The organism is Mitsuaria sp. PDC51 (genome assembly GCF_900113225.1).
Lineage (GTDB): Bacteria > Pseudomonadota > Gammaproteobacteria > Burkholderiales > Burkholderiaceae_C > Roseateles.
In genome coordinates, this window is sequence record NZ_FOZE01000002.1 from 2,033,493 (window position 1) to 2,089,988 (window position 56,496).

General features: G+C 69.7%; 48 protein-coding genes and 1 pseudogene (1 of these 49 cut by a window edge). 28 read left to right on the forward strand and 21 right to left on the reverse strand.

Annotated features, from left to right (window positions below; all coding sequences use genetic code 11):
• From BM393_RS20245 to glk, 4 genes are all read left to right on the forward strand, one after another.
• Positions 1-583: the 3' portion of a carbohydrate ABC transporter permease gene (locus tag BM393_RS20245; RefSeq protein ID WP_091731161.1), read on the forward strand. It extends 407 nt beyond the left edge of the window; the window shows 583 of its 990 coding nt (coding positions 408-990); the start codon falls outside the window, past its left edge; it ends in the stop codon at positions 581-583.
• The gene (locus BM393_RS20250) at positions 570-1,460 is read left to right on the forward strand and encodes a carbohydrate ABC transporter permease (protein WP_254783507.1); all 891 of its coding nucleotides are present in this window, start codon (positions 570-572) and stop codon (positions 1,458-1,460) included. Before BM393_RS20245 ends, BM393_RS20250 begins: the two co-directional genes overlap by 14 nt.
• Positions 1,461-1,604: 144 nt before the next feature.
• Entirely contained in the window at positions 1,605-2,981 is a 1,377-nt protein-coding gene (locus BM393_RS20255; protein ID WP_091731166.1) for a GH1 family beta-glucosidase, read from the forward strand.
• A 146-nt stretch (positions 2,982-3,127) separates the two neighbouring features.
• Positions 3,128-4,123: a glucokinase gene (gene glk, locus BM393_RS20260; protein WP_091731171.1), complete on the forward strand. Its 996-nt coding sequence runs from the start codon at positions 3,128-3,130 to the stop codon at positions 4,121-4,123.
• A gap of 201 nt (positions 4,124-4,324) precedes the next feature.
• Here the strand turns inward: glk and BM393_RS20265 are convergent, their stop codons facing one another.
• Together BM393_RS20265 and BM393_RS20270 are read right to left on the reverse strand one after the other, a co-directional pair.
• Positions 4,325-6,346, reverse strand: a complete 2,022-nt coding sequence (locus tag BM393_RS20265) for a M13 family metallopeptidase (RefSeq protein WP_091731174.1) — start codon at positions 6,344-6,346, stop codon at positions 4,325-4,327.
• Between the two features lie 135 nt (positions 6,347-6,481).
• Positions 6,482-7,459: a DMT family transporter gene (locus BM393_RS20270; protein ID WP_091731178.1), complete on the reverse strand. Its 978-nt coding sequence runs from the start codon at positions 7,457-7,459 to the stop codon at positions 6,482-6,484.
• Between the two features lie 136 nt (positions 7,460-7,595).
• Here BM393_RS20270 and BM393_RS20275 point away from each other — a divergent pair, with 136 nt between their 5' ends.
• The 3 genes from BM393_RS20275 (at position 7,596) to BM393_RS20285 (ending at position 11,100) form a co-directional block, all read left to right on the forward strand.
• Positions 7,596-8,474: a LysR family transcriptional regulator gene (locus BM393_RS20275; protein WP_091731182.1), complete on the forward strand. Its 879-nt coding sequence runs from the start codon at positions 7,596-7,598 to the stop codon at positions 8,472-8,474.
• A gap of 175 nt (positions 8,475-8,649) precedes the next feature.
• Positions 8,650-9,444 (forward strand): enoyl-CoA hydratase-related protein, encoded by a 795-nt coding sequence (locus tag BM393_RS20280; RefSeq protein WP_091731937.1) that lies wholly within the window; start codon positions 8,650-8,652, stop codon positions 9,442-9,444.
• Positions 9,445-9,576: 132 nt separating this feature from the next.
• The gene (locus BM393_RS20285; RefSeq protein WP_091731186.1) at positions 9,577-11,100 is read left to right on the forward strand and encodes a 3-hydroxyacyl-CoA dehydrogenase; all 1,524 of its coding nucleotides are present in this window, start codon (positions 9,577-9,579) and stop codon (positions 11,098-11,100) included.
• Between the two features lie 69 nt (positions 11,101-11,169).
• Here BM393_RS20285 and BM393_RS20290 read toward each other — a convergent pair whose 3' ends face one another.
• Positions 11,170-12,006 (reverse strand): IclR family transcriptional regulator C-terminal domain-containing protein, encoded by an 837-nt coding sequence (locus BM393_RS20290; protein ID WP_091731190.1) that lies wholly within the window; start codon positions 12,004-12,006, stop codon positions 11,170-11,172.
• Positions 12,007-12,597: 591 nt separating this feature from the next.
• Complete coding sequence (gene pcaF / locus BM393_RS20295) at positions 12,598-13,797, reverse strand: 3-oxoadipyl-CoA thiolase (protein WP_091731194.1); 1,200 nt, start codon at positions 13,795-13,797, stop codon at positions 12,598-12,600.
• 198 nt (positions 13,798-13,995) lie between these two features.
• Between pcaF and BM393_RS20300 the strand changes: the two genes are divergently transcribed.
• From BM393_RS20300 to BM393_RS20325, 6 genes are all read left to right on the forward strand, one after another.
• Positions 13,996-15,288 carry an HD-GYP domain-containing protein gene (locus BM393_RS20300; protein ID WP_091731197.1) on the forward strand — a complete coding sequence of 431 codons (1,293 nt, stop codon included), beginning with the start codon at positions 13,996-13,998 and terminating at the stop codon, positions 15,286-15,288.
• A complete protein-coding gene (locus tag BM393_RS20305) occupies positions 15,285-17,447 on the forward strand; it encodes a bifunctional diguanylate cyclase/phosphodiesterase (RefSeq protein ID WP_254783508.1) in 2,163 nt (720 codons plus the stop codon). The genes BM393_RS20300 and BM393_RS20305 overlap by 4 nt, the downstream gene beginning before the upstream one ends.
• 105 nt (positions 17,448-17,552) lie before the next feature.
• Complete coding sequence (locus BM393_RS20310; RefSeq protein WP_091731200.1) at positions 17,553-17,876, forward strand: DUF1840 domain-containing protein; 324 nt, start codon at positions 17,553-17,555, stop codon at positions 17,874-17,876.
• Positions 17,877-18,554 carry a histidine phosphatase family protein gene (locus BM393_RS20315; RefSeq protein ID WP_091731203.1) on the forward strand — a complete coding sequence of 226 codons (678 nt, stop codon included), beginning with the start codon at positions 17,877-17,879 and terminating at the stop codon, positions 18,552-18,554.
• A gap of 93 nt (positions 18,555-18,647) precedes the next feature.
• A complete protein-coding gene (locus BM393_RS20320; RefSeq protein ID WP_091731206.1) occupies positions 18,648-19,724 on the forward strand; it encodes a sterol desaturase family protein in 1,077 nt (358 codons plus the stop codon).
• 125 nt (positions 19,725-19,849) lie between these two features.
• On the forward strand, positions 19,850-20,794 hold the full coding sequence (locus tag BM393_RS20325) for a porin (RefSeq protein WP_091731210.1): 945 nt from the start codon (positions 19,850-19,852) through the stop codon (positions 20,792-20,794).
• Positions 20,795-20,905: 111 nt separating this feature from the next.
• Here the strand turns inward: BM393_RS20325 and ruvB are convergent, their stop codons facing one another.
• From ruvB to BM393_RS26385, 4 genes are all read right to left on the reverse strand, one after another.
• On the reverse strand, positions 20,906-21,970 hold the full coding sequence (gene ruvB / locus BM393_RS20330; protein WP_091731215.1) for a Holliday junction branch migration DNA helicase RuvB: 1,065 nt from the start codon (positions 21,968-21,970) through the stop codon (positions 20,906-20,908).
• 28 nt (positions 21,971-21,998) lie between these two features.
• A complete protein-coding gene (ruvA, locus tag BM393_RS20335) occupies positions 21,999-22,568 on the reverse strand; it encodes a Holliday junction branch migration protein RuvA (protein ID WP_091731218.1) in 570 nt (189 codons plus the stop codon).
• 110 nt (positions 22,569-22,678) lie between these two features.
• Positions 22,679-23,332, reverse strand: a complete 654-nt coding sequence (locus BM393_RS20340) for a response regulator transcription factor (RefSeq protein ID WP_091731221.1) — start codon at positions 23,330-23,332, stop codon at positions 22,679-22,681.
• A 159-nt stretch (positions 23,333-23,491) separates the two neighbouring features.
• Positions 23,492-24,970: a sensor histidine kinase gene (locus tag BM393_RS26385; protein WP_310732158.1), complete on the reverse strand. Its 1,479-nt coding sequence runs from the start codon at positions 24,968-24,970 to the stop codon at positions 23,492-23,494.
• A gap of 92 nt (positions 24,971-25,062) precedes the next feature.
• Here BM393_RS26385 and BM393_RS20350 point away from each other — a divergent pair.
• Together BM393_RS20350 and ybeY are read left to right on the forward strand one after the other, a co-directional pair.
• Positions 25,063-26,037, forward strand: a pseudogene (locus BM393_RS20350) (PhoH family protein); the annotation flags it as partial.
• A gap of 323 nt (positions 26,038-26,360) precedes the next feature.
• On the forward strand, positions 26,361-26,807 hold the full coding sequence (gene ybeY, locus BM393_RS20355) for an rRNA maturation RNase YbeY (RefSeq protein WP_091731224.1): 447 nt from the start codon (positions 26,361-26,363) through the stop codon (positions 26,805-26,807).
• Positions 26,808-26,847: 40 nt separating this feature from the next.
• On the opposite strand, the gene BM393_RS20360 is transcribed toward ybeY, so the two are convergent.
• Together BM393_RS20360 and hemB are read right to left on the reverse strand one after the other, a co-directional pair.
• Complete coding sequence (locus BM393_RS20360) at positions 26,848-27,942, reverse strand: magnesium transporter CorA family protein (protein ID WP_091731227.1); 1,095 nt, start codon at positions 27,940-27,942, stop codon at positions 26,848-26,850.
• A gap of 31 nt (positions 27,943-27,973) precedes the next feature.
• The gene (gene hemB / locus BM393_RS20365) at positions 27,974-28,981 is read right to left on the reverse strand and encodes a porphobilinogen synthase (RefSeq protein WP_091731231.1); all 1,008 of its coding nucleotides are present in this window, start codon (positions 28,979-28,981) and stop codon (positions 27,974-27,976) included.
• 218 nt (positions 28,982-29,199) lie between these two features.
• Here hemB and BM393_RS20370 point away from each other — a divergent pair, with 218 nt between their 5' ends.
• The 7 genes from BM393_RS20370 (at position 29,200) to BM393_RS20400 (ending at position 34,316) form a co-directional block, all read left to right on the forward strand.
• Positions 29,200-29,628 carry a CopD family protein gene (locus BM393_RS20370; RefSeq protein ID WP_091731235.1) on the forward strand — a complete coding sequence of 143 codons (429 nt, stop codon included), beginning with the start codon at positions 29,200-29,202 and terminating at the stop codon, positions 29,626-29,628.
• A gap of 7 nt (positions 29,629-29,635) precedes the next feature.
• Complete coding sequence (locus BM393_RS20375; RefSeq protein WP_091731238.1) at positions 29,636-30,847, forward strand: VanZ family protein; 1,212 nt, start codon at positions 29,636-29,638, stop codon at positions 30,845-30,847.
• Positions 30,844-31,176: a ferredoxin gene (locus tag BM393_RS20380; protein WP_091731244.1), complete on the forward strand. Its 333-nt coding sequence runs from the start codon at positions 30,844-30,846 to the stop codon at positions 31,174-31,176. Before BM393_RS20375 ends, BM393_RS20380 begins: the two co-directional genes overlap by 4 nt.
• 16 nt (positions 31,177-31,192) lie before the next feature.
• The gene (locus BM393_RS20385) at positions 31,193-31,828 is read left to right on the forward strand and encodes an alpha/beta hydrolase (protein ID WP_091731247.1); all 636 of its coding nucleotides are present in this window, start codon (positions 31,193-31,195) and stop codon (positions 31,826-31,828) included.
• Positions 31,829-31,841: 13 nt separating this feature from the next.
• On the forward strand, positions 31,842-33,011 hold the full coding sequence (locus tag BM393_RS20390) for a D-alanyl-D-alanine carboxypeptidase family protein (RefSeq protein ID WP_091731251.1): 1,170 nt from the start codon (positions 31,842-31,844) through the stop codon (positions 33,009-33,011).
• Between the two features lie 108 nt (positions 33,012-33,119).
• Positions 33,120-34,001, forward strand: coding sequence for a D-amino acid aminotransferase (locus BM393_RS20395; protein WP_091731254.1), 882 nt, complete (start codon positions 33,120-33,122; stop codon positions 33,999-34,001).
• Between the two features lie 24 nt (positions 34,002-34,025).
• The gene (locus BM393_RS20400; RefSeq protein WP_091731258.1) at positions 34,026-34,316 is read left to right on the forward strand and encodes a DUF493 family protein; all 291 of its coding nucleotides are present in this window, start codon (positions 34,026-34,028) and stop codon (positions 34,314-34,316) included.
• 15 nt (positions 34,317-34,331) lie between these two features.
• Here the strand turns inward: BM393_RS20400 and BM393_RS20405 are convergent, their stop codons facing one another.
• Positions 34,332-35,009, reverse strand: coding sequence for a tetratricopeptide repeat protein (locus BM393_RS20405; RefSeq protein ID WP_091731263.1), 678 nt, complete (start codon positions 35,007-35,009; stop codon positions 34,332-34,334).
• A 61-nt stretch (positions 35,010-35,070) separates the two neighbouring features.
• On the opposite strand from BM393_RS20405, the gene lipB reads away from it, so the two are divergent.
• Both lipB and lipA read left to right on the forward strand, forming a co-directional pair.
• Positions 35,071-35,739, forward strand: a complete 669-nt coding sequence (gene lipB, locus BM393_RS20410) for a lipoyl(octanoyl) transferase LipB (RefSeq protein WP_091731266.1) — start codon at positions 35,071-35,073, stop codon at positions 35,737-35,739.
• 30 nt (positions 35,740-35,769) lie between these two features.
• On the forward strand, positions 35,770-36,795 hold the full coding sequence (gene lipA, locus BM393_RS20415; protein ID WP_091731270.1) for a lipoyl synthase: 1,026 nt from the start codon (positions 35,770-35,772) through the stop codon (positions 36,793-36,795).
• Between the two features lie 86 nt (positions 36,796-36,881).
• Here lipA and BM393_RS20420 read toward each other — a convergent pair whose 3' ends face one another.
• The 9 genes from BM393_RS20420 to BM393_RS20460 all read right to left on the reverse strand — a co-directional run bounded on the left by BM393_RS20420 (position 36,882) and on the right by BM393_RS20460 (position 51,848).
• Positions 36,882-37,925 (reverse strand): hypothetical protein, encoded by a 1,044-nt coding sequence (locus BM393_RS20420; protein WP_091731274.1) that lies wholly within the window; start codon positions 37,923-37,925, stop codon positions 36,882-36,884.
• A 209-nt stretch (positions 37,926-38,134) separates the two neighbouring features.
• Positions 38,135-39,577 (reverse strand): efflux transporter outer membrane subunit, encoded by a 1,443-nt coding sequence (locus BM393_RS20425; protein WP_254783509.1) that lies wholly within the window; start codon positions 39,575-39,577, stop codon positions 38,135-38,137.
• A 15-nt stretch (positions 39,578-39,592) separates the two neighbouring features.
• On the reverse strand, positions 39,593-42,769 hold the full coding sequence (locus BM393_RS20430; protein WP_091731278.1) for a multidrug efflux RND transporter permease subunit: 3,177 nt from the start codon (positions 42,767-42,769) through the stop codon (positions 39,593-39,595).
• Positions 42,766-46,014, reverse strand: coding sequence for an MdtB/MuxB family multidrug efflux RND transporter permease subunit (locus tag BM393_RS20435; RefSeq protein WP_091731948.1), 3,249 nt, complete (start codon positions 46,012-46,014; stop codon positions 42,766-42,768). The genes BM393_RS20430 and BM393_RS20435 overlap by 4 nt, the downstream gene beginning before the upstream one ends.
• Before the next feature lie 25 nt (positions 46,015-46,039).
• The gene (locus tag BM393_RS20440; protein WP_254783510.1) at positions 46,040-47,680 is read right to left on the reverse strand and encodes an MdtA/MuxA family multidrug efflux RND transporter periplasmic adaptor subunit; all 1,641 of its coding nucleotides are present in this window, start codon (positions 47,678-47,680) and stop codon (positions 46,040-46,042) included.
• Between the two features lie 232 nt (positions 47,681-47,912).
• Positions 47,913-48,422: a TlpA disulfide reductase family protein gene (locus BM393_RS20445; protein ID WP_091731282.1), complete on the reverse strand. Its 510-nt coding sequence runs from the start codon at positions 48,420-48,422 to the stop codon at positions 47,913-47,915.
• Between the two features lie 66 nt (positions 48,423-48,488).
• Positions 48,489-49,658: a hypothetical protein gene (locus tag BM393_RS20450; protein WP_091731286.1), complete on the reverse strand. Its 1,170-nt coding sequence runs from the start codon at positions 49,656-49,658 to the stop codon at positions 48,489-48,491.
• Between the two features lie 172 nt (positions 49,659-49,830).
• On the reverse strand, positions 49,831-50,586 hold the full coding sequence (locus BM393_RS20455; protein ID WP_091731289.1) for an alpha/beta fold hydrolase: 756 nt from the start codon (positions 50,584-50,586) through the stop codon (positions 49,831-49,833).
• A complete protein-coding gene (locus BM393_RS20460; protein WP_091731292.1) occupies positions 50,583-51,848 on the reverse strand; it encodes a CaiB/BaiF CoA-transferase family protein in 1,266 nt (421 codons plus the stop codon). Before BM393_RS20460 ends, BM393_RS20455 begins: the two co-directional genes overlap by 4 nt.
• 74 nt (positions 51,849-51,922) lie before the next feature.
• Here BM393_RS20460 and BM393_RS20465 point away from each other — a divergent pair, with 74 nt between their 5' ends.
• The 3 genes from BM393_RS20465 (at position 51,923) to BM393_RS20475 (ending at position 53,214) form a co-directional block, all read left to right on the forward strand.
• On the forward strand, positions 51,923-52,441 hold the full coding sequence (locus BM393_RS20465) for a hypothetical protein (protein ID WP_091731295.1): 519 nt from the start codon (positions 51,923-51,925) through the stop codon (positions 52,439-52,441).
• Between the two features lie 84 nt (positions 52,442-52,525).
• Positions 52,526-52,948, forward strand: coding sequence for a PTS sugar transporter subunit IIA (locus BM393_RS20470; RefSeq protein ID WP_254783511.1), 423 nt, complete (start codon positions 52,526-52,528; stop codon positions 52,946-52,948).
• Positions 52,945-53,214 (forward strand): HPr family phosphocarrier protein, encoded by a 270-nt coding sequence (locus BM393_RS20475; RefSeq protein WP_091731299.1) that lies wholly within the window; start codon positions 52,945-52,947, stop codon positions 53,212-53,214. Before BM393_RS20470 ends, BM393_RS20475 begins: the two co-directional genes overlap by 4 nt.
• Before the next feature lie 65 nt (positions 53,215-53,279).
• On the opposite strand, the gene BM393_RS20480 is transcribed toward BM393_RS20475, so the two are convergent.
• On the reverse strand, positions 53,280-54,128 hold the full coding sequence (locus BM393_RS20480; RefSeq protein ID WP_091731304.1) for a GNAT family N-acetyltransferase: 849 nt from the start codon (positions 54,126-54,128) through the stop codon (positions 53,280-53,282).
• 197 nt (positions 54,129-54,325) lie between these two features.
• Between BM393_RS20480 and ptsP the strand changes: the two genes are divergently transcribed.
• The gene (gene ptsP / locus BM393_RS20485) at positions 54,326-56,101 is read left to right on the forward strand and encodes a phosphoenolpyruvate--protein phosphotransferase (protein ID WP_091731309.1); all 1,776 of its coding nucleotides are present in this window, start codon (positions 54,326-54,328) and stop codon (positions 56,099-56,101) included.
• The last annotated feature ends 395 nt before the right edge of the window (positions 56,102-56,496 follow it).

The following is a 56,496-nucleotide window of genomic DNA, read 5'->3' on the forward strand; positions in this document are numbered from 1 at the left end:
GATCTTCACGACGCTCTACTCGAAGGACTACGGCCTGATCAACGCGGCGCTGGCGGAGCTGACGCGCATCCCGTTCATCGGCAGCCCGCTGGCCTCGTTGACCGCGCTGCGGGAGGGCGGCATCGACTGGCTCGGCGACGCCGACGTCACCCGGCCGGCCGTCGCCTTCGTCGTGTTCTGGCGCTACCTGGGCTGGAACCTGGTGCTCTACCTGTCGGCGCTGCAGGTCATCGACAAGGACCTCTACGAGGCCGCGACGCTGGATGGCGCGAGCGAGTGGCAGCAGTTCCGCCATGTCACGCTGCCGCTGCTCAAGCCGATGATGTTCTTCGCGGTGACGCTGACGATCATCGGCAACCTGCAGCTGTTCGAGGAGCCCTTCATCCTGGTGGACGGCGAGAAGGGCGTGGCCTCGTCGGTGATGACGACGGCGATCTTCATGTACCGCACGGCCTTCTCCGACGGCGACTTCGGCACCGCCTCGGCGATGTCCTGGCTGATGTTCGTGCTGATCGCCGCGCTGACCTGGCTCAACGCGAAGCTGTTCGGCCGCGACCCGGGAGGCCGCCATGGCGCGCGCTGACGGCCTGCCGATGCGGCCCGCGCCGACGCGCGACGGCCGCGCGACGCGCGCCCGCCGCCCCGCGGGCCGGCCCTGGCTCGCCTGGGGCCTGGTGATCGTGGGCGCGCTGGTGCTGGTCTCGCCGCTGTACTTCACCTTCGTCTTCGCGACGCAGGACCGCGCGGCCATCTTCGACACGCCGCCGCCGCTGTGGTTCGGCGACGCGGCAGGGTCCAACCTGCGGCTGCTGCAGGAGCGGCTGCCGTTCTGGCGCAACCTGGGCATGAGCCTGTACGTCGCGTCGATGACGACGGCGCTGAACCTGCTGCTGTGCTCGCTGGCCGGCTACGCCTTCGCGATCTACGAGTTCCGCTTCAAGCGCGCGCTCTTCGCGATCGTGCTGGGCTCGATGATGCTGCCGGCCTTCCTGCACATGATCCCGAGCTTCATGGTCATGGACGCGCTGGGCTGGATCGACGAGCCGCGCGCGCTCTACGTGCAGGCGGCCGCCAACGCGCTGGGCATCTTCCTGATGCGGCAGTACATCGGCTCGGCCATCCCGCCGGACCTGATCGACGCCGCGCGCATCGACGGCTGCGGCGAGTTCCGCATCTTCTGGTCCATCGTGCTGCCGCTGCTCAAGCCCGCGCTGGGCACGCTGGGCCTGATCACCTTCATCGCGAGCTGGAACAACTTCGTCGCGCCGCTGGTCGTGATGCGCTCGGCCGAGCACTACACGCTGCCGCTGGCGCTGCGCTCGATGCAGGCCCCCAACAACACCGAATGGGGCGCGCTGATGATGGGCAGCGCCATCGCGATGCTGCCGCTGTTGGTGGCCTACCTCTTCAGCGCCCGGCGGCTGGTCGCCGGGCTGACCTCCGGCGCCGTGCGCGGCTGACCGGCCTCGCCGCCCAGTGACCCCCTCGCCATGACCACCGCCCCGACACCCACCGGACCCGCGACGCCCCCGGCGCTCCCGCCGGCCGGGGACCCTCGCGGCGCCCCTCTTTCCACGATTCCCACGACCACGACGCTGAACACCATGAACGCGAACGACGCCACCCCCGCCGCCGACACCGCCACCTTCCGCGCGCTGATCCAGTCGCTGCCCGCGGACTTCCAGTGGGGCTCCGCGACCAGCGCCGCGCAGATCGAGGGCGCCGGCCGCGAGGACGGCAAGGGCGAGTCCATCTGGGACCGTTTCTGCGCCCAGCCGGGCCGCATCAAGGACGGCTCCAACATCGACGTCGCCTGCGACCATTACCGCCGCTATCCGGAGGACGTGAAGCTGATGCGATGGCTGGGCCTGGACGCCTACCGCTTCTCGTTCTCCTGGCCGCGGGTGCAGCCGCTGGGCCGCGGCGCCTGGAACGAGGCCGGCTTCGATTTCTACGACCGCCTGATCGACGAGCTGCTCCAGGCCGGCATCAAGCCCAACGCGACCCTGTACCACTGGGACCTGCCGCAGGCGCTGGACGACTCGATCGGCGGGCTGCTGTCGTGCGAGGTGGTGCCGCTGTTCGCCGACTATGCCGCCGAGATCGCGCGCCGCTTCGGCGACCGGCTGGCGACGATCGCCACGCTGAACGAGCCGTGGTGCTCGGCGACGCTGGGCTACGAGACCGCGCAGTTCGCGCCCGGCCACACGAACCGCGCCGAGGCCTACCAGGTCTCGCACCACCTGCTGATGATGCATGGCGCCGCGATGCAGGCCATGCGCGCGGTGGGCTCGAAGGCGCAGCTGGGCATCGTGCTCAACCACACGCCGTCCTTCCCGGCCGACCCGCTCAGCGAGGAGGACCGCCGCGCCGCGCGCATCGACGACGGCACCAACGTGCGCTGGTACATGGACCCGGTGTTCCGCGGCCAGTACCCGGCTGACATCGTGGAGTACCTCGGCGCCGACGCGCCGCGCGTGCAGGACGGCGACCTGGCGCTGATCCAGCAGCCGCTGGACTTCCTGGGCATCAACTTCTACACCCGCAGCGTGCTCAACGGCCGCCAGCAGTTCGTGACGCCGCCCGGGGAACTGGGCTTCACCGACATGGGCTGGGAGATCTATCCGCAGGCGCTGACCCAGCACCTGCTGCGCATCACCCGCGAGTACACGCCGCCGCCGCTGGTCATCACCGAGAACGGCATGGCCAATGCCGACAGCATCGTCGACGGCCGCGTGCCCGACGCGGCGCGCATCGCCTACCTGCGCGGCCACCTCGAGGCGCTGGCCCAGGCGGTGGCGCTGGGCGCCGACGTGCGAGGCTACTTCTACTGGAGTCTGCTCGACAACTTCGAATGGAACTCGGGCTACCAGAAGCGCTTCGGCCTGTTCCACGTCGACTACGCGTCGCAGCAGCGCCTGGCCAAGGACAGCGCCCACTGGTACCGCGACGCGATCGCGGCCTTCAAGGCCGGGCGTTGAGCGCCAGGGGCTAAACATCGGGCGCGGCGTCACCGTCCGGCCCGACGCCGGGGCGGACTGTGGCAGCATCCGGGGCTTTCGCGCGCGGGGCGGGCACGGCTCCTGCCGCGTCGCGGAACGGAGGCATCGGTGAAGGAGCAGAAGGCATGAGTCAGGGCGGAACGGCGCCAATGCGGTTGCTGGCGGACGTGGGCGCGACGCATGTGCGCTTCGCCAGCCAGGGCGGTGCGGCGGAGCCGCTGCAACACGTCGCGCGCTACGTGTGCCGCGACTTCGACACGCTCGCGGACGCGATCTTCTATCACCTGCATCGCGAGGGCCTGCCCCGTCCGCGCAGCTGCGCGATCGGCATCGCCACCGCGGTCACCGGCGACCATGTCCGCATGACCAACCACCACTGGAGCTTCTCCACGCGGGCGCTGCAATCGGCGCTGGGCGCGGAGCGGGTCCTGGTGATCAACGACTTCACCGCGCTGGCGCTGGCGCTGCCGGTGCTGGGACCGCAGTCGATGCGCAAGGTCGGCGGCGGCGAGCCGGTGGCCGGCGCGGCCAAGGGACTGGTCGGGCCCGGGACCGGGCTCGGGGTGTCGGGGCTGCTGCGGTCCGACGACGGCGCCACGCAGGTCGCGGTCGGCGGGGAGGGCGGGCACGCCACGCTGTCGTCCTACGAGCCCGAGGAGCGGGCCGTGCTCGACCTGCTGCACCGGCGCTTCGGGCATGTGTCGGCGGAGCGGGCGGTGTCGGGGCCTGGCCTGGAAAACCTCTACATGGCGCTGGCCGAGCTGCGCGGGCTCAAGCTCGCCCCCGGCGAAGGCCGCGTCGCGCCGGCGATCACGGCGGCGGCGCTGGCGGGCGAGCCCTTCAGCAGCGAGGTCGTCACCATGTTCTGCGCGCTGCTGGGCGACATCGCCGGGCATGTCGCGCTCACGCTGGGCGCGCGCGGTGGGCTCTACATCGGCGGCGGCATCGTGCCGCGACTGGGCGAGTGGTTCGACCGCAGCCCGTTCAGGGCGCGCTTCGAGTCCTGCGGCCGGCTGACGTCCTATTTGCGGGCGATCCCGACCTACGTCGTGCAGGAGGCGGATCAGGCGCCGTTGCTCGGGGCCAGTCGGGCGCTGGATCGGGATGTGCTGACGCACTGAGGTCAGCTGGCGCTGAGACCGCCTACCTGCGCCGACCAGCGCGTTGGCCGCCAGGGCGCAGGATTCCCGCGGCAAGCGCCGGAACCCCGCGCCCTGCCGTCCCCGATCACCGGCTCACTGCGCTGGGGCGGTGGCGGGCGGGGGGCTGGGCTCTGAAATGAAAAAAGCGGCCGGGATGGCCGCTTTGTCGGGAGGTCCGGGTTACCAGATCCGGATGCGGTCCTCGCTGGGCTTGAACATCTTGTCGCCCGGCTTGGTCTTGAAGGCCTCGTGGAAGCCGTCGTGGTTGACGGCGGCGCCGTTGGCGCGGAACTCCGGCGGGGAATGCGGGTCGATGGTCAGGAGCTGCAGCTTGCGCTCTTCGCGCGCCTTCTCTCGCCAGGCCTGCGACCAGCCCATGAAGAAGCGCTGCTCGCCGGTGTAGCCGTCGATGACCGGCGCCGGCTTGCCGCCCAGTGAGCGCAGGTAGGCCTTGTAGGCGATCTGCAGGCCCGACAGGTCGGCGATGTTCTCGCCCAGCGTCAGCTTGCCGTTGAGGTGCTTGCCCGGGATCGGCTCGTAGCCCTCGTACTGCGCGACCAGCTTCGCGCCGATGGCGTCGAAGGCCTTGCGGTCGTCGTCGGTCCACCAGTTGCGGAGCTTGCCGTCGCCATCGAACTGGCTGCCCTGGTCGTCGAAGCCGTGGCTGATCTCATGCCCGATGACCGCGCCGATCGCGCCGTAGTTCACCGCGTCGTCGGCCTTCGTGTTGTAGAAGGGCGGCTGCAGGATGGCGGCGGGGAAGACGATCTCGTTGAGGGTCGGGTTGTAGTAGGCGTTGACCGTCTGCGGCGTCATCAGCCACTCGCGGCGATCGACCGGCTTGCTGGCCTTGGCGGCCTGGCGCTTCCACTCGAAGGTGGCCGCGCGCAGGTTGTTGCCCACCGGGTCGCCAGCCTTGACCTCCAGCGCGCCGTAGTCGCGCCAGACATCGGGGTAGCCGATCTTGACCATGTACTTGGACAGCTTGTCCTGGGCCTGCGCCTTGGTGGCGGGCGTCATCCAGCTGAGCTTGTCGATGGACTCCTTGTAGGAGGCCAGCAGGTTGTTGACCAGCTGCAGCATCCGGGCCTTGTCGGCGGCCGGGAAGTAGCGCTTGACGTAGACCTCGCCGACCGCCTCGCCGAGCGCGCCGTTGACGTTGCCCACCGCCTGCTGCCAGCGCGGCAGCGGGCTCTTCGCGCCGGTCAGTGCCGCGCCGTGGAACTGGAAGTGGGCGTCGCGGTAGACCTTGGGCAGCGTCGACGCATTGGCGTCGATGGCGCGGAAGCTGAGGTAGAGCTTGAGGTCCTCCAGCGGTGCCTCGCCCAGGAGCTTGGCCGCGCCGGTGAGGTAGCTCGGCTGCGAGGCGGACAGCTTGTCCAGGCCCGGCAGGGAGGCCCCGGTGAAGAAGGCGTTCCAGTCGAAGCCCGGCGCCTTCTGCGCCAGCTCGGCCGGCGTCATCGGGTTGTAGGTCTTCTGCGGATCGCGCAGCGAGACCTTGTCCCACTGCACCTCGGCCAGACGCTCCTCGAGCGCCAGCACCCGCTGCGCGCTGCCGGCCGGATCGGCGATGCCGGCGGCCTTGGCCAGCGTCTGCAGGTAGTCGAGGTAGGCGGCGCGGGCCTTGGCCAGGCGCTCGTCGTCCTTCTTGAGGTAGTAGTCGCGGTCGGGCAGGCCCAGGCCGCCCTGCCAGGTCTGCAGGCGGTTGATGGTGGGGTCCTGGTAGTCGGCCTCGATGCCCAGCGGCACCGGGGTGTCGAGGACACCGGTCTGCGCGCCCAGCCAGGTCGCGAGCTGCGTGCGCGTCTGGATCGCGGCGATGCTGTCCAGCAGCGGCTTGATCGGGGCCAGGCCAGCCTTGTCGATCGCCGCGGTGTTCATGTAGGCGGCGTAGTAGTCGCCGATCTTCTGCTCGACGCTGCCGCCCTGGGCCTTCTTCTTCGACAGGTCCTCGATGATGGCGCGGGCACGCTTGTCGGAGAGGTCCGCCAGCAGGTGGAAGGCGCCGTAGGAGGCCTTGTCCGCGGGGATCTCGGTGGTCGACAGCCAATGGCCGTTGGCGGCGCGGAACAGGTCGTCCTGGGGACGCACGGTCTTGTCGTAGCCCTTCAGGTCGAGGCCCGATTGCGGCTGCGCCGCCATCGCGAGGCCGCTCAGCTGCATCAGCAGGGCGAGGGTGGTGAGGCGGAGGACGTTCTTCATCGCAAGCAGATCTGGAGTGCGGGCCGGGCCCGTCGGAGCCGGAAGCCTATGCCACAAGGCAGACCCGTGACAAAAGCCATGAGGCCGCTTGTGGCGGCCGTCGCACCGGGGCTTTCCAGCTTGCCGGCAGGCCCTTCAAGTGGCTGGACAACGCCTGTCGGCACCGGTCGCCGCCCGCGTCTTCACGCCCTCTTGAGGCGTGGGGCGCGCGGCCGGCGCGGGAGCGCGCGTGCTCAGGGTCAGCGCCGTGATCACCAGCGCCGCGCCGATCCACTCCTGCGCCGCCGGATGCTGGCCGAGCGCGACGCTCATCAGCAGCGCCGACACCGGCACGCCATTGAGGAACAGCGTGCCGCGCGACGCGCCGAGTTGCCGCACGCCGAAGTTGAAGGCCACGACCGCGGCGACAGTGGGCACCGCGGCGATGTAGAGCAGGTGCGGCGCGACCGGCGTCAGGTCCTGCCAGGTGGGCGCGTTGACCCAGCCACCGGCCGTCATGGCGACGGCGAAGAGCAGTTGCCACGGCAGCGCCGCGATCGCGGTCAGGCCGGTGTATTCCAGCGGGCTCAGCGTGGGGAGCCGGGCCGCGCCGCGGGTGTAGAGCACCCAGCCGATCGTGCCCAGCAGCGTCAGCGCGTCGCCCAGCAGCATGTGGGGCGGACCGTCGCCGCGGCCGAGCACGCCCGACACCATCACCACGCCGCCCAGCGCCAGCACCGCCGCGCCGGCCACGCCCAGGCCCGGCCGGTGGCCGTCCAGCAGCCAGCGCAGCAGGATCGTCGTCATCGGCATCGTGGCCATCAGCACCGCGCCGTGCGAGGGCAGGGACAGCTTCAGGCCCTCCAGCACCAGCACGCCGAAGAAGCCGTAGCCCAGCACGCCGTGGCCGGTGAGCGTGCCCCAGTGCGTCCTCAGCTTGTCCCAGGGGCGCTGGCCGAAGCGCATCACCAGCAGCGTCATGCCGACGCCGGCCAGCAGGTAGCGGACCGCGGTGAACCAGACCGGATCCAACCGTCCCAGCACCGGCTTGCCGACGAGGAACAGGCTGCCCCAGGAAATCGCCGCGAACAGCATCGCGACGGTGGCGGCAATGGGAGAGGAGGTGGGCGTCATGGCGACCGGCCTTCTTGGCAACTGCGATGGAGGGCAGTCTGGGCGCCGCCCCGCGCGCGGTCCATGCGCTTGTTTGGAACAGGCGTTTGAAGAATCCGAACGCCGCCGGCCCGGCGGCTGGTCACAATCCCGCCCCATGGAGCTGTACCAGCTGAAGAGCTTTCTGGCCGTCGTGGCCGAACGGAACCTGACCCGCGCCGCGGAGAAGGTGTTCACCAGCGTGCCCGCCGTCAGCGCGCAGATCAAGGCGCTGGAGGAGGAGCTGGGCGTGCAGCTGTTCGAGCGCAGCTCGCGCGGCATGACGCTGACGACCGCCGGCGAGAAGCTGGCCGAGGAGGCGCGCCGCACGCTCGACGCGGCGCAGCGCCTGCGCCAGGCCGCCGCGCAGATCCGTGGCGAGGTGCAGGGGCGGCTGCGCATGGGCACCGTCACCGACCCGCTGGCGCTGCGCCTGGGCGAGGTGCTGGTGAAGCTGGCGGAGCGCCATCCCGGCATCGGGCTGCAGCTGATGCAGCGCCTGTCGCTGCACAGCGTGCAGGCGCTGCGCCGCGGAGAGGTCGACTGCGCTTACGTGCTCTACGACGGCGAGGCGGCCGACGGGCTGGTGGTCGAGCGCCTGCGCCGGATGGAGCTGGCCGTGGCGGTGCCGCGCCGCTTCGCCGACCGGGAGTGGCCGGTGTCGCGGGAGGCGCTGCTGTCGCTGCCCTGGATCGGCACGCCGCCCGACTGCGGTTTGCGTCCGGCCGCCGAGCGGCTGTTCCAGAGCGCCGGCCGCGAGCCGCCGCACAGCCTGATGGCGGAGACCGAGGCCGCCGTGCGTGGCATGGTCGCCAGCGGCCTGGGCGCCGCAGTGCTACGCAAGGACCAGGCGCAGGCGGCGGTCGACGCCGGCGAGCTGCGCATCTGGCCGCATTGGCAGGACGAGACCTGGCTGTGCTGGCTCCAGCAGGAACAGGCCGAGGACCACGCGCTGCAGGCGCTGCGCGAACTGGTGCACGAGGTCTGGCAGGACTGATCCCGCCGTGGCGTCCGATGCGTCGCCATCCTTCTGAGGCCCACCGGGGCGCTCCCCGCCCATGCCAAGCCGCGGCACGGAGGGTCCGGGCGGTCGTCAGGGGCTTTTTCGACCGACCGGTCGGGCTGCGATACTCCGCCGATCACAAGGAGACTCGCACGTGGAAACCCTGCAGATGGCGACCGATGCGCGCGGCGTGACGCGCGTGACGATGAACCGGCCCGAGGTGTTCAACGCCTTCGACGAGGCCATGATCGCGGACCTCGACGCCGCCTTCGACCGCCTGGGCCGGGACCCCGCCGTGCGGATCGTCGTGCTCGAAGGTGCGGGCAAGGCCTTCAGCGCCGGCGCCGACCTCCAGTGGATGAAGCGCGCGTCGGAAGCGACGCAGGATTGGAACGTCGAGGACGCGCGCCGCTTCGCCGCCATGCTGGACCGCATCGCGCGCTGCCCCAAGCCGACGATCGCCAAGGTCCACGGCGTGGCGCTGGGCGGCGGCGTGGGCCTGACCCTCGCCTGCGACATCGCCGTCGCCGCGGCGGGCGCGCAGTTCGCGGTCAGCGAGGCGCGCTTCGGCATCCTGCCGTCGGTCATCGGTCCCTATGTGATCAATGCCGTCGGCCCGCGCGAGGCGCGCCGGCTCGCGCTCACCGCCAGCCGCATTCCCGCCGCCGAGGCGCTGCGCATCGGCCTGCTGCACGAGGTCGTGGAGAGCGACGCTGCCGGCGGGCTCGATGCGGCCGTCGAGCGCTGGGTCGCGGAGCTGTTGATGAACGGCCCGCAGGCGCAGGCCGAGATCAAGGCGCTGTTCGCGCAACTCGACGTGGGGCCGGTGGACGGCGAGGTGCGTGAACTCACCGCGCAGACCATCGCCCGCGTGCGCATGGGGGCCGAAGCCAAGGAAGGCTTCGCGGCCTTCCTGGGCAAGCGCCCCGCTGCCTGGGTGCCGAAGACCGACGCGGCGTCCTGACCTCAGGATCGATCGCCGGATGCGCGCGGCCAGCATTCGGGGTCCGGCCTCGGGTGCCCCGGCGCTGACGCCCGCGGGACTGACGCGCAGCGGCCACGCGCACAAGATTCGAAACAGATGATGGAGACAGCAATGACGGCATCGACGGGAACCTGGCGCATCGCGAGCGCCGACGCGGCGCGGGCACCGGTGGCGGTGATCGGCGCCGGCGTGATGGGCGCGGGCATCGCGCAGGTGGCGGCGCAGGCGGGCCATCCGGTCCGGCTGATGGACCTGCGCGAAGGCGCCGCCGCGGCGGCGATCGCCCAAATCGGCAAGGCGCTCGACGGCTTGGTGGCGAAGGGCCGCATGGAACAAGACGCGCGCGACGCGGTGCTGGCGCGCCTGTCGCCGGCGGCCTCGACCGCGGAGCTGGCGGACGCCGCGCTCGTCATCGAGGTGATCGTCGAGAAGCTCGAACCCAAGCAGGCGCTGCTGCGCGAGCTCGACGCGCTGCTGCCGCCCGATGCGCTGATCGCGTCCAACACCTCGTCGATCAGCATCACCGCGCTGGCCAACGGCATGGCGAACCCGCGCCGGCTCGTCGGCATGCACTTCTTCAACCCGGTGCCGCTGATGAAGCTGGTCGAGGTCGTCTGGGGCGCGGAGACGGATGCCTCCGCCGCGCGGGCGATCGAGGCGCTGTCGCGCCGCTGGGGCAAGACGCCGGTGCATGCGAAGTCGACGCCCGGCTTCATCGTCAACCGCATCGCGCGCCCGTATTACGCAGAGACGCTGCAGCTGCTGCAGGAGCAGGCCGGCAGTCCGGCCCAGCTCGATCGCGCGCTGCGCGGCGCCGGCTTCCGCATGGGGCCTTGCGAGCTGATGGACTTGATCGGCCACGACACCAACTACCTGGTCACGCAGTCGGTCTTCGAGGCCAACTTCGGCGACAAGCGCTATCAGCCTTCGCTGGTGCAGAAGGCGCTCGTCGATGGCGGCCGCCTCGGGCGCAAGGCGGGGAAGGGCTTCTACGAGGGCACGCCCGAGAACGCCGCGGCCGTCGCGGTGATCGATGGCGACGTCGGCGCGGTGACCTTGTCGGGTCGCGGCCCGCTGGTGGAGCTGCTGGGCGACTGGATGGCGACCCGAGGCCTCACGTTCGAGCGCGACGAGACGGCCGACTGGCAGGGCGTCGCGGTCGAAGGCGTCCAGCTGCATTTCACGCGCGGACGCTGCGCCGCACAGCTCGCGCGGGAGCGCAGCCAACCCGGCCTCGCGGTGATCGATTGGCCGCTCGCGCCCGATCGGATCGAGGGGCTGGCGATCGCCTTCGGGCCGCGCGTGGACAACGTCCAGCAGACCCATGCCGAGACGCTGCTGCGGCGCCTCGGCTGGGAGCCGCTGGTGCTGCGCGACGTGCCGGGCCTGGCCGTCGCCCGCACGATCGCGATGCTGATCAACGAGGGCGCCGATGCCGTCTGGCAGGGCGTCTGCGACGAGGCCGGCGCGGACACCGCGATGAAGCTGGGCGTGAACTATCCCGCCGGGCCCTTCGAGTGGCTCGCGCAACTGGGTGCGCCGCTCGTGGTCGATGCGCTCGCGGGGCTCTTCGAGGCCTATCGCAGCGAGCGGTACCGGATCAGCCCGCTGCTGCGCCAGCGTCTCTGGGCCTGAACGCGACCCTGTCGGTCCGGAAATGAAAAAGCGCCCCTCGGGGCGCTTCTTCGTTGAGCCGCAACGGCCTCAGAGCAGCATGCGCAGATGCGCTTGCGCCTGCAGCAGCGGGGGCAGGCAGTGCTCGACCATCTGCTCCATGCTCATGCGGGTCGCGTGGACGCTGATGGCCATCGCGGCGACGGTGTCGCCCTTGTAGTTCTTCAGCGGCACGGCCACCGAGCGCAGGCCTTGCTCCAGCTCCTGGTCGATCAGCGCGTAGCCCTGGGCGCGGGCGCGGGCGATCTCGATGCGCAGACGCTCCGGGTGCGTGATCGTGTGCGGGGTCAGCGCGGTCAGTTCCTGGCGGGCGATGAAGGCATCGACTTCCGCCTGCGGCTGCGCCGCCAGCAGCACGCGGCCGTTGCCGGTGCAGTAGGCCGGCACGCGGGTGCCCGGCTGCAGCGTCGGCGAGACCACGCGGCCCGCGCTCGTCGCCGAGATACAGATCACGTCGTTGCCGTCCAGCACGCCGGCCGAGGAGGCTTCCTTCATCGCATAGGCCAGCTTGTGCAGCTCGGGCTCGATGATGCGGGGCAGGCGGGCGGAGTGCATGTAGCTCTGGCCCAGGCGCAGCACCTTGGGGGTCAGCGCGAACATCTTGCGGTCCTGCGAGACGAAACCCAGGTGGGTCAGCGTCAGCAGGTAGCGGCGGGCGGCCGCGCGGGTCAGGCCGGTGCGGCCGGCGACCTCGCTGATGGTCAGGCGGGGACGTTCCTGATCGAAGGCTTCGATCACGGCCAGGCCTTTTTCCAGGCCGGCGACCAGATCGCGTTTCAGCGGACCGGTGCGGACTTCGGCTTCGGGGGAGGGGGCGACCACCGGAATGGCGGTCAGGTCTTCATCGTGGGCTCGAGCAGCGGACATGGTGGGGAGGTGGTCGTGCGTTTGACGCCCAAATCTGCTGGGCGTAAGCAGGTGATGTCCAAAACTATAGGGACAACCCTGTGAAGAATGTTTGCCAGGGCAATTGTTTTGTTCCGCTATTCGCACCTGACTGCATCAATATGGTGCATTTGCTGCGCACAACGCCCCACCGCCTGCGGAAAGCGGTGTGGTCGGGCGGTCAGCGGGAAAAAGGTGCGCGGAATCGCGATCGGAGCGTCGCTAAGCAAGCCGTCAATAGTCAGACATCATGCCTGTGACGATGCCGCCCTACATATATGAGCGGTATGCGCCATCAAACTCGATCAGTATCCCACGCGATGTGCGATTGGCGCCTACGTGGTCCTACGGCCGCCCATGACTATTTCTTTAGCGCCCCCAACTTTTGGATATGGGCGAAACGCCGCACAAGGCCGCTCTTGGCGGGGTTGGATGCACCAAAAAGAGGTCAGACAACCGAGGGCGGCGAAGTCAATCGTCTGACTATTGAAAACGGCCGCCCCGTATCGATCCGGGGTGGCCGTTGATTGGCGCCTGGGCCCGCGCTCAGGCGCCGGGCCGAAGCGGAGAGGCTCAGACGCGTTCGACGACGACCGCGATGCCCTGGCCGACGCCGATGCACATCGTGCACAGCGCATAACGGCCATTCGAGCGATGCAACTGGTTGATCGCCGTCATGACCAGCCGGGCGCCGCTGGCGCCAAGCGGATGGCCCAGCGCGATCGCGCCGCCATTGGGGTTGACGCGCGGATCGTCGTCGCGAAGGCCCAGGTCGCGCAGCACCGCCAGGCCCTGCGCCGCGAAGGCCTCGTTCAGCTCGATGACGTCCATCTGCTCAAGTGTCAGGCCGACCTGCGCCAGCACCTTGCGCGCCGCCGGCGCCGGGCCGATGCCCATGATGCGCGGCGCCACACCGGCGGTGGCCATGCCGAGCACCCGCGCGCGCGGGGTCAGGCCGTGCCGGGCGATCGCCGCCTCGCTGGCCATCAGCAGCGCGCAGCTGCCGTCATTGACGCCCGACGCGTTACCAGCGGTCACGCTACCGTCCGGTCGGACGACGCCTTTCAGCTTGGCCAGCGCCTCCAGGCTGGTCTCGCGCGGATGCTCGTCCTGGCGGACGACCACCGCCTCGCCCTTCTTCTGGGGGATCGTCACCGGGCAGATCTCGGCATCGAAGAATCCGCTGCGCTGCGCGGCCAGCGCCTTGGTCTGGCTCGCCAGCGCCATGCGATCCTGCGCCTCGCGCTCGATGCCGAAATCGACGGCGACGTTCTCCGCCGTCTCCGGCATCGCGTCGACGCCGTACTGGGCCTTCATCTTGGGATTGATGAAGCGCCAGCCGATGGTGGTGTCGTAGATCGCATTCGCCCGCGAGAAGGCGCTTTCCGCCTTGGGCATCACGAACGGTGCGCGGCTCATGCTCTCGACGCCGCCGGCGATCAGCAGCTGCGCCTCGCCCGCGCGGATCGCCCGGGCCGCGGTGCCGACGGCATCCATGCCGGAGCCGCACAGGCGGTTCAGCGTCACGCCCGGCACCGCGATCGGCAGGCCGGCGAGCAGCGCCGACATCCGCGCCACGTTGCGGTTGTCCTCGCCGGCCTGGTTGGCGCAACCGTAGAACACGTCGTCGAGCGCCTCCCAGTCCAGCCCCGCATGGCGGGCCATCAAGGCCTGGATGGGCACCGCGCCCAGGTCATCCGCCCGGACCGCCGACAGGGCGCCGCCGTACCGCCCGAAAGGGGTGCGCTGCGCATCGCAAACAAAGGCATGCATGAAAGTCTCCTGAATATTTATGAGAATGCGGGCTGCGCGGGATCATAGGGGTCCTCAGGAAAAACCCGTGACAAGTTGCACGCACAGTCCGGGATCATGCGCGGCGCCGCGCGATGGACGCGCTTTTCATTTAAGTTGCGGCCCTGGGCAGCCGAAGCTGCTGACGAGGGCGTCTGAACCGGGCGCGGAACTACAAGAATGAAGGACAGATCGGCCGATCCGCTCATCGATGTGAACCAGCTGAAAGTGGGGATGTTCATTCATCTCGACCTCGGCTGGATGTCGCATCCCTTCCCGCTCAGCAGCTTCAAGCTGAGTTCGGAGGAGCAGTTGCTGATCCTGCGCCGGCTGGGCCTGAAGCAGGTGCGCTGGAGCCCGGGCAAGAGCGAGCTCCCGCTGGAAGCCACGCCGATGCCGCCGACGGCCGCCGCTCCGGCCGTGGTCGCCGAGGCCGCTCACGACGCCGAGGACGATGCCCGCGAGCGTCATCGTCGGCTGCTGGCCGAGCAGCGCGAGGCGCTGCTGCTGTGCGAGCGCCAGTACGCCGAGGCGGCCACCGCCCTGCGCGACCTGATCGACCTTGTGCCGCGCGAGCCGACCGACGCCCGCGACCGGTCCGCCGCGCTGTCCCGCGCCCTGCTGGACAAGATGCTGGTCGAGGGCGACATCAACATCCGCCTGCTCAACGAGGGCGCTGGCGACCGCGGCACCGCGCATGCGCTGAACGTCGCGGTGATCGCGATGCTGCTGGGCCGGGCCTTCGGCCTGGGGCGCGACGAGATGCTGGACCTCGGCCAGGGCGCGCTGCTGCACGACATCGGCAAGATGGAGCTGACGCCGCGCTTCCGCCATCGCGACGACAGCTTCACCGCGGCCGAGGTCGCCGCCTACCAGCAGCACGTCGCCAAGGGCGTGATGGTGGGCCAGAAGATGGGGGTGGGCGCCGGGCCGCTGCTGATCATCGCCCAGCACCATGAACACGCCGACGGCAGCGGCTTCCCGCAGCGCCTGAACGCCGACCGCATGAGCATCGGCGCCCGCATCGTGGCGCTGGTCAACCGCTTCGACGGGCTGTGCAATCCGCTGCTCAGCTCCAAGGCGATGACGCCGCACGAGGCGCTCTCGCTGATGTTCGCGCAGGGGCGCAGCCGTTTCGACGCCACCATGCTCAATGCCTTCATCCGCATGATGGGGGTGTACCCGCCGGGCTCCGTCGTGCAGCTGACCGACGACCGCTATGCGCTGGTCGTGGCGGTGAACTCCTCGCGGCCGCTCAAGCCCCGGGTCATGGTCCATGACGCCAAGGTGCCGCGCGAAGAGGCCCTGGTCCTGAACCTGGAAGAGCTGCCCGACCTCGGCATCCGCCGCAGCGTCAAGCCGCAGCAGCTGCCGCGGGCGTCGCTGGACTACCTCAGCCCTCGCAGCCGCATCGCCTATTTCTTCGAGTCGGCCGGCGCGCAGCCCATGCCGCCCGGGGAGATGGCCGCGTGAACTTCCCCGCCCGATCGCCGGTCGCAGCGCCCGCCGCGTTCAACACCGCTTTCCTGCCGTTGATCGACGGCCTGCAGGAAGCGGTGTGGCTCGTCGATGCGCGCACCCATTGCGTGGTCGCGGTGAATGCGGCGTCGCAGCAGCTGCTGGGCATGGCATCGAAGGATCTGGTCGGCGCGAGCGTCGAGTCGCTGGCCTCGACGCCGGAGGATGCGCTGTTCTGGATGGACGCCGCCGTCGGTCGCCGCGAGAGCCTGCACACCGACACGATGATGCGTCACGCCGATGGACGCATGCTGTGGGTCTCGCGTCGCATCAGCCACGTGGCGCAGCCGCAGGGCGACGGGCTGTGGCTGGTCGCCATGCGCGACCAGACCCAGCAGCGCCAACACGACGAGGAGCGGGAGACGCTGCTCGCCGAACTGCGCGCGACGCTGGAATCCACCGCCGACGGCATCCTGGTGACTGACCTGGCGGGCCGCATCCGCAGCTTCAACCAGCGGCTGGCGTCGCTGTGGGGCATTCCCGAGGACCTGCTCAACGAGCGCAACGACGAGGCCGTGCAGGCCTGGATGCGTCGCAGCGTCGTCGACGGCGCCGCCTACGCGATGCGCCTGGGCGCGATCCAGGAATCGCCGCTGCTGCATACCAGCGACAACCTCAAGCTGATCGACGGCCGCGTGCTGGAGCGCGTGTCGCTGCCGCAGTGGAGCCGCGGCCGGCCGATCGGCCGCGTCTACTCGTTCCGCGACCTGAGCGAGAAGCTCGCGGCGCACCAGCGCATCGAGGAGCTGTCCCACAACGACATGCTCACCGGCCTGCCCAACCGGCGCGCGCTGATGGAGCGCGTCGACTACGCGCAGGCCATGGCGCGGCGCGAGACGAGCCCGTTCGCGCTGCTCAACGTCGACCTGGACCGCTTCAAGCAGATCAACGACACGCTGGGCCACGCCTATGGCGACCGCGTGCTCAAGGAAGTCGCGCTGCGTCTGAAGGAGTCGCTGCGCGAGGTCGACACGGTCGCCCGCCTGGACGGCGACGAGTTCGCGCTGCTGATCCATCAGGCCGACGCCCGCGGCGCGGAGCACGCGGCCCGTCGCGTTCAGGAGGCGATGTCGCGCCCCTTCTGCTTCGACACCCTGAGCTTCACCGTCACCTGCAGCACCGGCATCGCGCTGTTCCCGGGCGACGGCGCCAGCGCCGAGGAACTGCTCGCCAGCGCCGAACGCGCGATGCACTGGGTCAAGGAAAGCGGCCGCAGCGCGTTCCGCTTCCACCAGCCGCGCAAGGACGTGGACCTGCTGTCGCGCATGCGGCTGGACCACGCGATGCGCCAGGCGCTGCAGGAACACGAGTTCCGGCTGCACTTCCAGCCGCAGGTGTCGCTCGAGACCGGCGAGCTGATCGGCGCCGAGGCGCTGATCCGCTGGCGCGACCCGCTGCGCGGCGACGTGCCGCCGTCCGAGTTCATCCCGGTCGCCGAGGAGAGCGGCTTCATCGTCGCGATCGGCCAATGGGTGCTGCAGCAGGCGGTGGCGCAGGCGGCGGCATGGCTGGAGAAAGGCCTGCGCGTGCCGGTGGCGGTCAACGTGTCGGCGCTGCAGTTCCAGCAGACGCAGTTCGTCGAGCAGGTCGCCCAGGCGCTGCGCGCCTATGACCTGCCGCCGTCGCTGCTGGAACTGGAACTGACCGAATCCGTGCTGCTGCGCGACGCGGACGAGGCGCTGCATCGCATGCAGGCGCTGTCGGAGCTCGGCGTGCTGATGGCGATCGACGACTTCGGCACCGGTTATTCCAGCCTCGGCTACCTGAAGCGCTTCCCGATCCAGCGGCTCAAGATCGACCGCAGCTTCGTCAAGGGCCTGCCGGGCGACGCCAGCGACGCCGGCATCGTCAACGCCATCGTGCAGATGGGCCGCGCGCTGAACCTGCAGGTCATCGCCGAGGGCGTGGAGACCGAGGCGCAGCGCGACTTCCTCGCCCGCTGCGGATGCCACGAGTACCAGGGCTTCCTGTGCGCGCCGGCGCTGGAGACGCGGGCCTTCGAAGAGCGCCATGCCCAGATCGCCGCGCAGGCCCAGGCCGGGCAGGCGGCGCGCGCGCAGACCGCGGTGCTGCGTCCGGCGCGCGCGTCGGTGCACCTGCTGCGCGGCGCCTGACGCGGACGGCCGCGCGCGGGCGCGGATCGGGAGACCTCTCCACTGGCGTTCCAACGACGACGGCACAATGCGCCGGTGGCCGCCGTCGACGGCCGGGAGACAAGCGTGCTGTACAAGTTCAAGTCGAAGGCGGGCGCCGACGTCATCATGCTGGCGGCCCATGGCGATCAGGCGCTGAAGGCGCTGGGACGCGAGCCCGCGGCGCAGGGCATCTTCCAGGCTGCGGACCTGTCGGCGCTGATCGCGCGCGGCGAGGCGGCCATCGCCGAGGAACAGCAGGCGCTGGATCGCGCCGCGCAGGAGGCGCAGGCCGAGGGCCGCAAGGCGCCGCCCAAGCCGGAGGTGATGCTGCGTCAGCGGCTGTGGCCGCTGCTGGAGCTGCTGCGCGCCGCGCAATCCGCCAATGCCGATGTGGTCTGGGGCGTCTGAGTGGACTCGACCCAGATCCTGGCGATCCGGCACGGCGAGACCGCGTGGAACCGCGAAGGCCGGCTGCAAGGCCACCTCGACCTGCCGTTGAACGCGATGGGGATGCGCCAGGCCGAGCGGCTCGGCGCCGCGCTGGCCGAGCACGCGATCGACGCAGTCTATGCCAGCGACCTCGCCCGGGCCGCGGTGACCGCCCGGCATGTCGCGGCGCCGCATGGGCTGGAGGTCCGCCACGACACGCGCCTGCGCGAGCGGGCGTTCGGCGTCCATGAAGGCAAGCTCTGGGCCGAGGTCGAGGCCGCGTTTCCCGAGGACGCGCTGCGTTGGCGCCGCCGCGATCCGGACTTCGAGCCGTCCGGCGGCGAGAGCCTGACCGCGCTCTATGCGCGCTGCATCGCCGTGGTGTCCGAGCTGGCCACGGCGCATGCCGGGCAGACGATCGCCATCGTGGCGCACGGCGGCGTCCTGGACTGCCTCTATCGCGCCGCGACCCGCGTCGACCTGCAGGCGCCGCGCAGTTGGGTCCTGGGCAATGCCAGCATCAACCGGCTGCTGCATTCGCCGCAAGGCTTCAGCCTGGTGGGCTGGAACGACGACCATCACCTGCACGGCCTGGCGCTGGACGATCCCGGCGTGCCCGGATTCATGCCCACCGCGCCCCAGACGGCCAAGGCCTGACCCCGCGGACCGCGGCACCCGGACGCCCCGGCGCCGGACCGCGGCCGCCGACATCGACAGAAGCGCCGCATCGAGCGCTCATCGAGGAGACACATGACCGACGCACAGATCATCGTGCTGGCCACGCCGGTGTTCTTCGCCCTGATCGGGCTGGAGTACTGGATCGGCCTGCGCCGCGGCCGCAACACCTACCGGCTCAACGACGCGATCAGCAGCATCGCGCTGGGCATGCTCAGCCAGGTCGTGGGCGTGCTGACCAAGCTCTTCACGCTGGGCATCTACACCTGGGTCTTCGAGCATGCGGCGCTGGCGCGGCTGGACGCGGGGGCCTGGTGGGTCTGGCTGCTGGGGCTGCTGTTCTACGACTTCCTCTATTACTGGCATCACCGGCTCGGCCACACCACGGCGCTGCTGTGGGCGGCCCATGCGGTGCATCACCAGAGCGAGGACTACAACCTGTCCACCGCGCTGCGCCAGACCGGCAGCGGCTGGCTGGTCGGATGGATCTTCTACATGCCGATGGCGATCCTGGGTTTCCCACCGCTGGTCTACGCCGTGGTCGCCCTGGTCGACCTGCTCTACCAGTTCTGGGTGCACACCCAGCAGATCGGCAAGTTGGGCTGGTTCGACCGCTGGTTCTGCTCCCCGTCGAACCACCGCGTGCATCACGCCGTCAACGACCCCTATCTCGATCGCAACTACGGCGGAATCCTGGTGATCTGGGACCGCTTGTTCGGCAGCTTCCAGGAGGAACTGGACCACGAGCCCTGCGTCTACGGCACCCGTGACGCGCTGCGGAGCTGGAATCCCTGGACGGCGAACGTCCAGGTCTACGCCCGGCTGATCGGCAAGATGCGACGCACGCTGCGCTGGCGGGACAAGCTGCGGCTCTGGTGGGAGCCGGCGCATTGGGAGCCCGGCCTCGGTGCTCGCATAGCGCCCGGCTACGACCCCCGGGCGCGGGCGCTCTTCGACCCGGCGGTCGCGCCCTCGCGCGCGTGGGCGGCCGCGGCGATGTTCCTGTTGATGCTCGGCGCGGTGGCGCTGTTCCTCTGGAACGCCCACAGGCTCGGGGCCGCGGGGCAGCTTGCCGTGCTGGTCGGACTGCTCGCCGGACAGGTGCTGACGGCCCGTCTGCTTACACCTTTGCCGCCTGGATCCCACCCCTAACGGGGAACTGTTGCAATTTCGCGTCGAGTGTTATGGGTGCGTGCAACGCACTTCTATACTCCGCACACCTTGCAGTACCGCCATTGAGCCAGACCGGCTGAAACCTCCAACTGATGAAGGTGGATATGAAGAAGATTGCAATCGCTGCGGCCATCGCGGCTCTCTCCGCACCGGTGTTCGCGCAAAGCTCCGTCACGCTCTGGGGCCGCATCAACACCTCGGTGGAAAGCATCAAGACCGGCAACCGCGACCGCGTTGCCTCGGTGATCAACAACAACTCCCGTCTGGGCTTCAAGGGTACGGAAGACCTGGGTGGCGGACTGAAGGCCAGTTTCGCCCTGGAGCACGGCCTGAACTCGGACGACGGCCGCCAGACCAACTCGGCGTTCTGGAACCGTGAAGCCAGCGTGCAGCTGTCCGGCGACTTCGGTGCCGTCCGTCTGGGCCGCTGGACCCCGGGCTCCTACTACGCCACCGCCGACTACGTGTCGATGCACAACCACGACACCGGCACGTCGGAAGACAAGCTGTACTCGGGCGCCGGCTTCACGCAGACCAACAAGGTCGGCTACTTCACCCCGAACATCAGCGGCTTCAACGCCGAGTTCGCGCTGCACGCCGGTGAAGGCGTCGATCCGCGCGGCTACGACGTGGCGCTGAACTACGACCAGGGCCCGCTGCACCTGGGCGCTGGCTACAGCAAGCAGGGCGACGCCAACCAGTGGGCCATCCGCGGCCTGTACGAACTGGGCGCCTTCACCTTCGGCGGCTACGCGCAGCGTGAAGACGACTCGCGTTCGCTGGGCAAGGACAAGCGCTGGATCGGCCGCGCCGCCGTGATGTACACGATGGGCCAGTCGGAATTCCACCTGAACGTCGGTGGCACCAAGGCCGGTGGCTCCTCGTTCAACAACGGCCGCAACGGTGGCAAGCAGTACACGCTGGCCTACAACTACAACCTGAGCAAGCGCACCAAGCTCTACGCCTTCTACACCGCCGTGGACGCCACCACCGCGAACAAGGCCGACGACCTGAACTCGTTCGCTCTGGGCATTCGCCACAACTTCTGATCCCCGGATCAGGAACGACAAAGGCGCTCTTCGGAGCGCCTTTTTCATTGCTGCCGTCGTTCGGTGGCGCGGCGCCCGCCGCCGCGTCCCTTGACCGGTCCCCTGATTCGATTACTCGAGGTCGAACAGCTGCCCCGCCTGCTTGGGCGGCGCCACGCCGAGGTGACGATAGGCCGCCAGCGTCGCGATCCGTCCCCGCGGCGTGCGCTGCAGGAAGCCTTGCTGGATCAGATAGGGCTCGATGACGTCCTCGATGGTGCCGGGCTCCTCGCCGATGGCGGCGGCGACGTTGTCCAGCCCCACCGGGCCGCCGTCGAAGCGGTGCACCACCGCCTCCAGCAGCTTGCGGTCCATCAGGTCGAAGCCCAGCGGATCGACGTCCAGCATCGCCAGCGCCTTCTCCGCGATGGTGCGGGTGATGGTGCCGTCGCTCTTGACCTCGGCATAGTCGCGCACGCGGCGCAGCAGCCGGTTGGCGATCCGCGGCGTGCCCCGCGAGCGCCGCGCCACCTCGAGCGCCCCGGCCGGCTCGATCGCGGCGCCGAGCAGCGAGGCCGAGCGCGTCACGATGCGCTGCAGCTCGTCGGCGGTGTAGAACTCCAGCCGCGCCACGATGCCGAAGCGATCGCGCAGCGGGTTGGTCAGCATGCCGGCGCGCGTCGTGGCCCCGACCAGCGTGAAGGGCTGCAGGTCCAGCTTGATCGAGCGGGCCGCCGGGCCCTCGCCGATCATGATGTCGATCTGGTAGTCCTCCAGCGCCGGGTACAGGATTTCCTCGACGACCGGCGACAGCCGGTGGATCTCGTCGATGAAGAGCACGTCGTTGCGCTCGAGGTTGGTCAGGATGGCCGCCAGGTCCTTGGGTTTCTCCAGCACCGGCCCGCTGGTCTGGCGCAGGTTCACGCCCAGCTCCGCGGCGACGATGTGGCTCAGCGTGGTCTTGCCCAGGCCGGGGGGGCCGAACAGCAGCACATGGTCGAGCGCCTCGCGCCGCTTCTTGGCGGCGCCGATGAAGATCTCCAGTTGCTCCCGCGCCTTGGCCTGGCCGACGTATTCATCGAGCAGCTTGGGCCGCAGCGCACGCTCGATCGCGTCCTCGTTGGGCGAGGCGGGATGGGCGCTGATCAGGCGGGCCTGCTGCGGCGCGGGGGTGAAGTCGTCGGTCTGGATGCTCATGGCGAGGGGCAGGGCGGCTGGGGGCCGATCATGACAGGTGCTTCATCGCCAGCTTGATGCCGTCGCTGACGCCGACGTCCGCCGGCAGCGTCTTGAGCGCGGCGCCGGCTTCCTTTTCGCTGTAGCCCAGGGCCACCAGCGCCTGCAGGATGTCCGCCTGCGCGTCGTTCGCGATCGCCACCGGTTGCGACAGGTCGGGGCTGAGCTTGCCCTTGAGTTCCAGCAGCAGCCGCTCGGCGGTCTTCTTGCCGATGCCCGGCACCTTGACCAGCCGTCCGGCCTCCTGGCGTGACACCGCCTGCGCCAGGTCGCCGACCGACATGCCCGACAGCAGCGACAGCGCCATCTTCGGTCCCACGCCGCTGATCTTGATCAGCAGGCGGAAGGTGGCGCGTTCCTCGGCGGTGAGGAAGCCGAACAGCACATGGGCGTCCTCGCGGATGCTGAGGTGGGTCAACAGCGTCGCGCGCTCGCCCAGGTTCGGCAGGTTGAAGAAGGTGCTCATCGGCACGTCGACTTCGTAGCCGACGCCTTGCACGTCGATGAGAACCTGCGGGGGCGACTTTTCCGCGATGACGCCGGTGAGCTTGCCGATCATGGGCGCGGATTATCCGCGTTCGGCGGCGCCCGGCGGGCGTTTCGCTGGATGTTTGTCCAGTATTTTCCCGAGGCCGGCGAACCCCGCCCGGCGCGCGGCCGGTGCGGCGCTCAATTGCGGCCGAACAGGCCCAGGCGCTGCGCTTCGAGAGCCGCCTCGGCGCGCGAGCTCACGTTGAGCTTGCGATAGATCTGCTTGACGTAGTCCGCGATCGTGTGGCGCGACAGGCCCAGCTGCACGCCGATCTCCGGCAGCGTGAAGCCCTTGGCCACGCGCAGCAGCACCTCGGTTTCGCGGTCCGTCAGCGAGACCTCGTGCAGCACCTGCGCCGCCTGCGGCCGGCGCTGCGAGGTGAAGTAGGCGATGACCTTGCGCGCGATCGACGGCGACAGCGGCGGCTCGCCCTGGCTGATGCGCTGCAGCTGCTCGACCAGCAGCTCGCGCGACTGCTCCTTGAGCAGGTAGCCGAAGGCGCCGGCCTGCAGCGCGGGGAAGAGGTGCTCGTCGTCGTCGTGGATGGTGACGATGACCGACTGGACCTCCGGCTGCTTCTCGCGCAGCGCCGAGATCACGTCGACGCCGGAGCCGTCGGGCAGGCCCAGGTCCAGCAGCGCCAGCGTGAAGCGCTGCGTGCTGACCTGCTGCAGCGCGTCCTGCACCCGCGAGCATTCGGTGACCACCGCGTTGGCGAAGACCTGTTTGACCAGGACCTTGAGCCAGGCGCGGATTTCGGGAATGTCTTCGAGCAGCAGGATGTGGTTCATGGCGCGGGATTCTTGCTCAGGAATGAGGCGCCGGCAGCCTGCCTGGCGGGTGTTTGCAACGGTACGGCTTTCTCGGCGGGCTGACCATCCGGATCGGCGCCGGAGTGTGGCGTCGTCGGCAATGGATCACGCCGCGGGCGGCTTTGCAGCCGGCGCGCCTCAAAGCGGGATGGTCAGCCGGATCACCGTGCCCCAGCCGGGGCCGGATTCGACCAGGCACTGGCCATGCATCTGCTTGGCGCGCGCCTTCATGCTGGCCATGCCGTGTCCCTTGTCCAGGCGACCTTCCAGCTCGAGCGGGATGCCCTGGCCGTTGTCCTGGATCACCACCGAGAAGTAGCCGTCCTGGGCCGAGCAGCTGATCACGCAATGCGTCGCGCCGCTGTGCTTGATGATGTTGCTGACCGATTCGCGCAGGATGCGCGTGGTCTGCACGTAGGCGCGCGCGGGGAAGGTGTGCTCGATGTCCTCGGCCGGCGATTTCCATTCCGCCAGGATGTTGGCCTGGGCCAGCCGGGAGACGACCTCCGCGCGCCAGTCGCCGAGCGCGTCCAGCAGCTGGACCGGCTTGCCGGTCAGGCCGCGCACCGACAGCCGCATTTCCTCGAGCGCCTCGCGCGCCAGCGTCGAGATGCGGTCCGACTCGCTGGTGTGGACGATGGTCAGCAGCTTGGCGCCGAGGTCGTCGTGCAGGTCGGCGGCGATGCGCTTGCGCTCGCGCTCGGTGACCTGCTCCAGCTTGGCCTCGGCGACCTGGTCGAAATGGCGCTCCAGTTCCGCGATGCGTTCCTGCAGGCGCAACTCCCCTTGCAGCACGGCGAGCTCGGCCTGCGTCAGCGCCCGGGCGAACTCGCGCACGCGATGCAGGCCCAGGCCCAGCAGCGACAGCGGGCCGAGGATGCCGGCCAGCCCGCTGCCCGGCAGGAACCAGGCCGACAGCACCGCCAGCGCGCCGAAGCCGACCAGCACGCAGCTCAGGACGAAGTCGAAGCGCGGGTAGCGCTCCTCGAGCGTCGGCAGGAACATGTCCTGCCACAGCTGCCAGAGATGCCATCCCATGGCCACCAGCAACTGGGCACCCAGCCACCACAGCGCGAAGCCGGCCACGCGCGAGGCCGGCACCGGCAGCAGCAGGGCGGCGGGGAAGAGCAGGGCCTGCGCCAGCAGCAGGCGATGCAGGCGCCGGTCGCGGCGCCGAGTGCGACGCATCAGGTAATGGACCGCGCACCAGAGCAGCCACGGCGCCAGGACCACCGCGATCGCCGTCTGCCAGGAGGACAGCGGCGACAGGCCGACCATGACCACCCAGCCCGGCATCAGCGCCAGCAGCCAGGCGATGTGGCGCTGGGCGCGGCGCTGCCAGATCAGCAGGCCCAGCGCGAAGGCCATCAACACCAGCGCGGACTGCAGGCCATAAGCCAGCTGCGGCGCGAGCTTGCTCCAGAGCGTCGCGAAGGACCAGGTGGAGATGCCCTCGCCACTGGCGGCTGCGGCGCCCGCCACCTGGGCGAGGCAGACCGGCACCGCCAGGGTCAGGGCGGCCGCGGTGCCGGCGGCGAACTGCCTCGCGGCGCCCGGTGCCGCCGCGGCCGAGTTGCGGCCGGCGGCCTCCCCGTGTTGTTCTGTGGTCCGGTGCATGGGGCGCGATTGTGCAGGCGCGGCACGCGCGTGGCACATCGACGCGCGACAATACCGCCCTCAACCCCCCTGAATACGGAGCTTCCTCCGCCTTGAACCTGCGCCACGCCTTCACCCCCGCCGACAACCGGCGCCTGTCACACCTGTGCGGCCCGCTGGACGAGCACCTCCGCCAGATCGAGGCGGCCCTGTCCGTGCGGATCACCCATCGCGCCGAGCACTTCAACATCGAGGGCGAACGCGCCGCGGCGCAGCGCACGCTGGCCTTGATGGAGGCGCTCTACGCGCGGGCCGACCGGGCCATTCCCGGCGAGACGTTGCGGCTGGCGATCGTCGAGGCGGCCAACGACGTGGGCGCGCCGGCCCGGTCCGGCCCGGCCACGCCGGACGACGAGGACAACGTGGTGCTGCGCACGCGCCGCGCCGACCTGGCCGGACGCACGGCCAACCAGCATCACTACCTGCGCCGGATCCTGTCGCATGACATCAGCTTCGGCATCGGCCCGGCGGGCACCGGCAAGACCTTCCTCGCGGTGGCTTGCGCGGTGGACGCGCTGGAGCGCTCGACGGTGCAGCGCATCATCCTGACGCGTCCCGCCGTGGAGGCCGGCGAGCGGCTGGGTTTCCTGCCCGGCGACCTGACCCAGAAGGTCGATCCCTACCTGCGCCCGCTGTACGACGCGCTCTATGACCTGATGGGTTTCGACCGCGTCACCAAGGCCTTCGAGAAAGGCCAGCTCGAGATCGCGCCGCTGGCCTTCATGCGGGGCCGCACGCTGAACCATGCGTTCGTCATCCTCGACGAGGCCCAGAACACCACGCCCGAGCAGATGAAGATGTTCCTGACCCGCATCGGCTTCGGCAGCAAGTGCGTGGTGACCGGCGACACCAGCCAGATCGACCTGCCCCGCGGCATGCACAGCGGGCTGGTCGATGCCGAGCAGGTGCTGGACGGCGTGGACGGCATCGCGATCACGCGCTTCAACCGGACCGATGTGGTGCGCCATCCGCTGGTGGCGCGCATCGTCCAGGCCTACGAGGACCGGGACGAAGTGGCGGCGCGCGAGGAAGCCCGCGAGCAGCAGGAGCGCGAAGCCCGCTTCGCCGAGGAGCGCGAGGAGCGCCGGCTGCGCGCCATCCAGCTGCGCGAAGCATCGGCGGCCCGCTTTGACGACGCAGCCGCGCCGACGCCTGCGCCTGCGAAGCCTGCTGCGAGGAAGCCGGCGGCAAGGCCGGCGGTCGCAAAGCCGGCGGCCGCCACGAAGGCTGTCGCCAAGGCGCCTGCCGTGAAGAAGCCCGCCATCAAGAAGCCTGCGCCGAAGAAGCCGGCGGCGAAGACACCGGCGGTGAAGACATCCGCCGCGAAGCCGGCTCGCAAGGGAGTCGCGCGATGAGCCGTCCGGAACTGAGCCTGTCGCTGCAATTCGCCGATCCGCGCCACAAGGCGCAGTTGCCGCGGCACAAGGTCATCCGCTGGATGCGCGCGGCGCTCGAGCTGCCGGGCGAGATCACGGTGCGCATCGTCGACGCGGAGGAAGGCCAGGCGCTCAACCGCGAGTACCGGTCGAAGGACTACGCGACCAACGTGCTGACCTTCGACTACACGCACGAGCCGGTGGTCGCCGCGGACCTGGTGATCTGCGCCGAGGTCGTCGAGCGCGAGGCCAAGGAAATGGGCCTGGACCTCGCCGCGCATTACGCGCACATGCTGGTCCACGGCACGCTGCACGCGCAGGGCTACGACCACGAGGAAGACGACGAGGCCGAGTGCATGGAAGCGCGCGAGACCGAGATCATGCTCGGTCTGGGTTTCGCCGATCCCTACGCGAAGCGCTGAGGCGGGCGCGCCGCGGCCGGCGCCCGAGCGCTACTGCTCGCTACTGCTGGGAGCCGAGATAGCGCTTGCGCCAGAAGAAGGCGCCGAGCGCCAGCGCGGTGACCACCATCACGCCGACGGCGATCCAGAAGCCGGTGGCGGCGTGGATCAGCGGCAGGTTGTCGAAGTTCATGCCGAAGACGCCGGTGATCAGGTTCAGCGGCAGGAAGATGGCCGTGAGCACGGTCAGCGTCCGCATGATGTTGTTGGTGCGCTCGCCGGTGAGCGAGAAGTGCATCTGCACCGAGGTCTCCGCGGAGGTCTCCAGCCGCCGGACATGGGTCAGCACCCGCTCGATGTGTTCGAGCACGTCCCGCGAGCGCACACGCAGCAGTTCGCGCTCGCGCTCCGCGCGGGCATCGCCGGCCGGCCATTCGCCCAGCGCGTCGATCCACTCCTGCACCGCGCTGCGCTGGTCCTCGCAGAGGTCCTCCAGCCGCGAGAGCGTGTCGCGCGCATGCAGCACGACGGACCAGTCCCGGAAGTGGCCGCGGCGGTCCAGCAGCAGGCCCTGCAGCGTCGTCAGCTGGCGGGTCAGCAGCCGGCGCAGGTCCAGGTAGCTGTCCACCATGTGGTTGACCATGCGCAGCATCAGCTCGGCCGGGCTGGTCGGGAGCCGCGTGCTGCCGCGCAGGTCGCGGCCCTCCTGCTGCGCACCGAGCTTGCCGGCGAAGTAGTCGCGCAGCGAGCACTCGCCCGGATGCACGGTGATCAGGACGCGGTCGAAGACGGCGAAACCGACGGGACTGGTGTCGATCGCTTTCAGCGCGTCGTTGACGCCCGCGGCGTTGCGGGGTTCGTCGTCGGCCAGGAGTTGCTGGCTGCCCGGTATCGTCGCCAGCCGGCGGAAGACCATGAGGTCGTACCAGCTGGTGTAGTCGAAGTGCGAGGGCAGCTGCGGATTCATCAGGTCCGAGACATGCAGGTCGAGCAGCTGCGCGCCCGACCAGCGTGTCAGCCGCTGCTGCAGCGCGCCGAGTTGCAGTTCGAACTCGCGTCGCGGCAGGCCGATCCACAGGAAGCCCTCCGGGGGGAGGTCCTCGGGCAGCGCGGCCAGTTCCTCGTAGAGCGCGTCGCTGAGATGGAAGATGCGCATGCGTCGGTCGGGCAGGCCGCGTGCCGCGGCCTCAGGCACCGGCGCGCAGCAGACGCGCCGCGTCCATCGCGAAGTAGGTCAGGATGCCGTCGGCGCCGGCGCGCTTGAAGGCCAGCAGCGCCTCGAGCATCACCGCGTCGTGGTCCAGCCAGCCATTGGCGGCGGCGGCCTTGATCATGGCGTACTCGCCGCTGACCTGGTAGGCGAAGGTCGGGACGCGAAACTCCTCCTTCACCAGGCGCACGATGTCCAGGTAAGGCATGCCGGGCTTGACCATCACCATGTCGGCGCCCTCGGCCAGATCCAGGCCGACCTCGCGCAGCGCCTCGGCGCTGTTGCCCGGGTCCATCTGGTAGGTTTTCTTGTCGGCCTTGCCCAGGTTGGCGCGCGAGCCCACCGCGTCGCGGAACGGGCCGTAGAAGGCGCTGGCGTACTTGGCGCTGTAGGCCATGATCCGCGTGTGGATGTGCTCGTCAGCCTCCAGCGCGGCGCGGATGGCGCCGATGCGGCCGTCCATCATGTCGCTGGGGGCGACGATGTCCACGCCCGCGCGCGCCTGGACCAGCGCCTGCGCCTTGAGCAGTTCCACGGTGCGGTCGTTCAGGATGTAGCCCTGCTCGTCCAGCACGCCGTCCTGGCCATGGCTGGTGTAGGGGTCGAGCGCGACGTCGGTCAGCACGCCCAGGCCCGGGACGCGCTCCTTGAGCGCTCGCACGACGCGCGGGATCAGGCCGTCGGGATTGGTCGCCTCGATGCCGTCGGGCGTCTTCAGCGCCGGGTCGATCGCCGGGAACAGCGCCATCACGGGGATGCCCAGTTCCACGCATTCCTGGGCGACGGGGATCAGGCGGTCCAGGCTCAGCCGCGACACCCCGGGCATGGACGCGATCGGCTCGACGCGGTTGTCCCCCTCATGGACGAAGACCGGAAAGATCAGGTCGCTGGCGTGCAGGCGGTGTTCGCGGACCAGCGCCCGGGTGTAGGCATCGCGACGCAGGCGACGTGGGCGGCTGGCGGGATAAGGTGCGGGAAGTTGCATGGTTTCCGAGAAATACCACCGGGTTGGGGGGCGCTAGGGGAAAGCCGAGATTCCGAAATTCGGCAGATCTGTTAAAGTCGCTCCTGAATGATAGCCGTTCGGCTGTCGTTCCCTGCTTTTCCTCCCTGAGCAGGAGCCTTAGCGTGATGACAGCGATAAGGCTTTCCGACCCCGGCTGTGAAGCCGGGGTTTTTTTTCGCGCCATCCATAATGCCGCGATGCTCTGGATCAAAGCGCTTCATATCATTTTCGTCGCCGCGTGGTTCGCCGGCCTGTTCTACCTGCCGCGGATCTTCGTGAACCTGGCCATGGTGCCGGCCGACAGCCATGCCGAACGCGAGCGACTGCTGCTGATGGCCCTGAAGCTCTACCGCTTCAGCAGCGGGTTGATGCTGCTGGCGCTGCTCTTCGGCGGCATTCTCTGGCTTTATTACGGCATCGGTCGCGGTCCGGGCAATGGCTGGATGCATGCCAAGCTGGCGCTGGTGGTGGTGGTGATCGGCTACCACCACATGTGTCGCGCCTTCCTGCGCAAGTTCGAGCTGATCGCCAACCGCCGCAGCCACAAGTGGTTCCGCGTCTTCAACGAGGTCTCGGTGCTGCTGTTCGCGGCGATCGTGATCCTGGTCGTCGTCAAGCCTTTCTGATCCCGTGATGCAGCGGCGCAGCTCCGCCACCTGGCTGGCCCTGTGCTACGCCGTGCTGGTGGTCTACGCCAGCCTCTACCCCTTCTGGCCCTGGCGGATGCCGCCGAGCCTGCCCTGGCCCGGCGTCATCGGCCTGCCTTGGCCGCGCTACTGGGGCAAGTTCGACCTCTGGATCAACGTCGCCGGCTACTGGCCGCTGGGCCTGCTGTGCTTTTCCGCGGTGATCCGCAGTGGCGGCGGCCTGTGGCGCGCGCTGCTGCTGACGCTGGTCGGCCTGCCGCTGCTGTCGTTCGCGATGGAGACGCTGCAGTACTTCCTCCCTGGCCGCGTTCCTTCTCTGGCGGACTTCCTGCTCAACAGCGCCGGCGCCTGGCTGGGCGCGTTCTGCGCCTGGGGCGTGCTGCGACTGGACGGTCTGGCGCGCTGGAACGGTTGGCGCGAGCGCTGGTTCGTGCCGCACAGCGCCGGCGCGCTGGCGCTGCTGGCGCTGTGGCCGGTGGGCCTGCTGTATCCGGCGCCGCTGCCGCTGGGCCTGGGCCAGCTGTTTCCCCGCCTGCGCGAATGGGCGGAGCTGCTGCTCCAGAACACGCCCTGGGAGCTGGTGCCCCGGGAACTAGCCGACGATCCGCCGCTGCCACCCGGCCTGGAAGCGATCGCCATCGCGATGGGGCTGCTGGCGCCTTGCCTGCTGGCCTTGTCGGTGGCCCGGCCGGGCCGGCGGCGGGCGCTGCTGGTGCTGGGCGCGGTGGCGCTGGGCGTGACCACCACGGCCTGGTCGACGCTGCTGAACTTCGGACCCGACCACGCCTGGGCCTGGCTGACGCCGACGACCGAGCCCGGCCTGATCGCCGGCGGCGTGCTGGCGCTGCTGGCGGCGTTCATGTCCCGGCGCGCCAACGCGGCCTGGGGCCTGGTGGTGCTGACCGCGCTGATCGCGCTGATGGCCGAGGCCCCGTCCGACCCCTACCTGCTGGAGAGCCTGCAGTTCTGGGAGCAGGGGCGCTTCGTCAACCTGTACGGCCTGGCGCAATGGGTGGGCTGGTTGTGGCCCTTCGCGGCGCTGGCCTGGCTGCTGTACGGGGTCACGCAGAGCGACCGGCCCCTGCCGCCGCGACCGCCGGAACCACCGCCGGGCGGGCGCTCTGAAGGACAAGCAGGTCGTGACGAAACGCACGAACGGCCGGTCGGTGGAAACCCTGAAACTACAATCCCGCGATGAGCTCCACCAGCTACTACCAACGCCACATCTTCTTCTGCCTGAACCAGCGCGAGGGCGAGAACGCCTGCCTGCAGCACGATGCGCAGGCCGCCTTCGACCACTGCAAGCAGCGGGTGAAAGCGGAGAAGCTCGCCGGCAAGGGCGGCGTGCGCGTGAACAAGGCCGGCTGCCTGGACCGCTGCGCCGGGGGGCCCGTGGCGGTGGTGTATCCGGACGCGGTCTGGTACTCCTTCGTCGACAACAGCGACATCGACGAGATCGTCGAGCGCCATCTCAAGCACGGCGAAGTCGTCGAGCGCCTGGTGCTCGACGATTCGGTCGGCCGCTGAGCGGGAGCCCGACTCGATGAATGCACAGACCCAGCGCCGGCAGATCGCCGGCCCGGCCGGCGAGATCGAATGCGCCGTCGACGAACCCGCGGTCGACGCCGGTCCGCTGCGCGGCGTGGTGGTGATCTGCCATCCCAATCCGACGCAGGGCGGCACGATGGACAACAAGGTGGTGCAGACGATCGCCCGCGCCTTCGTGCACCTGGGCTATCGCACCGTGCGCTTCAACTTCCGCGGCATCGGCAAGTCGCAGGGCGTCTGGGACGAAGGTCGGGGCGAGGTCGACGATGCACTGGCCGTGATCGCCGCCTTCCGCGACGCGGCGCTGCCGCTGGCGCTGGCCGGTTTCTCGTTCGGCGGCTTCGTCGCGTCGCAGGCGGCGCTCCAGCTCGAGCAGCCGGCCGAGCGCCTGCTGCTGGTCGGTCCGGCCGCCAGCCGCTTCGGCGTCGCGACGGTGCCGGCCGATACCGTCGTGATCCACGGCGAACAGGACGATGTGGTGCCGCTGAGCGCGGTGCTGGACTGGGCGCGCCCGCAGGCGCTGCCGGTCATCGTGGTGCCCGGCGTCGGGCATTTCTTCCATGGGCAGTTGCCGCTGCTCAAGAACCTCGTGCTGCGCAGCTGGCATGCCGTCGGCGAAGCGCGCGCCTAAGGATTTCCCTCGAATGAAACGCTTCCTCGCTTCCCTGGCCCTCGGCGTGGGCCTGTCCAGCTTCCTGATGGTGACCGGCGCGTCCGCGCAGGCGCCGACGCCGCCCGAGATCGCGGCCCGCAACTTCGTCCTGCTGGACCTGACCACGAACCAGACGCTCGCCGAGCGCGACGCCGACACCCCGCAGGATCCCGCCTCGCTGACCAAGCTGATGACGGCCTACATCGTCTTCGACGCGCTCAAGGCCAAGCGCCTGACGCTGGAGCAGACGCTGACCGTCTCCAAGCGCGCCTGGGACGAGCGCAAGGGGGACCCCTCGCTGATGTTCATCGACACCACGATGACGCCCAAGGTCGACGAGCTGATCCGCGGGATGATCATCCAGTCGGGCAACGACGCTTCGGTCGCGCTGGCCGAGGGCGTGGGCGGCACCGTCGAGCAGTTCGTCGCGATGATGAACAAGCAGGCGCAGGCCTGGGGCCTGAAGAACACCTCGTTCAAGAACGTCACCGGCATCACCGAGCCCGGCCACAAGACGAGCGCGCGCGACATCGCGGTCATCTTCTCGCACGTGATCCAGGACTTCCCGCAGTACTACGCCGAGTACTACTCCAAGCGCGAGTACACCTTCAACAAGATCAAGCAGTCCAACCGCAACATGCTGCTGGGCCGCGATCCGTCGGTGGACGGCGGCAAGACCGGCTACACCGATGCCGCCGGCTACTGCCTGGCGGCCAGCGCCCAGCGCGACGTGCCCAACGGCAAGCGTCGCCTGCTGAGCGTGGTGATGGGCACCGCCTCCAAGGAGGCCCGCGCGACCGAGAGCCAGAAGCTGCTGAACTGGGGCTACGCCGCCTTCGACGCGGTGCGCCTGTTCGAGAAGAACCAGCCCATCACCACCGTGAAGGTGTGGAAGGGCGCCGTGCCGGAAGCCAAGCTCGGCGCGGCGGACGCGGTGTTCGTGGCAGTGCCGCGCGGCGAGGGCGGCAAGCTCAAGACCGACATCCAGCGCACCGATCCGCTGGTCGCGCCGCTGGGCCTGAACCAGCGCGTGGGCACGCTGAAGGTGACGACCTCGGGCGGCGCGCCGGTGGCCGAAGTGCCGCTGGTCGTGCAGCACGAGGTGCCGCTGGCCGGCATCTTCGGCCGCGCCTGGGACGCGATCCGTCTCTGGATCAAGTAAGCCGCGCCGGGTCCTGGCCGGCCAAGGCCCCTCGCTTGCCGGGGTTGGCGGGCCGGGCCGGCGGCGTACAGTCGACGGCTTGGGCCTGACCACTTGCGGGAGCCACCGATGACGATGCCCTGGGCCGACCTGCCCTGCTACCTCAACGGCCATCTCGGTCGGCTCGGCGATGCCCGGGTGCCGGTGATGGATCGCGGCTTTCTGTTCGGCGATGGCGTCTACGAGGCCATCCCGGTCTACGGCCGGCGCCTGTTCCGGGTCGACGACCACCTCGACCGCCTCGGACGCAGCCTGAAGGCGCTGCGGATCGAGGATCCGTATGAACGCGAGGCCTGGCTCGACCTGCTTCGCAGCCTGGTGGCGCACCTGCCGGAGGTCGAGGACCAGTCGATCTACCTGCAGGTCACACGCGGCGTCGCGGCGCGCGGCCATGCGATGCCCAAGGACCTGGAGCCGACGGTGCTCGCGTACACGCAGCCGATGCATGCGCTGACGCCGGAGCAGCGTCACCAGGGATTGAGCTGCGTGACGGCGCGCGACTTCCGCTGGCAGCGCGGCGACATCAAGAGCATCTCGCTGCTGGGCAACGTGCTGGCGCGGCAGGTGGCGGCGGACCAGGGCGCCGACGAGACGCTGCTGATCCGCGACGGCTGCCTGACCGAAGGTTCCAGCAGCAACGTCTGGATCGTGCGCGACGGCGCGCTGCTGACGCCGCCGCCGGGCGAGGCCCTGCTGGAGGGCGTGCGCGTGCGGCTGCTGCAGGAGCTGTGCGAGGAACTCGGCATCGCCTGCAACCTGCGGCCGATCGCGGAGACCGAGCTGCCCACCGCGGACGAGATCCTGCTGACCTCGGCCAGCAAGGAGGTGGCCCCGGTCACGCGGCTGGACCGCGAGCCGGTCGGTCACGGCGCGCTGCGCGGCAAGCCGGGGCCGGTCTACGCGAAGCTCTATGAGGCGTACCAGCGGGCCAAGCGCTTGCAAAGCCTCTGAGCATCCCCATTTGAATTCCCCATCATGACCTCGTTCACCAACGCCCCGATCCCGCCCGAGCAGTCGCTCATCGAATACCCGTCGCGCTTCCCCATCAAGGTGATGGGCGCGCACGTGGACGGCTTCGTCGAGGCGATCGTGAGCGTCGCCCGGCAGTTCGACCCGGGCTTCGACGCGTCCACCGTCGAGCAGCGCCCGAGCAAGGGCGGCAACTACCTGGGCCTCACCATCACCGTCACCGCGACCAGCCGCGAACAGCTCGACGAGCTCTATCGCACGCTGACCACGCACCCGATGGTGAAGGTCGTCCTCTGACGCCTTGAGCCGCGATCAGACCGTGCCGGCGTCCGCGGCCAGCGCGTCGTCGACAGCCTTGAGCTTGTAGGGCGCCGCCTCGTCGCCGTTGCGGGCGGCGATGTCGTACCAGTAGCGCGCCAGGCGCAGGTCGCGCTCGACGCCCAGGCCCGATTCATACATCGACGCGATCAAGTACTGCGCGCCCACATCGCCGCCCTTGGCGGCCTCGCGGTACCACTGTGCGGCCTGCGCGAAATCCTTCGCCGCGCCCCGGCCCAGGTAGAACGCCGTGGCCACCGCGACCTGCGCATCGACGCTGCCGTGTTCCGCCGCCTTCAGGTACCAGGACTGGGCCTGGACCAGATCGGGACGCCCATCCTCGCCCCGCTCGTGGAACTGGCCCAGCGCCAGCTCGGCGCGCACCAGGCCCCGGCCGGCGGCGCGCACGAGCAGCGAGCGCGCGAAGCGCGGATCCGGCTTCGGCACTTCGGACCTCAGATGCATCATCGCGAGGTTGTAGTCCCCGAGGGCGAGGCCTTGTTGCGAGAGTTGCCGGAACTGGCGCTCGGCGGCGGGCAGGTCTCCGCGCTCGTAGGTGGCGAGCGCCTGTTCGAGCGTCACGCGCGCGGCCGGCGCGGTGGCCGCCACCGCGGGCAGCGCGAGTCCGAGGGCGATCGCCGCGGCGGCGAAGCGCATGAGGTGGCGCGACATGGCGCACTCCTGAATGTCCCGATGCGGCCGATGCTAGGTCCATCGCGGCTAGCATGCCGGCATGCTGATCAAGACCCTGGGCCGCGTCGACTATGCGGCCACGCTGGATGCCATGCGCGCCTTCACCGACGCGCGCGGTCCAGAGACGCCGGACGAGCTCTGGCTCTGCGAATTCGACCCGGTCTACACCCAGGGCCTGGCCGGCCAGGCCGACCACGTGCTCGACGCCCAGGGCATCCCCGTCGTGCAGACCAACCGCGGCGGCCAGGTCACGTACCACGGCCCGGGACAGGTGGTCGCCTATCCGCTTGTCGACCTCAAGCGGCTGGGTATCTTCGTCAAGGAATACGTCTTCCGCCTCGAAACCGCCGTCATCCAGACGCTGGACGGCTTCGGCGTGACCGGCCACCGCGTGGCCGGCGCCCCCGGCATCTACGTGCGGCTGGACGACCCCGGGGCGCATGCCGCCCTGACCGGACCGGCCGATCCGACCGACCCGTTCCGGGGGCTGGGCAAGGTCGCGGCGCTGGGCATCAAGATCAGCCGGCACTGCACGTACCACGGCGTCGCGCTCAACGTGGCGATGGACCTGAAGCCCTTCCTGGGCATCAATCCGTGCGGGTACGCAGGGCTCCAGACGGTGGACCTCGGTACACTCGGGGTTTTCACGGACTGGGCCACGGTGGCCCAGCGGTTCGCTGAACGGCTCGCCGCGCAGCTGGAACCCTGAGGCTCGAACCCGGAACCGAAAGAGCGCCTGATGGCAACCGAGAACGTCACCCACGAAGCCAAGAGCGCGTCCGACTACGACGCGACTGCCAAGCAGAAGGCGCAAGCCAAGACGGCGCGGATCCCGATCAAGATCATCCCGGCCGAGCAGCTGAAGAAGCCGGACTGGATCCGGGTGAAGGCCGGCAGCCCGTCGACCCGCTTCTACGAGATTAAGCAGATCCTGCGCGAGCACAAGCTGCACACGGTCTGCGAGGAAGCCTCCTGCCCCAACATCGGCGAGTGCTTCGGCAAGGGCACGGCGACCTTCATGATCATGGGCGACAAGTGCACCCGGCGCTGCCCGTTCTGCGACGTCGGCCACGGCCGGCCGGATCCGCTGGACGTCGACGAGCCGCTGAACCTGGCCAAGACGATCGCGGCGCTGAAGCTGAATTACGTGGTGATCACCAGCGTGGACCGCGACGACCTGCGCGACGGCGGTGCCGGCCATTTCGCCGAATGCATCCGCAAGGTGCGCGAGCTCAGCCCCACGACGCAGATCGAGGTGCTGGTGCCCGACTTCCGCGGCCGCATGGACCGCGCGCTGGACATCCTGAAGGCGGCGCCGCCGGACGTGATGAACCACAACCTGGAAACCGCCCCGCGCCTGTACAAGGAAGCGCGTCCGGGCTCGGACTACCAGTTCAGCCTGAACCTGCTCAAGCGCTTCAAGGAAGCGGTGCCGGGCGTGCCGACCAAGAGCGGCATCATGGTGGGCCTGGGCGAGACCGACGAGGAGATCCTCCAGGTCATGCGCGACATGCGCGCCCACGACATCGACATGATCACGATCGGCCAGTACCTGGCGCCGTCGGGCCACCACCTGCCGGTGCGCCGCTACGTGCATCCGGACACCTTCAAGATGTTCGAGGAAGAGGCCTACAAGATGGGCTTCACGCACGCCGCCGTCGGCGCGATGGTGCGCTCCAGCTACCACGCCGACCAGCAGGCCCATGCCGCGCTGGAGAAAGCCGAAGCGGAGAAGGCCGAAGCGGAGAAGGCCTCGGCGGCTTGAGTTGGTGAGGCCGCGCGAGGCTGACGCGCCGAACGAATGACGGCTCCTTCGGGAGCCGTCATTCGTTGCGAGGTCGAACCCGCAATTCAGGTGGCGGGAATCTGCAGCCTTTCGAAGAAGGCACGGTTGCGCTTCTTCGCATCGTTGAGCACCTTGTCGTAGGACACGATCTCGATGTAGCAGCCCTGGCTCTGGTGGTACTTGAAGTAGCCCTCGTTGTCAGGCGTCCGCACGAAGTCGTGGTCTTCCGCGATGGCGCGCATGCGGGGCGTGAGGCTGCACAGGATGTAGGCGTAGAAGGGGATCGCGCCGACGTTGATGGTTTTCAGGTCGCGGTCCTTGGCCTGGCCCTCCTTGATCTTGCGGACATAGCGCAGGACCTGCTCGACCGGGTTCTCCTCCCGGGCGGGGTACTCGTTACGTTCGGGACGCTTGAACTCGACGATGACGACCGACTGGTACGGGCTCTTGGTGTCGGCGAAGGCCCGCGGGGTGTTGAACACCACGAGATCCGGTTCATCGCGGTCCGCCACGGCGATGGGCGTCAGCCGGCTCATCGGCAGGTCCGACGCCAGGTGCGTGTGATACGCGAGCCGTTCATCGACGACCCACAGGTTCTGCCTCGTGAAGTCCACTTCATCCGACGTCGTCCGCATTGGAAAGATCAGGCCGTGGATGAGGTCCTCGCGCGCGTAGGCGCCGGAGTCCTGGATCTTCAATGCGCCCTCGAGCATCTCCAGGATCGTGCGGCGGTGCACGACGTAGCGCGCCAGCGCCGCCTTCCCGAGTTCGTTCTCCTCGTCCAGGTATTGCCGGTAGAGCGCTGCGTACTCGCTCGACCCGGTTGCGGAGTCCAAGGGCATCGACTGGATGCTGGCGGCTCGCTGGCGATGTTCCAGTTCAATGTCCTTCTGGATCTTGAACAGCTCGATGTCCAACTGCTCCTTGGCCAGGTCGGCGGGAATGGTGGACAGGCGCTCGCGATACTGCGGGCGCAACTGGATCCGGTATTGCGGCGCGTGTTGGGTGATGTAGGTCTCGACGGCGTGATACCGCTCGAGATCCTCGGCCCTCGTCGGTGGGGGCAGGGCGCCGCGCACGGCCGCCCTCGCTGCGGGATCGATCTGCATGCCTGTTCCTTTCGCGGACGTCCGCCGCGGTCAGTCTCACGGGCGTCAAGGCGCCCAATGAGAGGCATGCTAGGAGCGCTCAATTCCGACTGAACTCAAGGGTCAGCACCCTTGTTGCGCAGCGAAGACAACCGGACCACTGGCCCACGGCAGGTCGCTGCGCGCAGCCTTATGCCGCCTCACGCCGCCTCACGCCGCCTCACGCCGCCTCAAGCCGGCGTCCACCGCCCCGCCACGTTCTTCAGCAGCAGGCTGATCGCCGCCAGTTGCCGGTTGCGCACCGACAGCAGCGAGGCCTCCGCATTGAACGCGCTGTTCTGCGCGGTCGTGACGTCCAGGAAGGACACCGTGCCCGCGCGGTACTGGTCCGTCACCAGTTCCAGGTTGCGCTGCGCTGATGCCAGCGCCTCCTGCTGCAGCCGCGCCTCTTCACGCAGGTGGTCGGCCAGGATCAGGTTGTCCTCGACCTCCTGCAGCGCTGTCAACACCGTCTGCCGGTAGGTCGAGGTCGCGACCTCCGCGCTGGTGCGGGCCTGCGCGCTCGCCAGCTTGCGCTGGCCGCCGTCGAAGATCGCCTGCGCCAGCGACGGGCCGAGCGACCAGAACAGGTTGGGCGCCGACAGCAGCTTGCTGAGCGTGCTGCTTCGGTAGCCGCCGCTGCCCGACAAGGTCAGCGACGGGAAGTAGGCCGCGTCCGCCACGCCGATCTGCGCATACGCCGAGGCCACCCGCCGCTGCGCCGCGGCGATGTCGGGCCGGCGCTCGAGCAGCTGCGACGGCAGCATCATCGGGACCTCCGGCGGCGTGGGCAGCGCGGCATTCTTCGAGAGCTCCAGCGCCGACGGCGGCAGACCGAGCAGCACCGCGATCGCATGCGCCAGCTGGGCGCGCGTGGACCGCGTCTCCAGCAGTTGCGCCTGCGCCGAGCGCAGCTGCGTCTGCGCCTGCAGCACGTCGCTGCGCGCGGCCACGCCGCTCTGGTAACGCGCCTGCGTCAGGTCCAGGAAACGCTGGTAGGCCTGCACGCTGCGGTCGTACAGCGCTTCCTGCGCCTCCGCCGTGCGCAGCGAGAAATAGCTCTGCGCCAGCGTCGCCTGCGCGCTCAGCCGCGCCGCCGCCAGGTCGTCCGCGGTGGCCTGCAGCGTCGCGCCCGCGCCCTCGCTGGCCAGCCGCAGCCGGCCCCACAGGTCCGGCTCCCAGCTCGCGTTGAGCGAGGCCTGCACGCTGTTGGTCGGGCCGCGGTTGATCGTCCCGTTGGTGACGTTGCCATCCGGGCTCGCGCTGCGCGTGCCCGACACGCCCACCGCCAGCGTCGGCAGCAGCGCCGAGCGGCTCGCCTCCAGCGCCGCGCGCGCGCCGGCCAGCTGCGCCACGGCGGCCTTCAGGTTCTCGTTGCCGATCACCAGGCGGCGCTGCAGGTCGTTCAGCACGGGGTCGTCGAACAGCGTCCACCACTGCTCCGGGACCGGCTCGGCGGTGGCGGGCCGGGCCTGCTTCCAGAGCCCGTCCTCCTTGTACTGCGCCGGCGCCGTCACCGGCGCGGGCGGATCGACGCGCGTCACCGCGCAGCCGCTCAGCAGTGCGACAAGCACCGCCGCCGCCACGGCCGGCAGCGAGGGACGGAGGAATGAAGTCGCGGTCATCGAGGTCATCGGGGTCGGCATGTCTCAGCCCTGCAGGGTCGGAGCCGCGGGCGGCTCGGGAGTCGTCGTGGGCGCCTCGTGCGGCGGCCGCGCGGCGCTGGCGGCGCGTTTCGCCGCGCGGCGCCGCATCACGCGCTGGCGCAGCCTTTCCATCATCACGAACACGACCGGCGTCGTGTACAGCGTCAGCAGCTGGCTCAGGATCAGGCCGCCGACGATCGCGATGCCCAGCGGCTGGCGCAGCTCGGCGCCATCGCCGCTGCCGATGGCCAGCGGCACCGCGCCGAAGATCGCCGCGAAGGTCGTCATCAGGATGGGCCGCAGCCGCAGCTTGGCCGCGCGGAAGATCGCCGCGCCCGCCGTCAGGTGAGCGCTCGTGCGCTGCCGCGCGATGGCGAAGTCGATCATCATGATCGCGTTCTTCTTCACGATGCCGATCAGCAGGATCACGCCGATCAAGGCAATGATCGAGAACTCGGTGTTGAACATCATCAGCGCCAGCAGCGCGCCCACGCCCGCCGACGGCAGCGTCGACAGGATGGTCACGGGATGCACCAGGCTCTCGTAGAGCATGCCCAGCACCAGGTAGATCGCGATGATGGCCGCGCCGATCAGGATGGGCTGCGACTTCAGCGCATCCTGGAACGCGTTGGCCGTGCCCGCGAAGGTGCCCCGCACCGACACCGGGATGCCCAGCTCCGCCATCGCGTTGTTGATCGCGTCGGTCGCCTGCGACAGCGACACGCCCTCGGGCAGGTTGAAGCTGATGGTCGAGGCCGGCGTGCCGCTCTGGTGGTTCACCGACAGCGGCGTGTTGGTGGTCTCGAAGCGGCTGAACGCCGACAGCGGCACCTGCGCGCCCGAGCTGCTGGTCACGTAGAGCTTGCGCAGCGTCTCCGGCCCCTGCAGGTACTCCGGCGCGAGCTCCATCACCACGCGGTACTGGTTCAGCGGGTTGTAGATCACGCCGACCTGGCGCTGGCCGAAGGCGTTGTTGAGCGTCGTGTCGATGGTGCTGACGCTGATGCCCAGCCGTGCCGCCGCATCGCGGTCGATCACCAGCGAGGTCTGCATGCCCTTGTCCTGCTGGTCGGTGTTGACGTCGGTCAGCTCCGGCAGGTTGGACAGCGCATTGCGCACCCGCGGTTCCCATTCGCGCAGCACCGCCAGGTCGTCGGCCTGCAGCGTGAACTGGTACTGCGCGTTGGCCTGCCGGCCGCCGATGCGGATGTCCTGCACCGGCACCATGAACAGGTTGGCGCCCGGCTCGTGCGCCATCTTGTCGCGCAGCCGGTTCACCACCTGGTCGGCCGAGACCTTGCGTTCCTTCAGCGGCTTGAGGGTGATGTAGAAGTTCGCCGAGTTGCGCTGCCCGCCGCCGGTGCTGCCGTTGACGTTCTGCACCGCCGGGTCGGACAGGATGATGTCCATGAAGCGGTCGACGCGCTTGCGCATCATCTCGAAGGAGCTGCCCTGGTCGGCCTGCACGCCGCCGATGAGCACGCCGGTGTCCTGCTGCGGGAAGAAGGTCTTGGGGATCACGCCGTACAGATGCACGTTCAGGGCGATCACCGCCACCAGCGAGAGCAGGGCCACCGGCTGGTGGCGCAGCGTCCACATCAGCGAGCGCCGGTAGCCCCGCGCCAGCGCGCGGTTGAAGCGGCCGGCCGCGCGCGCGAGCCGGCCCTGGCGCCGCGCCGCCGCGCCGTGCGCGGGTTCCGGGCGGGCCCGGAGCACCCGCGAGGCCATCATCGGCGTCGTCGTCAGCGAGACCACCATCGACACCAGGATGGACGCCGACAGCACCACCGCGAACTCGCGGAACAGCCGCCCCACGACGCCACCCATCAGCAGGATGGGGATGAAGACCGCCACCAGCGACAGGCTGATCGAGATCACGGTGAAGCCGATCTCGCGCGCGCCGCGCAGCGCGGCCGCGACGGGTGTCAGGCCCTGCTCGATGTAGCGGGTGATGTTCTCCAGCACCACGATCGCGTCGTCGACGACGAAGCCGGTGGCCACCGTCAGCGCCATCGCCGACAGGTTGTCCAGGCTGTAGCCGCACAGGTACATCACGCCGAAGGTGCCGGCCAGCGAGACCGGCACCGCCACCGCCGGCAGCAGCGTCGCGCGCCAGCTGCGCAGGAACAGCAGCACCACCAGGATCACCAGCCCGACGGCGATCGCCATCGCGCGCTGCACCTCGTCCAGCGAGGCCCGGATCGTCGGCGTGCGGTCGCTGATGACCTTGAGCTCGATGGCGGGCGGGATCGAGGCCTGCAGGCGCGGCAGCAGCTCGCGCACATGGGCGACGGTCTCGATGATGTTGGCGCCCGGCTCCTTCTGGATGAACAGCAGGATCGCCGGCTGGCCGTTGGACGCGCCGTAGTTGCGCACGTCCTGGACCGAGTCGCTGACCTCGGCCACGTCGCGCAGCCGCAGCGCCGCACCGTCGCGGTAGGACAGCACCACCGGCGCGTACTCCGCGGCGGTGCGGGCCTGGTCATTGGCGCCGACCTGCCAGTAGCGGCCGCCTTGCTCGACCGCGCCCTTGGGCCGGTTCGCGTTGGTGTTGGTGATGGCCTGGCGCACCTGGTCCAGCGCGATGCCGTTGGCCGCCAGCTTGTCCGGATTGAGCTCCACCCGCACCGCCGGCAGCGCGCCGCCGCCGACGTTGACCTGCCCGACGCCGTCCACCTGGGCCAGCCGCTGCGCCAGCACCGTCGAGGCGGTGTCGTACATCTGGCCGCGCGTCAGCGTCTTCGAGGTCAGCGCCAGGATCATGATCGGCGCGTCGGCCGGGTTGACCTTGCGGTAGGTCGGATTGCTGGGCAGGCCCGAGGGCAGCAGCGTGCGCGCGGCGTTGATCGCCGCCTGGACGTCGCGCGCGGCGCCGTTGATGTCGCGGCTCAGGTCGAACTGCAGGGTCACGCTGCTCGAGCCCAGCGAGGAGCGCGAGGTGATCTCGGTCACGCCGGCGATGCTGCCCAGCGCGCGCTCCAGCGGCGTGGCCACCGTCGCGGCCATCGTGTCGGGGCTGGCACCTGGCAGCGAGGCGGACACCGAGATCGTCGGAAAGTCCACCTGCGGCAGCGGCGCGATCGGCAGGAAGTGGTAGCCCAGCATCCCCGCCAGCGCGATGCCGATGGTGATCAGCGTCGTCGCGACCGGACGCGCGATGAACGGCGCTGAAATATTCATCGCGGCGCTCCGCCGTCATCGCCCGGTTGCCGGAGCAGGCTCGGACCGGCGGGCGCGAGCGGCGCGGCCGGATCGGCGATCTCCGGCGCGTCGGGACCGCGGTGCTGCGCCGCGGCGCGCGTTTCGCGCTTCACGCCACGGCGTTCGCGCCAGCGCTGCGCCATGCGCGCGAAGCCGAGGTAGATCACCGGCGTCGTGAACAGCGTCAGCAGCTGGCTCACGATCAGGCCACCGACCATGGTCACGCCCAGCGGATGCCGCAGTTCATGGCCGACGCCCGTGCCCAGCATCAGCGGCAGCGCGCCCAGCAGCGCGGCCATCGTCGTCATCAGGATCGGACGGAAGCGCAGCAGCGAGGCCTGGTGGATCGCGGCGCGCGGATCGAGGCCTTGCTCGCGCTCGGCCTCGAGCGCGAAGTCGATCATCATGATCGCGTTCTTCTTCACGATGCCGATCAGCAGCACGATGCCGATGATCGCGATGATCCCCAGGTCCAGCCCACCGATCAGCAGCGCCAGCAGCGCGCCGACGCCGGCCGAGGGCAGCGTCGACAGGATGGTGACCGGATGGATGTAGCTCTCGTAGAGCACGCCCAGCACGATGTACATGGTGACCACCGCGGCCAGGATCAGGAACAGCGTGCTGGACAGCGAATTGCTGAAGGCCTCGGCCGCGCCCTGGAAGCTGGTCTCGACGCTGATGGGCAGGTCCAGCTTCGCCTGCTCGGCCTTGATCGCCTGCACCGCGTCGCCCAGCGCGACGCCGGGAGGCAGGTTGAACGAGATCGTCGCGGCCGGGAACTGCGCCACATGGTTGATCGCCAGCGCCGCCGGCCGCTCGACGATCTGCGCCACCGAGCTCAGCGGCACCTGCACCGTCGTGGTGGCGGCCGTGCCGGTCGCACTGGTCGTCGTTGTGCTGCCCGGCACGTACAGCCCTTCGAGCGCGCGCGGGCCGCTGCGGAATTCCGACGCCGCCTCCAGCACCACGCGGTACTGGCTGGCCTGCGTGTAGATCGTCGAGATCAGCCGCTGGCCGAAGGCGTTGTAGAGCGCGGTGTCGATCGACGAGACCGTGACGCCGAGCCGGCCGGCCGCCTCGCGGTCGATCTGCACCCAGGCCTGCAGGCCCTGGTTCTGCAGATCGCTGGCGACGTCGGCCAGCTGCGGCAGCTGCTTGAGCCGCGCCAGCAGCGCGTCATTGGCCTTCTGCAGGTCGGTCGAGTCCGGCGAGCTCAGCAGGAACTGGTACTGCGTCTTGGAGACGCGATCCTCGATGGTCAGGTCCTGCACCGGCTGCATGTAGGCGGTGATGCCGGGCACCTGGCGGTTCAGGTCGCCCAGCCGCGCGATGACCTCGGTGGCCGACGCGTGGCGCTGCGCGAAGGGCTTGAGCGTGATCTGCATCCGGCCGGTGTTCAGCGACGCGTTCGCGCCGTCCACGCCGATGAAGGACGCGATGTGGTCGACGTCGGGATCCTTCAGGAAGACCTCGGCGAGCCGCTGCTGGCGCTCGCTCATCGCATCGAAGGAAGTGCTCTGCGTCGCCTCGGTGATCACCTGCACCAGGCCGGTGTCCTGCACCGGGAAGAAGCCCTTGGGCACGACCACGTACAGCAGCGCGGTCAGCGCCAGCGTGGCGGCGAAGCCCAGCAGCGTCAGCACCGGGCGGTCCAGCACCCAGTCCAGCGCGCGGCCGTAGCCCTGGATCATGGCCTCGAACTTCTCGCCGAACCAGGTGCCGAGCCGCGAGTGCTTCTGCTCGGTCTCCGGCTTCAGCAGCCGCGCGCTCATCATCGGCGTCAGCGTCAGCGACACGAAGGCCGAGATCAGGATGGCCACCGCCAGCGTGATCGCGAATTCATGGAACAGCCGGCCCACCACGTCGCCCATGAACAGCAGCGGGATCAGCACCGCGATCAGCGAGACGGTCAGCGAGATGATGGTGAAGCCGATCTGGCGCGAGCCCTTGAAGGCGGCCTCCATCGGTGAGTCGCCTTCCTCGACGTAGCGGGCGATGTTCTCGATCATCACGATCGCGTCGTCGACGACGAAGCCCGTGGAGATCGTCAGCGCCATCAGCGTCAGGTTGTTGATCGAGAAGCCGGCCAGGTACATCACGCCGAAGGTGCCCACCAGCGACAGCGGCACCGCGACGCTGGGGATCAGCGTGGCGCTGCCGCTGCGCAGGAACAGGAAGATCACCGCCACCACCAGCGCGATGGCGAGCAGCAGCTCGATCTCGGTGTCATCGACCGAGGCGCGGATCGTGGTGGTGCGGTCGGCCAGGATCTGCACGTCGACGGACGCCGGCAGCGTGCCCTGCAGCTTGGGCAGCAGCGCCTTCACCCGGTCGACGGTCTGGATCACGTTGGCGCCGGGCTGGCGCTGCACGTTCAGGATGACGCCCGGCGTCGTGTCGGCCCAGGCCGCCAGACGCAGGTTCTCGGCGTCGTCGACGATCTGGGCGACATCGCTGAGCCGCAGCGGGTTGCCGTTCTTCCAGGCAATGATCAGGTTCTGGTACTCGGCGGCGGAGCGCAGCTGGTCATTGGCGTCGATGGTGGAGGCGCGCTGCGCGCCGTCGAAGCTGCCCTTGGCCTGGTTGACGTTGGCCGAGGCGATGGCGCTGCGCACGTCGTCCAGCGACAGGCCCAGCGCGGCCAGCGTGCTCGGGTTGGCCTGGATGCGCACGGCGGGCCGGCGGCCGCCGGCGATGCTCACCAGGCCCACGCCGTCGACCTGCGACAGCTTGGGCGCGAGGCGGTTCTCCACCAGGTCATGCACCTTGATGACCGGCAGCGAGGGCGAGGTCACCGCGATCGTCATCACCGGCGCGTCGGCCGGGTTGACCTTGCTGTAGACCGGCGGCATTGGCAGGTCGGAGGGCAGCAGGTTCGATCCGGCATTGATCGCGGCCTGCACCTCCTGCTCGGCCACGTCCAGCGACAGGCCCAGCGAGAAGCGCAGCGTGATCACCGAGGCGCCGCCCGAGCTCGACGAGGTCATCTGCCCCAGCCCCGGCATCTGGCCGAACTGGCGCTCCAGCGGCGCGGTGACGGTGGTGGAGATGACGTCGGGGCTCGCGCCCGGATAGAGCGTCGTGACCTGGATGGTGGGGTAGTCGACCTCGGGCAGCGCCGACAGCGGCAGCAGCCGGTAGGCCAGCAGGCCCGCCAGCAGGATGGCCAGCATCAGCAGCGAGGTCGCGACCGGCCGCTCGATGAAGGGACGGGACGGGTTCATGGCCATGGCCTTGCCCTCGTCGCGGTCAGCGGGCGTTGCCGGAGGCGGCCTGGCGCTTGGCGCGTTCGGCGCGGCGCTCGGCGATCCAGGCCTCGCGCTCGGCGGGGCTCATCTTCATGACCTTGTCCTGCAGGTCCGGCGGCAGCCGGTCCAGCCAGGCCGGGCGCTCGCCGCCGGACTGGGCCGCGTCGTTGCGCGCCTCGGCGGTGGGCGCGCGCAGCGCCGCGTCGGCCGGGTTGCCGCTGTCGCCGGGGGCCGCGGAAGTGGCGGGAGCGGAAGCGCCCGAGGCGTGACGGCTGCCGCCGCGCGCGCCGGAGGCCGCGCCGCCCGGTGCGCTCGCGCCGCGGCCGCGTCGCGGCGCCGCGTTGGCACCGGCGCGCTGCTTCGGGTCGTTGGCGATGACCTCGACCTTGGCGCCCTCGCGCAGGCGGTCGACGCCGTCCACGACGATGCGATCGCCGGGCTGCAGCGGGCCGTCCACCGCCATCCAGTCGCCGTCGACCGCGCCGGTCTGCACGACCCGCGTGCTCACGGTGTTGTCCGGGCCGACGACGTAGACGTAGAAGCCCTGCGCGCCGCGCAGCACCGCGGCGGCCGGCACGGCCAGGCGGTTGGCCTCGGTGGCGAGCTGCAGCTTCACGCTGACCGACTGGTTGGGGTAGAGCGCATCGTCCTCGTTCGGGAACAGCGCCTTGAGCTTGATCGTGTCGGTGCTCAGGTCGATGGCGTTGTCGGCGGTCGCGAGCCGGCCGGTCGCCAGGCGCGTCTTGCCGTCGCGGCTCCAGGCTTCCACCGTCAGCGACGCCTTGTCCTTCAGGCCGGCGGTCACTTGGGGCAGCAGCGCCGACGGCACGGCGAAGGTCAGCGCGATGGGCCGCGTCTGCGTGATGCTGACCACGCCGTTGGCGTCGCTGGTCTGCACGACGTTGCCGATGTCGACCTGCTTCAGGCCGACGCGGCCCGAGATCGGCGCCAGCACCCGGGTGTAGGTGACCTGCAGCCGGGCGCTGTCCACGGCGGCCTGGTCGGCCTTCACCGTGCCATCGAGCTGGCGGACCGTCGCCTGCTGCGTGTCGACCTGCTGGCGGGCGATCGCGTCCTTGGCGAGCAGGTCCTGGTAGCGGGCCAGGTCGATGCGCGCGTTGTCCAGCGTGGCCTTGTCGCGGGCCAGCTGGCCCTCGGCCTGGCCGAGCGCGGCCTGGAAGGCGCGCGGGTCGATCTGCGCCAGCGGCTGTCCGGCCTTCACCTGCTGGCCCTCGGTGAAGTGCAGCTGCTGCAGCACGCCGCTGACCTGCGCGCGCACGACGGCGGTGTTGGAAGCGCTGATGGTGCCGATGGCGGAGGCGGTGTGACGGATGTCCTGCAGCCGCGCGGGCGTCACCGAGACCGGCTGCACCCGGTTGGCGGCGAAGCGGCCGCCCCGTCCGCCGGCGCCGGCCGGGCTGGCGCCGCCGGGACCGCTGGCGGCGCGCGCGGGTCCGCCGCCGGCCTCGCCGTCCGCGCCGCGGCCCTTCCACCACCACCAGCCGCCGGCGGCCGCGGCCAGCACGACGAGGGCGAGGATCCACGACGTCGCGCGGCCTTGTTGTCGGTGGCGCCTCATGACGCCAGGGATGCGGACGGGGCCGGGGACCGGCGGGCAGGGCAGCTTGTTGTTGGTGTTCATGCGGGTCGGTCGCTGGTGCGGAGGGCCTCTGGCGGGCCGGGAGCGGGACGCGGGCTGGCCGTCGCGGCGCCGTCAGGGCGCGGGGGCGGCGGGCATGTCGACACCCTAGTATCTGGCGACAGCAGCCTGGTGTCGCCGACGAAAAGAATCGCAAAGCGTCCGGCCCCGCCCGAGGAGCGGCCAAGAAAAATGCCGCTCGGGGAGCGGCATGCTTCGGGGCGGGAAGGGCGGATCAGCTCTCCGCGAGCAGCTTCTCGATCGTGCCGTGCAGCGCGGCGAAGTCGGGCTCGCCGACGAAGCGCTTGACGATCTCGCCCCGCTTGTTGATCAGGAAGGTGGTGGGCGTGAGTTGCACCTTGCCGAAGCGGCGCGCGATCTCGCCGGTGCTGTCCATCGCGACGCCGAAGGGCAACTGGCGGGTCTCGGCATAGTTGGCGACATAGGCCGGCGGGTCATAGCTCATGGCCACCGCCAGCGTGTCGAAACCCTTGTCCTTGTACTTCTGGTGCGTCGCGATGACGTTGGGCATTTCCTTGACGCAGGTCGTGCAGGACGTGGCCCAGAAGTTGACCAGCATCACCTTGCCGGACCAAGCCTGCGCGGACGCGTGCTTCGAACCGTCGAGCAGCACGTAATCCACCTGGGGGGCGGGTTCGGGCTTCAGGCCCTCGTAGGCGAGGCCGGCGCCGACACCGACGGCGGCAACCAACAACAGGAGTCCGGTCCAGCGAGGCAGCTTCATGGGGGGCGAGTGTATGCCGGTCGTCCGTGGCCCGTCACCGGGCAGGGGCTTGGGCGGGAGGGCGCCTCACAGCGCCTTGGACAGCTCGAAGAGCAGCACCGACGGCAGCGCGTCCTGCAGGTTCTGCCGCGAGATCCGCGCCATGTGGTCGGCCGTCGCGGTCGAGAGCTGCGTCTGCTGGTCGCCGTCCATCACCTCGACGAAGCTGAAGTTGGGCACCTCGCCGGTGATGTCGGCGCGCAGGCGATCGAAGTCCGCGTCACGCAGCGACTGCTCGAAGGCGATGCCGTGCGGCAGGCCTTCCTCGCAGAACTGCAGGGCTTCGTCCATCGAGCCCACGGCGTCGATGATCAGCCCCATGTGGCGCACCGCGGCCTGGATCTCCTGCCGCAGCTCGCGGCGCGGCGAGACGATCAGCAGGTGGCAGCCCGCCAGCGGCTTGGAGTTGTGCGACGGCGTCGGATCGTCGAGCTCGGGCCGGTCCGGCGGCGCGACCGGCGCGGGGCCGTGCTGCGCGCCGGGCTCGTCGCCGGCCAGGTGCGGGAACTCCAGCGTCAGCATCGTGATGCCGGCCTCGTCCTCGCGCAGCGGCAGCGCGCCGATCGTCAGCGCGGTCTGCTCGATCAGGCGCCAGGTCAGCGAGTTCAGCGATTCGGGCGGTTCATTGATCGCCGACGAGGGCGCGCTGCCCAGGTCCAGCGAGCGGTGGGCGAAGCGGCACATCAGCCGCGCCTTGGCGGGCCAGGGCGTCAGGTCCAGCCGCATCTCCAGCGAGGAATGCGTGTTCGTGAGCGCCCAGTCCATCACCGCGTTCAGCAGCGAGAACAGCAGCGACGCGTCGGTCATCACCTCGATCGGCTGCAGCAGCTGGCGGATCTGGATGCCGCGCGCCTGGGTCTCGCGGCTGCGCTGCGCCAGCACGCCGCGCAGCACCTGCGTCAGCGACACCTGCTCGCGCGACAGCCGCAGCCGGCCCGACGCCAGCCGGGCCAGTTGCTGGCTGACCATCCCGGCCTCGCGGGCCTGCGCCACCGCGTCGCGCAGCGCCCGCAGGCCCTGGCGGTCGATCTGGCCGCTGCTGATCAAGGCGTGGATGCGCTCCAGCGCCCCGCTCAGCGGGCCGGCGATCTCGGCGCCGAGCTGCTGGACGATGTCGCCCCATTGGGAATCGCTGGGGCGCTGCACCATGTCATTGGCGGCCAGCGGCGCGGCCACGGTGGGGGGCGGGCGGGACATGCTCTCTCGTTCGGGTGGGCCGCCGGCGGCATGCCGGGGCGGGGAGGCGCCATGGTTCCGCGCGGTCCTGGGGGAGGCCATCCCGTGAGTCGGGGGCAACCGCCCCCCTGGGGGGATGCCGTGAAATGGCTCACGTTTCCCAGGGGGACGGGGGCGGATGGCGGACGATCCGTCAGCCCTTGGCCTGGCGGTCGGCCAGCATGAGCAGGCGCTCGATGAGCGCCTCGGGCGCCGAGATCATCACCTGGTGGCCGGTCGGGATCTCGAAGCGTTCCCAGCCGGGCTGGTTGCGGGCGCGTTCGCGCGCGGCGGCGATGGTGAGCAGGGCCGGACGGTTGCAGTCGATGAAGGTGCGCGGGCGCGCCAGCCAGGCTTCCTGGTCGAAGTCCAGCGGGCTGTCGTAGACGCCGCCCGGCTGCGGGCGCTGGCAGCGCATCATCCAGTCGAAGTCCTCCGGCTTGAGCCCCATGCCGTGCGGCTCGGTCACCGGCAGGTGGCCGAACTTGGCGATCAGCTCGCGCCGCTGCGCCTGGGTCTCCGGCGTGTGGCGGCTGGACCAGGACTCGCCCGGCTCCGGCACCACCGCGTCCAGGTAGACCAGCCGCGCGATGCGGGTCGGCAACTGGTCGGCCACGCCGGTGATCACCATGCCGCTGTAGCTGTGGCCGACCAGCAGCACCTCGCTCAGTTCCTCGCACTCGATGACGGCCTTGACGTCGTCGATGTGGGTCTGCAGGCGGATGCCCTCGTGCGGCTGGTGCGCCCGCTCGCCGACGCCGCTCAGCGTCACCGGGAAGACGCGATGGCCGGCCGCCCGCAGCGGCGCCAGCACCCGCCTCCACGCCCAGGCGCCCAGCCAGGCGCCGTGCACCAGGACGATGTCCACGCCCCGCGCTCGATCCGCGCCGTCTCGATCGGTGCTGCTCATGCGATGACTCCTTCCTCGCGCCAGGCGGCGATGGCCTCGGGGCCGTGGCCGAGCTCGGCCAGGACCTCGTCGGTGTGTTGTCCCAGCAGCGGCGGGGGCAATCGGTAGGCCACCGGCGTGCCGGACAGCTTCATCGGGCTGGCGACGACGCGCAGCGCGTCGCTCAGCGGATGCGCCATCGGCACGACCATGCCGCGATGTCGCACCTGCGGATCCTCGAAAACCTCGGCCAGGTCGTTGATCGCGCCGCCCGGCACCTTGGCCGCCTCCATCGCGTCGAGCCAATGCTGGCGCGGGCGCGCGGCGATGCGCTCGGCCAGCAGCGGGACCAGCGCCTCGCGGTGCCGCACCCGCTGGGCGTTGGTCGCGTAGCGCGGATCGCGGGCCAGCTCGGGCACGCCGAGCAGTTCGCAGAACTTGACGAACTGGCCGTCGTTGCCGACCGCGACGATCAGGTGGCCGTCATTGGCCTGGAAGACCTGGTACGGCACGATGTTCTGGTGGGCATTGCCCATGCGGCGCGGCGCCTGGCCGGTGCTCAGGTAGTTCGCGCCCAGGTTGGCCAGCATCGCCACCTGCGTGTCCAGCAGCGCCATGTCGACGACCTGGCCCTCGCCGGTCGCGTCGCGGTGGCGCAGCGCGGCCAGGATCGCCACCGTCGCATACATGCCGGTGAACAGGTCGGCCACCGCCACGCCGACCTTCTGCGGTCCGCCGCCGGGCAGCGCGTCGGCCTCGCCGGTGACGCTCATCAGACCGCCCAGGCCCTGGACCGCGTAGTCGTAGCCGGCGCGGTCCCGGTAGGGGCCGGTCTGGCCGAAGCCGGTGACCGAGCAGAACACCAGCCGCGGATTGAGCGCGAGCAGCGCCGGCGCATCCAGGCCGTAGCGGGTCAGGTCGCCGACCTTGTAGTTCTCGACCACCACGTCCGCGCGCAGGGCCAGTTCCCGGATCAGCGCCTGGCCCTTGGGACTGGCGATGTCGACGCCGATCGAGCGCTTGTTGCGGTTCGCGCCCAGGTAGTACGCCGCCTCGGCGGTGTCCTGGCCGTCGCGGTCCTTCAGATAGGGTGGCCCCCATCCGCGGGTGTCGTCCCCGCCGGGATGGCCGCCTCTGGGGGGGCGTTCGACCTTGATGACGTCGGCGCCGAGGTCCGCCATGGTCTGCGTGCACCAGGGTCCGGCCAGCACGCGGGAAAGATCCAGAACGCGCACGCCCTGCAGGGCCATGGCGGAGGGACGGGGGGAGTTCGCTTCGCTCATCGGGGCATTGTGGGGGATGCCGCCGGGGTCGCCCGCGAGGCAGGCGCCGGTCGCACGGCCGCCATAATCGCCCGATGCGACGACTGGCCCCGCTCGTTCCGATCCTGCCGCTGGTGCTGGCCGCCGGCTGCAGTCCCGCGCTGAACTGGCGCAAGGTCGATCCGGAAGGCGCGCAGGTCTCGCTGATGTTCCCCTGCAAGCCCGAACGCGAGGAACGCACCCAGCCCGGACCCGCCGGCCAGCCGGTCGTCGTGCGCTCCATGAGCTGCAAGGCCCGCGGCGGGCAGTTCTCCTTCACCTGGACCGACCTGGGCGACGCGCGCGCGACCTCCGCGGCGATGCGCCGCATGCACGACGGCATCGCCCGGCAGATGGCTCCCGGCGCCTCGGCGCCTCTCGGCGTCCGCGGGATCGCCGTCGATCCCGAAGCGTTCCAGCAGGCCTTCGAGGCCCGGCCGGGCCAGCCGGCCCAGCAGGTGCGCCAGGCCGTGTTCTCCCGGGAGGGGCGCCTGTACCAGCTGCTGCTGCAGGGCGAGCGCCTGGACGCGGAAGCCTGGGACGTGTTCCTGGGGTCGGTGCAACTGCCCCTTTGAGGGACCACCAAGGCGTCCTCCCCCGGATTGAGGATTTGTGCGGGCCCCGCCCGCGCCATGCTGCGCCGCACGATAATGCGCCCCATGTCCGGCCTGCTGCTGATCGCCCATGCTCCGCTGGCCACCGCGCTCAAGCAGGTGGCCGAGCACACGTTCCCGCACTGCGCGCTACAGCTCAGCGTGCTGGACGTGACGCCGGAGATGAGCGCCGACGATGTCGAGTCGCTGGCGCGGGCGCTGATCAGCGCCTCCGGACATCTGCAGACCCTGGTGCTGACCGACGTCTATGGCGCCACACCGACGAATGCCGCGCTGCGCCTGCAGGGCGAGCAGGTCAAGGTGCTGACCGGCGTCAACGTGCCGATGTTGTGGCGCTCGCTGTGCTACGCCGGCGAAGGACTGGATGCGCTGCTGCAGCGCGCCAGCCAGGGCGGTACCCAGGGGATCCTGTGCGACGCGACGGCGCCGTGCTCCACCCACTCCTCGTCCCAACCTTCCTGCTCATGATCAAGTCGACCCTCACCATCAGCAACAAGCTGGGCCTGCATGCCCGTGCCTCGGCGAAGCTGACCAAACTGGCGGGGGGATTCAAGGCGGAGGTCTTCATGACCCGCAACGGCCGGCGCGTGAATGCCAAGAGCATCATGGGCGTGATGATGCTGGCCGCCGGGATCGGCGCCGAAGTGGAACTCGAGACCACGGGCGAGGACGAGCAGGCCGCGCACGAGGCGATCACCGCGCTGGTCAATGACAAGTTCGGCGAAGGCCAGTAAGGCGGCCACGTCACGAGAAAGGGCTGCCGAGGCAGCCCTTTTCATTTCTGCATGGACGGGCGTCGTCAAAGACCGCCGAGGAAGTGCTTTCGGTAGCGTGCCGGCAGGTCCGCGATGCGCATGATCATCGGCAGGTCGGCGGTGTTGAAGTCCGGATCCCAGGCGGGACGGCCCAGGATGCGCGCACCGACGCGCAGGTAACCCTTGATCAGCGGCGGCGGCTCGACGACCAGGTCCTGGCGCAGGTCGTCGACCGGCAGCGGCAGGCGGGGGCGCACCTGCCACGCGATGTCGGCCAGATGGCTGCCTTCCAGCTGGCGCCACAGGCTGGCCGCGTAGTGGCCGCCGTCGCGCATGCTGATGGAGGCGCAGCCGATCATCGTGTCCAGGTCGTTGCGGACCATGAATTCGGCCAGCGCGCCCCACAGCGCCATGATGGCGCCGCCATGGCGGTGGTTCGGATGCACGCAGGAGCGGCCCAGCTCGACCATGCGGGGGCGCAGCGAGCGCAGTCGGGTCAGGTCGAACTCCGTCTCGCTGTACAGGCCGCCGGCGCGGCGGGCCGCCTCCGGCGTCAGCACCCGGTAAGTGCCGATCACCTCGGCCGGTTGGCCGTGCTCGTCGAGCGTGCGCACGAGCAGGTGCTCGCAGAAGGGATCGAAGAGGTCGATGTCATGACCGGCGGGCGCACCGGCGGGCACGCTCAGCCGCGCGCCCATTTCGTCGACGAAGACCTGGTACCTCAGGCGCTGGGCCTGCCGGACCTCGTCCTCCGTGCGCGCCCAACCCACATGGAAGCGAGCGCGCGCAGCGTCGACAACGACGTCTTGGGAGCTGGCTGGAAGTGACCTCCGGGGCGCCTCGGCGGGGCGCAGATCGGAGAAGGGCAGGGTGGGCAGCGGCAGATCCCTCATGGCAAAGCCTCGCTGAAGTGATGCCGGGATGCTGAGCGGCGGCGGTGACGCGTCGGTGACCCTCAAGTGAACGAACCATGACAGTCGTGCCGTCGTCACGCTCGCCCGCACGGACGATTGACGCTGGGCTCACAGGGGTTTTCGCAAGTTCACCTGCGGCTCAAGAGGGCTTCGACACCCGCTGCTAAAGTCGGCGCATGAGTTTCCAGGTCTTCGGCATTCCCGTTTCCCGCGGCGTGGCGATCGGCCGAGCCGTGCTGGTCGCGTCCAGCCGCGTCGACGTCGCCCACTACTTCATTGGCGCCGCCGACGCGGAGCAGGAATATGCGCGGCTGGTCCGCGGTCGCGACGCGGTGACGCGCGAGCTGCAGGCCCTCAAGGCCGAGCTGCCGGAGGACGCGCCGCATGAGCTCGACGCGCTGCTGGATGTCCACCTGCTGCTGCTGAACGACGAGGCGCTCGTCGATGCCGCCCGCGACTGGATCGTCGACCGCCACTACAACGCCGAGTGGGCGCTGTCGGCGCAACTCGAGGTGCTGGCGCGGCAGTTCGACGAAATGGAGGACGACTACCTGCGCGAGCGCAAGGCCGACCTGGAGCAGGTGGTCGAGCGCGTGCTGGCTGCGCTCGCCACCGAGCAGGACGAGTCGCCCAGTGGCGCCTCGGCCGTGGTCGCGCGCGACTTCGCCGGCGAGGATCCCTTGCTGCTGGTAGCCGCCGACATCGCGCCGGCGGACATGATCCAGTTCAAGCGCAGCGTCTTCCAGGGCTTCATCACCGACATCGGGGGGAAGACCTCTCACACCGCCATCGTGGCTCGCAGCATGGCCATTCCCGCCGTGGTGGGAACGCGCGAGGCCTCGCGGCTGATCCGCCAGGACGATTGGGTGATCATCGACGGCGATGCCGGGACGGTCATCGTCAATCCTTCCCCCATCGTGCTGGAGGAGTACCGGTTCAGGCAGCGCCAGGCGGAGCTCGAGAACGCGCGGCTGGCCCGATTGCGCCACACGCCGGCGATCACGATGGACGGGCAGCGCATCGAGCTTCACGCCAACATCGAACTGCCGGGCGACACCGTGGCGGCGCTGGCCTCGGGCGCGACCGGCGTCGGCCTGTTCCGCAGCGAGTTCCTGTTCATGAACCGCGAGGGCGACCTGCCCAGCGAGGAAGAGCAGTTCGCTGCCTACAAGAGTGCCGTCGAGGCGATGGCCGGCCTGCCGGTGACGATCCGCACGGTGGACATCGGCGCGGACAAGCCCCTGGATCGGATGTCGGTCAATGAACTCCGCCACGAGCATGTGCTCAATCCGGCGATGGGCCTGCGAGCGATCCGCTGGAGCCTGGCGGAGCCGAGCATGTTCCGTCAGCAATTGCGGGCCATCTATCGGGCAAGCGCCTTTGGCAAGGTGAAGCTGCTGGTGCCGATGGTGGCCCACCTGGGGGAGATCCGTCAGATCCAGGAAACCATCAAGCGGGTCAAGGGCCAACTGGACGAGACCGGCCAGGCGTACGGCGAGGTGCAACTTGGCGTCATGGTGGAGGTGCCGGCGGCGGCCATCATGCTGCCGCAGTTGCTCAGGCACGTGGACTTCGTGTCCATCGGGACCAACGACCTGATCCAGTACACGCTGGCCATCGATCGCGCCGACGAGGCGGTCGCGCATCTGTATGACCCCTGGCATCCCGCGGTCCTGCATCTGCTGGCCAATGCCATCGCCCAGGCTCGTGCGGCCGGCAAGGAAGTCAGCGTATGCGGCGAGATGGCGGGGGATTCGGCCTTCACCGACCTGCTGTTGGCCATGGGGCTGACCTGCTTCTCGATGCACCCTTCCCAGATCCCGTCGGTCAAACAGCGGATCCTCCGGGCGGATGTGCCGCGCCTGTCGGCAGCGCTGCCGCGGATTCTGGAAAGCGATGAGCCCGCGAAAGCGGCGCTGGAGGCGCTGGCGCCGCAGTCACGGCTGCATTGACGCAGGACGGCCGGCGCTCCCTATATAGGGGTGGGGCTCGCCAAACGCGCGTCATGACGATCAGATGACGAGGGAGTTGCGCGACCGAAAAAACTCGTGCTAGACTCTCGGTCTTCGCTGCTCACGACAACGTTTTGAGCGGCGGCCTCGGAGGATATGCCGAGGTAGTCAAATGATTTGACTGGGTTTCCCGGTTTTCATTTGGCGGCGAGATTCTCGCAGTCGACGCTGAAAATAATTTCGCAGACTGCTTGACGGATTCAAAAAGAATCGTTCATAATCTCGCTTCTGCGCTGCTGACGACAAATCAGCGACGCGACGGAGCTAGCGAAAGCGGCTTCGATGTTCTTTAAGAATTTACAGCCGATAAGCGTGGGCGTCTGAACGAGCGACCT

What these genes read in the sequence shown, in the direction of transcription:
- BM393_RS20250 (WP_254783507.1), top strand. Translation starts at nt 570, where the DNA reads ATGGCGCGCGCTGACGGCCTGCCGATGCGGCCCGCGCCGACGCGCGAC.
- BM393_RS20255 (WP_091731166.1), top strand. Translation starts at nt 1,605, where the DNA reads ATGAACGCGAACGACGCCACCCCCGCCGCCGACACCGCCACCTTCCGC.
- glk (WP_091731171.1), top strand. Translation starts at nt 3,128, where the DNA reads ATGAGTCAGGGCGGAACGGCGCCAATGCGGTTGCTGGCGGACGTGGGC.
- BM393_RS20265 (WP_091731174.1), bottom strand. Translation starts at nt 6,346, where the DNA reads ATGAAGAACGTCCTCCGCCTCACCACCCTCGCCCTGCTGATGCAGCTG.
- BM393_RS20270 (WP_091731178.1), bottom strand. Translation starts at nt 7,459, where the DNA reads ATGACGCCCACCTCCTCTCCCATTGCCGCCACCGTCGCGATGCTGTTC.
- BM393_RS20275 (WP_091731182.1), top strand. Translation starts at nt 7,596, where the DNA reads ATGGAGCTGTACCAGCTGAAGAGCTTTCTGGCCGTCGTGGCCGAACGG.
- BM393_RS20280 (WP_091731937.1), top strand. Translation starts at nt 8,650, where the DNA reads ATGGCGACCGATGCGCGCGGCGTGACGCGCGTGACGATGAACCGGCCC.
- BM393_RS20285 (WP_091731186.1), top strand. Translation starts at nt 9,577, where the DNA reads ATGACGGCATCGACGGGAACCTGGCGCATCGCGAGCGCCGACGCGGCG.
- BM393_RS20290 (WP_091731190.1), bottom strand. Translation starts at nt 12,006, where the DNA reads ATGTCCGCTGCTCGAGCCCACGATGAAGACCTGACCGCCATTCCGGTG.
- pcaF (WP_091731194.1), bottom strand. Translation starts at nt 13,797, where the DNA reads ATGCATGCCTTTGTTTGCGATGCGCAGCGCACCCCTTTCGGGCGGTAC.
- BM393_RS20300 (WP_091731197.1), top strand. Translation starts at nt 13,996, where the DNA reads ATGAAGGACAGATCGGCCGATCCGCTCATCGATGTGAACCAGCTGAAA.
- BM393_RS20320 (WP_091731206.1), top strand. Translation starts at nt 18,648, where the DNA reads ATGACCGACGCACAGATCATCGTGCTGGCCACGCCGGTGTTCTTCGCC.
- BM393_RS20325 (WP_091731210.1), top strand. Translation starts at nt 19,850, where the DNA reads ATGAAGAAGATTGCAATCGCTGCGGCCATCGCGGCTCTCTCCGCACCG.
- ruvB (WP_091731215.1), bottom strand. Translation starts at nt 21,970, where the DNA reads ATGAGCATCCAGACCGACGACTTCACCCCCGCGCCGCAGCAGGCCCGC.
- ruvA (WP_091731218.1), bottom strand. Translation starts at nt 22,568, where the DNA reads ATGATCGGCAAGCTCACCGGCGTCATCGCGGAAAAGTCGCCCCCGCAG.
- BM393_RS20340 (WP_091731221.1), bottom strand. Translation starts at nt 23,332, where the DNA reads ATGAACCACATCCTGCTGCTCGAAGACATTCCCGAAATCCGCGCCTGG.
- BM393_RS26385 (WP_310732158.1), bottom strand. Translation starts at nt 24,970, where the DNA reads ATGCACCGGACCACAGAACAACACGGGGAGGCCGCCGGCCGCAACTCG.
- ybeY (WP_091731224.1), top strand. Translation starts at nt 26,361, where the DNA reads ATGAGCCGTCCGGAACTGAGCCTGTCGCTGCAATTCGCCGATCCGCGC.
- BM393_RS20360 (WP_091731227.1), bottom strand. Translation starts at nt 27,942, where the DNA reads ATGCGCATCTTCCATCTCAGCGACGCGCTCTACGAGGAACTGGCCGCG.
- hemB (WP_091731231.1), bottom strand. Translation starts at nt 28,981, where the DNA reads ATGCAACTTCCCGCACCTTATCCCGCCAGCCGCCCACGTCGCCTGCGT.
- BM393_RS20370 (WP_091731235.1), top strand. Translation starts at nt 29,200, where the DNA reads ATGCTCTGGATCAAAGCGCTTCATATCATTTTCGTCGCCGCGTGGTTC.
- BM393_RS20375 (WP_091731238.1), top strand. Translation starts at nt 29,636, where the DNA reads ATGCAGCGGCGCAGCTCCGCCACCTGGCTGGCCCTGTGCTACGCCGTG.
- BM393_RS20380 (WP_091731244.1), top strand. Translation starts at nt 30,844, where the DNA reads ATGAGCTCCACCAGCTACTACCAACGCCACATCTTCTTCTGCCTGAAC.
- BM393_RS20385 (WP_091731247.1), top strand. Translation starts at nt 31,193, where the DNA reads ATGAATGCACAGACCCAGCGCCGGCAGATCGCCGGCCCGGCCGGCGAG.
- BM393_RS20390 (WP_091731251.1), top strand. Translation starts at nt 31,842, where the DNA reads ATGAAACGCTTCCTCGCTTCCCTGGCCCTCGGCGTGGGCCTGTCCAGC.
- BM393_RS20395 (WP_091731254.1), top strand. Translation starts at nt 33,120, where the DNA reads ATGACGATGCCCTGGGCCGACCTGCCCTGCTACCTCAACGGCCATCTC.
- BM393_RS20400 (WP_091731258.1), top strand. Translation starts at nt 34,026, where the DNA reads ATGACCTCGTTCACCAACGCCCCGATCCCGCCCGAGCAGTCGCTCATC.
- BM393_RS20405 (WP_091731263.1), bottom strand. Translation starts at nt 35,009, where the DNA reads ATGTCGCGCCACCTCATGCGCTTCGCCGCCGCGGCGATCGCCCTCGGA.
- lipB (WP_091731266.1), top strand. Translation starts at nt 35,071, where the DNA reads ATGCTGATCAAGACCCTGGGCCGCGTCGACTATGCGGCCACGCTGGAT.
- lipA (WP_091731270.1), top strand. Translation starts at nt 35,770, where the DNA reads ATGGCAACCGAGAACGTCACCCACGAAGCCAAGAGCGCGTCCGACTAC.
- BM393_RS20420 (WP_091731274.1), bottom strand. Translation starts at nt 37,925, where the DNA reads ATGCAGATCGATCCCGCAGCGAGGGCGGCCGTGCGCGGCGCCCTGCCC.
- BM393_RS20425 (WP_254783509.1), bottom strand. Translation starts at nt 39,577, where the DNA reads ATGACCTCGATGACCGCGACTTCATTCCTCCGTCCCTCGCTGCCGGCC.
- BM393_RS20430 (WP_091731278.1), bottom strand. Translation starts at nt 42,769, where the DNA reads ATGAATATTTCAGCGCCGTTCATCGCGCGTCCGGTCGCGACGACGCTG.
- BM393_RS20435 (WP_091731948.1), bottom strand. Translation starts at nt 46,014, where the DNA reads ATGAACCCGTCCCGTCCCTTCATCGAGCGGCCGGTCGCGACCTCGCTG.
- BM393_RS20440 (WP_254783510.1), bottom strand. Translation starts at nt 47,680, where the DNA reads ATGAACACCAACAACAAGCTGCCCTGCCCGCCGGTCCCCGGCCCCGTC.
- BM393_RS20445 (WP_091731282.1), bottom strand. Translation starts at nt 48,422, where the DNA reads ATGAAGCTGCCTCGCTGGACCGGACTCCTGTTGTTGGTTGCCGCCGTC.
- BM393_RS20450 (WP_091731286.1), bottom strand. Translation starts at nt 49,658, where the DNA reads ATGTCCCGCCCGCCCCCCACCGTGGCCGCGCCGCTGGCCGCCAATGAC.
- BM393_RS20455 (WP_091731289.1), bottom strand. Translation starts at nt 50,586, where the DNA reads ATGAGCAGCACCGATCGAGACGGCGCGGATCGAGCGCGGGGCGTGGAC.
- BM393_RS20460 (WP_091731292.1), bottom strand. Translation starts at nt 51,848, where the DNA reads ATGAGCGAAGCGAACTCCCCCCGTCCCTCCGCCATGGCCCTGCAGGGC.
- BM393_RS20465 (WP_091731295.1), top strand. Translation starts at nt 51,923, where the DNA reads ATGCGACGACTGGCCCCGCTCGTTCCGATCCTGCCGCTGGTGCTGGCC.
- BM393_RS20470 (WP_254783511.1), top strand. Translation starts at nt 52,526, where the DNA reads ATGTCCGGCCTGCTGCTGATCGCCCATGCTCCGCTGGCCACCGCGCTC.
- BM393_RS20475 (WP_091731299.1), top strand. Translation starts at nt 52,945, where the DNA reads ATGATCAAGTCGACCCTCACCATCAGCAACAAGCTGGGCCTGCATGCC.
- BM393_RS20480 (WP_091731304.1), bottom strand. Translation starts at nt 54,128, where the DNA reads ATGAGGGATCTGCCGCTGCCCACCCTGCCCTTCTCCGATCTGCGCCCC.
- ptsP (WP_091731309.1), top strand. Translation starts at nt 54,326, where the DNA reads ATGAGTTTCCAGGTCTTCGGCATTCCCGTTTCCCGCGGCGTGGCGATC.